The sequence below is a fragment of the Viridibacillus sp. NPDC096237 genome (assembly GCF_050278625.1).
Taxonomy (GTDB): domain Bacteria; phylum Bacillota; class Bacilli; order Bacillales_A; family Planococcaceae; genus Viridibacillus.
The window spans coordinates 50,458-108,128 of record NZ_JBNNTI010000004.1; the positions used below are offsets into that span (position 1 = coordinate 50,458).

Annotated in this window: 49 protein-coding genes and 1 pseudogene (1 of these 50 running past the window's edge); 7 read left to right on the forward strand and 43 right to left on the reverse strand. The window is 35.8% G+C overall.

Annotated elements, in window-relative coordinates; translation table 11 throughout:
• Positions 1–612 precede the first annotated feature (612 nt).
• From ACQKMD_RS04855 to ACQKMD_RS04905, 11 genes are all read right to left on the reverse strand, one after another.
• A complete protein-coding gene (locus tag ACQKMD_RS04855; protein WP_427749965.1) occupies positions 613–1,842 on the reverse strand; it encodes an aminopeptidase in 1,230 nt (409 codons plus the stop codon).
• Positions 1,843–1,844: 2 nt separating this feature from the next.
• Complete coding sequence (locus ACQKMD_RS04860; RefSeq protein ID WP_427749967.1) at positions 1,845–2,990, reverse strand: DEAD/DEAH box helicase; 1,146 nt, start codon at positions 2,988–2,990, stop codon at positions 1,845–1,847.
• 99 nt (positions 2,991–3,089) lie between these two features.
• Complete coding sequence (locus tag ACQKMD_RS04865; protein WP_427749969.1) at positions 3,090–3,791, reverse strand: aspartate/glutamate racemase family protein; 702 nt, start codon at positions 3,789–3,791, stop codon at positions 3,090–3,092.
• A 2-nt stretch (positions 3,792–3,793) separates the two neighbouring features.
• Complete coding sequence (locus ACQKMD_RS04870; protein ID WP_427749971.1) at positions 3,794–5,014, reverse strand: ATP-grasp domain-containing protein; 1,221 nt, start codon at positions 5,012–5,014, stop codon at positions 3,794–3,796.
• 131 nt (positions 5,015–5,145) lie between these two features.
• On the reverse strand, positions 5,146–6,141 hold the full coding sequence (locus ACQKMD_RS04875) for a C39 family peptidase (protein WP_427749973.1): 996 nt from the start codon (positions 6,139–6,141) through the stop codon (positions 5,146–5,148).
• A gap of 32 nt (positions 6,142–6,173) precedes the next feature.
• Positions 6,174–7,994: an asparagine synthase (glutamine-hydrolyzing) gene (asnB, locus tag ACQKMD_RS04880; protein ID WP_427749975.1), complete on the reverse strand. Its 1,821-nt coding sequence runs from the start codon at positions 7,992–7,994 to the stop codon at positions 6,174–6,176.
• 214 nt (positions 7,995–8,208) lie between these two features.
• Complete coding sequence (locus tag ACQKMD_RS04885) at positions 8,209–8,364, reverse strand: Fur-regulated basic protein FbpA (protein ID WP_427749976.1); 156 nt, start codon at positions 8,362–8,364, stop codon at positions 8,209–8,211.
• Between the two features lie 57 nt (positions 8,365–8,421).
• A complete protein-coding gene (locus ACQKMD_RS04890) occupies positions 8,422–9,018 on the reverse strand; it encodes a VanZ family protein (protein WP_427749978.1) in 597 nt (198 codons plus the stop codon).
• A gap of 503 nt (positions 9,019–9,521) precedes the next feature.
• Positions 9,522–11,267, reverse strand: a complete 1,746-nt coding sequence (locus ACQKMD_RS04895; RefSeq protein WP_427749980.1) for a methyl-accepting chemotaxis protein — start codon at positions 11,265–11,267, stop codon at positions 9,522–9,524.
• Positions 11,268–11,878: 611 nt separating this feature from the next.
• Positions 11,879–13,105: a peptidase gene (locus tag ACQKMD_RS04900; RefSeq protein ID WP_427749981.1), complete on the reverse strand. Its 1,227-nt coding sequence runs from the start codon at positions 13,103–13,105 to the stop codon at positions 11,879–11,881.
• Positions 13,106–13,822: 717 nt separating this feature from the next.
• Positions 13,823–15,088, reverse strand: a complete 1,266-nt coding sequence (locus ACQKMD_RS04905) for an alpha/beta hydrolase (RefSeq protein WP_427749983.1) — start codon at positions 15,086–15,088, stop codon at positions 13,823–13,825.
• A gap of 276 nt (positions 15,089–15,364) precedes the next feature.
• Here ACQKMD_RS04905 and ACQKMD_RS04910 point away from each other — a divergent pair, with 276 nt between their 5' ends.
• On the forward strand, positions 15,365–15,928 hold the full coding sequence (locus ACQKMD_RS04910) for a hypothetical protein (RefSeq protein ID WP_427749985.1): 564 nt from the start codon (positions 15,365–15,367) through the stop codon (positions 15,926–15,928).
• Positions 15,929–16,104: 176 nt separating this feature from the next.
• On the opposite strand, the gene ACQKMD_RS04915 is transcribed toward ACQKMD_RS04910, so the two are convergent.
• The 9 genes from ACQKMD_RS04915 to ACQKMD_RS04955 all read right to left on the reverse strand — a co-directional run bounded on the left by ACQKMD_RS04915 (position 16,105) and on the right by ACQKMD_RS04955 (position 30,201).
• Positions 16,105–16,299 (reverse strand): hypothetical protein, encoded by a 195-nt coding sequence (locus tag ACQKMD_RS04915; RefSeq protein WP_427749987.1) that lies wholly within the window; start codon positions 16,297–16,299, stop codon positions 16,105–16,107.
• 223 nt (positions 16,300–16,522) lie between these two features.
• Positions 16,523–17,692, reverse strand: coding sequence for a PLP-dependent aminotransferase family protein (locus ACQKMD_RS04920; RefSeq protein ID WP_427749989.1), 1,170 nt, complete (start codon positions 17,690–17,692; stop codon positions 16,523–16,525).
• Between the two features lie 984 nt (positions 17,693–18,676).
• Positions 18,677–19,552, reverse strand: a complete 876-nt coding sequence (locus ACQKMD_RS04925; RefSeq protein WP_427749991.1) for a radical SAM/SPASM domain-containing protein — start codon at positions 19,550–19,552, stop codon at positions 18,677–18,679.
• A 319-nt stretch (positions 19,553–19,871) separates the two neighbouring features.
• Complete coding sequence (locus ACQKMD_RS04930; protein ID WP_427749993.1) at positions 19,872–23,324, reverse strand: S8 family peptidase; 3,453 nt, start codon at positions 23,322–23,324, stop codon at positions 19,872–19,874.
• Positions 23,325–24,102: 778 nt separating this feature from the next.
• Positions 24,103–24,807, reverse strand: coding sequence for a DUF421 domain-containing protein (locus tag ACQKMD_RS04935; protein WP_427749995.1), 705 nt, complete (start codon positions 24,805–24,807; stop codon positions 24,103–24,105).
• Positions 24,808–25,026: 219 nt separating this feature from the next.
• Positions 25,027–25,329, reverse strand: coding sequence for a YunC family protein (locus tag ACQKMD_RS04940; protein ID WP_427749997.1), 303 nt, complete (start codon positions 25,327–25,329; stop codon positions 25,027–25,029).
• A gap of 93 nt (positions 25,330–25,422) precedes the next feature.
• Entirely contained in the window at positions 25,423–26,823 is a 1,401-nt protein-coding gene (locus ACQKMD_RS04945) for a SpoVR family protein (RefSeq protein ID WP_427749998.1), read from the reverse strand.
• A 62-nt stretch (positions 26,824–26,885) separates the two neighbouring features.
• Positions 26,886–28,049 (reverse strand): sporulation protein YhbH, encoded by a 1,164-nt coding sequence (gene yhbH / locus ACQKMD_RS04950; protein ID WP_427750000.1) that lies wholly within the window; start codon positions 28,047–28,049, stop codon positions 26,886–26,888.
• Between the two features lie 256 nt (positions 28,050–28,305).
• On the reverse strand, positions 28,306–30,201 hold the full coding sequence (locus tag ACQKMD_RS04955) for a PrkA family serine protein kinase (RefSeq protein ID WP_427750071.1): 1,896 nt from the start codon (positions 30,199–30,201) through the stop codon (positions 28,306–28,308).
• 130 nt (positions 30,202–30,331) lie between these two features.
• Here ACQKMD_RS04955 and ACQKMD_RS04960 point away from each other — a divergent pair, with 130 nt between their 5' ends.
• A complete protein-coding gene (locus tag ACQKMD_RS04960) occupies positions 30,332–30,745 on the forward strand; it encodes a tyrosine-type recombinase/integrase (RefSeq protein ID WP_427750073.1) in 414 nt (137 codons plus the stop codon).
• Between the two features lie 73 nt (positions 30,746–30,818).
• On the opposite strand, the gene ACQKMD_RS04965 is transcribed toward ACQKMD_RS04960, so the two are convergent.
• Entirely contained in the window at positions 30,819–31,247 is a 429-nt protein-coding gene (locus ACQKMD_RS04965) for a hypothetical protein (protein ID WP_427750002.1), read from the reverse strand.
• 474 nt (positions 31,248–31,721) lie between these two features.
• Here ACQKMD_RS04965 and ACQKMD_RS04970 point away from each other — a divergent pair, with 474 nt between their 5' ends.
• Positions 31,722–32,216: a L,D-transpeptidase family protein gene (locus ACQKMD_RS04970; protein ID WP_427750075.1), complete on the forward strand. Its 495-nt coding sequence runs from the start codon at positions 31,722–31,724 to the stop codon at positions 32,214–32,216.
• A 304-nt stretch (positions 32,217–32,520) separates the two neighbouring features.
• Here ACQKMD_RS04970 and ACQKMD_RS04975 read toward each other — a convergent pair whose 3' ends face one another.
• Together ACQKMD_RS04975 and ACQKMD_RS04980 are read right to left on the reverse strand one after the other, a co-directional pair.
• Positions 32,521–32,769: a YkuS family protein gene (locus tag ACQKMD_RS04975; RefSeq protein ID WP_427750003.1), complete on the reverse strand. Its 249-nt coding sequence runs from the start codon at positions 32,767–32,769 to the stop codon at positions 32,521–32,523.
• A 184-nt stretch (positions 32,770–32,953) separates the two neighbouring features.
• On the reverse strand, positions 32,954–33,382 hold the full coding sequence (locus tag ACQKMD_RS04980) for a S1 domain-containing RNA-binding protein (RefSeq protein ID WP_427750005.1): 429 nt from the start codon (positions 33,380–33,382) through the stop codon (positions 32,954–32,956).
• Between the two features lie 222 nt (positions 33,383–33,604).
• Here ACQKMD_RS04980 and ACQKMD_RS04985 point away from each other — a divergent pair, with 222 nt between their 5' ends.
• Positions 33,605–34,153: a DJ-1/PfpI family protein gene (locus ACQKMD_RS04985; RefSeq protein WP_427750007.1), complete on the forward strand. Its 549-nt coding sequence runs from the start codon at positions 33,605–33,607 to the stop codon at positions 34,151–34,153.
• Positions 34,154–34,280: 127 nt separating this feature from the next.
• On the opposite strand, the gene ACQKMD_RS04990 is transcribed toward ACQKMD_RS04985, so the two are convergent.
• Positions 34,281–34,457 (reverse strand): hypothetical protein, encoded by a 177-nt coding sequence (locus ACQKMD_RS04990; protein WP_427750008.1) that lies wholly within the window; start codon positions 34,455–34,457, stop codon positions 34,281–34,283.
• Between the two features lie 137 nt (positions 34,458–34,594).
• Here ACQKMD_RS04990 and ACQKMD_RS04995 point away from each other — a divergent pair.
• Both ACQKMD_RS04995 and ACQKMD_RS05000 read left to right on the forward strand, forming a co-directional pair.
• Positions 34,595–34,802: pseudogene (locus ACQKMD_RS04995) on the forward strand (small, acid-soluble spore protein, alpha/beta type).
• 124 nt (positions 34,803–34,926) lie between these two features.
• Entirely contained in the window at positions 34,927–35,055 is a 129-nt protein-coding gene (locus ACQKMD_RS05000) for a hypothetical protein (RefSeq protein ID WP_427750010.1), read from the forward strand.
• 110 nt (positions 35,056–35,165) lie between these two features.
• Here the strand turns inward: ACQKMD_RS05000 and ACQKMD_RS05005 are convergent, their stop codons facing one another.
• The 19 genes from ACQKMD_RS05005 to ACQKMD_RS05095 all read right to left on the reverse strand — a co-directional run bounded on the left by ACQKMD_RS05005 (position 35,166) and on the right by ACQKMD_RS05095 (position 57,367).
• A complete protein-coding gene (locus ACQKMD_RS05005; protein ID WP_427750012.1) occupies positions 35,166–36,128 on the reverse strand; it encodes a tRNA dihydrouridine synthase in 963 nt (320 codons plus the stop codon).
• Positions 36,129–36,600: 472 nt separating this feature from the next.
• Positions 36,601–37,107, reverse strand: coding sequence for a DUF1456 family protein (locus ACQKMD_RS05010; RefSeq protein WP_427750014.1), 507 nt, complete (start codon positions 37,105–37,107; stop codon positions 36,601–36,603).
• A 151-nt stretch (positions 37,108–37,258) separates the two neighbouring features.
• A complete protein-coding gene (gene rlmD / locus ACQKMD_RS05015) occupies positions 37,259–38,623 on the reverse strand; it encodes a 23S rRNA (uracil(1939)-C(5))-methyltransferase RlmD (RefSeq protein WP_427750016.1) in 1,365 nt (454 codons plus the stop codon).
• A 98-nt stretch (positions 38,624–38,721) separates the two neighbouring features.
• Entirely contained in the window at positions 38,722–38,829 is a 108-nt protein-coding gene (gene cydS, locus ACQKMD_RS05020) for a cytochrome bd oxidase small subunit CydS (protein WP_427735691.1), read from the reverse strand.
• Between the two features lie 15 nt (positions 38,830–38,844).
• Positions 38,845–39,870, reverse strand: coding sequence for a cytochrome d ubiquinol oxidase subunit II (locus tag ACQKMD_RS05025; protein ID WP_427750018.1), 1,026 nt, complete (start codon positions 39,868–39,870; stop codon positions 38,845–38,847).
• Positions 39,867–41,213 carry a cytochrome ubiquinol oxidase subunit I gene (locus ACQKMD_RS05030; RefSeq protein ID WP_427750019.1) on the reverse strand — a complete coding sequence of 449 codons (1,347 nt, stop codon included), beginning with the start codon at positions 41,211–41,213 and terminating at the stop codon, positions 39,867–39,869. The genes ACQKMD_RS05025 and ACQKMD_RS05030 overlap by 4 nt, the downstream gene beginning before the upstream one ends.
• A gap of 323 nt (positions 41,214–41,536) precedes the next feature.
• Positions 41,537–42,448 (reverse strand): diacylglycerol kinase, encoded by a 912-nt coding sequence (locus tag ACQKMD_RS05035; RefSeq protein ID WP_427750021.1) that lies wholly within the window; start codon positions 42,446–42,448, stop codon positions 41,537–41,539.
• A 233-nt stretch (positions 42,449–42,681) separates the two neighbouring features.
• Complete coding sequence (locus ACQKMD_RS05040; protein ID WP_427750023.1) at positions 42,682–43,242, reverse strand: thioredoxin family protein; 561 nt, start codon at positions 43,240–43,242, stop codon at positions 42,682–42,684.
• Positions 43,243–43,334: 92 nt separating this feature from the next.
• Positions 43,335–43,664 carry a hypothetical protein gene (locus tag ACQKMD_RS05045; RefSeq protein ID WP_427750025.1) on the reverse strand — a complete coding sequence of 110 codons (330 nt, stop codon included), beginning with the start codon at positions 43,662–43,664 and terminating at the stop codon, positions 43,335–43,337.
• Between the two features lie 135 nt (positions 43,665–43,799).
• Positions 43,800–45,227: an Asp-tRNA(Asn)/Glu-tRNA(Gln) amidotransferase subunit GatB gene (gatB, locus tag ACQKMD_RS05050; RefSeq protein WP_053418878.1), complete on the reverse strand. Its 1,428-nt coding sequence runs from the start codon at positions 45,225–45,227 to the stop codon at positions 43,800–43,802.
• Position 45,228: 1 nt separating this feature from the next.
• Entirely contained in the window at positions 45,229–46,692 is a 1,464-nt protein-coding gene (gene gatA / locus ACQKMD_RS05055; RefSeq protein ID WP_427750027.1) for an Asp-tRNA(Asn)/Glu-tRNA(Gln) amidotransferase subunit GatA, read from the reverse strand.
• Positions 46,693–46,714: 22 nt separating this feature from the next.
• The gene (gatC, locus tag ACQKMD_RS05060) at positions 46,715–47,008 is read right to left on the reverse strand and encodes an Asp-tRNA(Asn)/Glu-tRNA(Gln) amidotransferase subunit GatC (protein WP_427750029.1); all 294 of its coding nucleotides are present in this window, start codon (positions 47,006–47,008) and stop codon (positions 46,715–46,717) included.
• Positions 47,009–47,868: 860 nt separating this feature from the next.
• Positions 47,869–49,014 carry a CamS family sex pheromone protein gene (locus ACQKMD_RS05065; RefSeq protein ID WP_427750030.1) on the reverse strand — a complete coding sequence of 382 codons (1,146 nt, stop codon included), beginning with the start codon at positions 49,012–49,014 and terminating at the stop codon, positions 47,869–47,871.
• Between the two features lie 14 nt (positions 49,015–49,028).
• The gene (gene ligA / locus ACQKMD_RS05070; protein WP_427750032.1) at positions 49,029–51,035 is read right to left on the reverse strand and encodes an NAD-dependent DNA ligase LigA; all 2,007 of its coding nucleotides are present in this window, start codon (positions 51,033–51,035) and stop codon (positions 49,029–49,031) included.
• A 22-nt stretch (positions 51,036–51,057) separates the two neighbouring features.
• On the reverse strand, positions 51,058–53,298 hold the full coding sequence (gene pcrA / locus ACQKMD_RS05075) for a DNA helicase PcrA (RefSeq protein WP_427750033.1): 2,241 nt from the start codon (positions 53,296–53,298) through the stop codon (positions 51,058–51,060).
• A 52-nt stretch (positions 53,299–53,350) separates the two neighbouring features.
• A complete protein-coding gene (locus ACQKMD_RS05080) occupies positions 53,351–54,037 on the reverse strand; it encodes a heptaprenylglyceryl phosphate synthase (RefSeq protein ID WP_427750035.1) in 687 nt (228 codons plus the stop codon).
• A 207-nt stretch (positions 54,038–54,244) separates the two neighbouring features.
• Positions 54,245–54,565 (reverse strand): YerC/YecD family TrpR-related protein, encoded by a 321-nt coding sequence (locus ACQKMD_RS05085; RefSeq protein ID WP_427750037.1) that lies wholly within the window; start codon positions 54,563–54,565, stop codon positions 54,245–54,247.
• Positions 54,566–54,587: 22 nt separating this feature from the next.
• Entirely contained in the window at positions 54,588–55,625 is a 1,038-nt protein-coding gene (locus tag ACQKMD_RS05090; protein ID WP_427750039.1) for a DUF3048 domain-containing protein, read from the reverse strand.
• A gap of 11 nt (positions 55,626–55,636) precedes the next feature.
• Complete coding sequence (locus tag ACQKMD_RS05095) at positions 55,637–57,367, reverse strand: adenine deaminase C-terminal domain-containing protein (RefSeq protein WP_427750041.1); 1,731 nt, start codon at positions 57,365–57,367, stop codon at positions 55,637–55,639.
• Between the two features lie 184 nt (positions 57,368–57,551).
• Between ACQKMD_RS05095 and ACQKMD_RS05100 the strand changes: the two genes are divergently transcribed.
• Positions 57,552–57,671, forward strand: partial view of a hypothetical protein gene (locus tag ACQKMD_RS05100; RefSeq protein WP_427750043.1) — the 5' portion only. The gene runs 351 nt beyond the window's last position; only the first 120 of its 471 coding nucleotides appear in the window; its start codon is at positions 57,552–57,554; the stop codon falls past the right edge of the window.

Here is a 57,671-nt window from a genome sequence, read left to right on the forward strand (position 1 = left end):
CTGAGATGTTTATTGCGCTAACTCACTTGATTGTTATTTAGCAGAATATTCACGTCTTCTACATCCTAATTTCAAGCTGTATATCGCGCAATTCCCATTCATTTCTTACCTATAAAAAATGGGATATTCCTGAGGTGGCATATCAATTCGATTGTTGCTCTAACTGGGATGTTTGTTGTAGTAACTCATTTGATTGTTGTAGTAACTCCTTTGATTGTTGCACTAACTGAGATGTTTATTGCGCTAACTCACTTGATTGTTATTTAGCAGAATATTCACGTCTTCTACATCCTAATTTCAAGCTGTATATCGCGCAATTCCCACTCATTTCTTACCTATAAAAAATGGAATATCCCTGAGGTGGCATACCAATTCGATTGTTGCTCTAACTGGGATGTTTGTTGTAATAAGTCATTTGATTGTTGCGCTAACTCATTTGATTGTTGCACTAACTGAGACGTTTGTTGCGCTAACTCCTTTGATTGTTATTTAGCAGAATATTCACGTCTTCTCTATTTCAATTTAAGGATAAATATACTCAATCTACATTCTTCTATAACGATAAAAAAACTGGTACGTCCCAAGGGAGCGTACCAGTTTTTACGTATTTAATTAAAATGCCCAACTACCGTTGCGGAAGATTGGTTCTACTGTACCATCTGTTAAAACACCGTCGATATTCATGTCGGCACTACCAATCATGAAATCTTCATGTGTAATAGAAGTATTAATACCATGTTCTTCTAATTGTTCTTGAGATAGAGCACTACCACCTTCGTAACATGTTGGGTAGGCTTCACCAATAGCTAAGTGATTAGAAGCATTTTCATCAAATAATGTGTTGTAGTAAAGAATATTTGATGCAGAGATTGGTGATTCATGTGGTACTAATGCTACTTCACCAAGATATTTTGAACCTTCATCAGCTTTGATTAATTCTTGTAGTAAATCGTTCCCAACGCGAGCTTCCGCTTTGATGATTTTGCCGTTTTCAAATGTTAGCTTGAAATCATCAATGATATTGCCTTGGAAGACAAGTGGTTTTGTATTCGATACAACTCCGTTTACTCCGTATTTAGATGGCATTGTATATACTTCTTCCGTCGGCATATTAGCTACAAACGAAGTATTCTCTGGTGTTTTACTAGCACCAGTTTGCCAAATATGTTTGATAGGTAATTCAATTGTCAAATCAGTTCCTGGTGCTGTGTAATGAAGTTTTGCATAGCGTTTAGCATTCAGTATATCCGCACGTGTGTATAGATTTACTAAATGGCCTTTCCAGTTTTCAACAGCATTTCCTTCACCAATACGAACCGTTTTGAAAATTGCTTCCCATAAGGCTTCTACTTGCTTATCAACTTCTACATCTGGGAAAACTTTCGCTGCCCATTGCTTTGATGGTACGGCAATAATTGCCCATGCAATTTTGTCATTCATCACAGCATTACGGTAATTCGTTAATGCTTTACCTGCTGCTTTTTGCTGTGCAGATAGCTTAGACACAGGGACACCTGATAATAGATCTGGATCCGCGGCATCAATCCACAATAATGCACCTTTACGTTCAATTAGCTCGTTACGTTGCTCGCTAATCCAACGAGGGTATTTTGCAAATTCATCCTCAGGAGCATTGTCAAAAAAAGCGCGGTCAATTTCTCCATCAGAGAAATTGACTGTAACGCGGCCTGCTCCTGCTGTATAAGCTTCTTTTACAACTAAGCGTGTGAATTCAATTGTATCCGTAGTCGTGTTAATTAGAAGTGTTTGACCTTTTTGAATATTGACGCCTACTTTTACAGCAAGCTCAGCAAATTGCGCTAATTTCTCCTGGAATGTCATACTTATTTGCCCCTTTTCACAGTAGGTTTGGTTGTTCCTTCGATTAATTTACCAGCTGTCCACGTTTTTCCAACGGGTTTTGATGGTAGCTCACGAGTCCATTTACGATACGTATGCTCTTCATGGTGTGCAAGTAATGTTAATACTTCACCATCTGCTCCTGCACGTCCTGTACGGCCTGAACGATGTAAGTATTGCTCCATTGTATGTGGTACATCCACATGTATTACATGCGTTAGGCCTTCAATGTCTAATCCACGTGCAGCTACATCTGTCGCGATTAAAATACGTGCTTCCCCTTTACGGAATGAATCAAGTGCTTTTTTACGCTCTTCTTTTTTCATTTCTGAGTGTAAAACAACAATTGGTGCAGCACGGTATGAAAGCTTTGTTTCTTTCATTAATAATTGGTCTAAATTATTTACGAATGCTAAACCACGTAAACCATTTACATTTGAAAGTTTGCGTAACATCTCTGTTTTATTTCTTTCTTCAATTTTCATAAATGAGTGAGTTACTTTACCTTGGTTTGGCATTTCATCTAAGTTAACTTTGAAACGTACAGGCTCATTCATCATACGTGCAGCAACTAGCTCGATTTCTTCAGTAATCGTTGCAGAAACAACGGCTACTTGACGGCCATGGCTTGCTCCGTCGATAAATGATTTTACTAATACGCGATAGTCACGACTAAGAAGCTGATCCCCTTCATCAAGGATAATTTTCGTTAGTTCATGAAGCTTTAGTTTTTTTGCTTTTACTAATTCATTTAGACGTCCTGGTGTACCGACAACGATCGTTGGCTTTTTCTTTAGTTTATCAATTTGACGTTGTGGATTTGCACCGCCTATTAACGGAACAACTGTAATGTTCGTTCCTGCAACCCACGTACGGATAACTTCAACGATTTGCATACACAACTCTTGTGATGGAGCGATAATTAGTGCTTGTGTCGCTTTTTTAGAACCATCAACTGTTTGTAAAATTGGCAATAGATATGCAAGTGTTTTACCTGTTCCTGTTGGAGATTCTGCTACTACGTCCTTGCCTTCAAGTAATGCAGGAATCATTTCATCTTGGATTGGCATTGTATGTTCGAAAGTCCATTTTTTTTGTAAATCTTCGTTTAATAAAGTTAAAAAAGACATTGCTGTTCCACCTTCTCTCATTCACATATACAGAATGTGAAATATAGTTTTTATATAAAAACCTGCCCTTTAATTGAGATAAGGACAGGTTTTTACGCTCTAATCTAGTAATTCATATCCACAACTAACAATAGCACAATCAGCAAGTACAAGTAACGAATCAATATAAGAATCATCAAGAGCTAACTCACGGTTTACAATCGAAAGCTCAGTACATCCTAAAACTATACGATCACAACCTTCTGCTTTTATCGCCTCTTCGATCACATTCCATTCATCACGTGTAACAGCTTTACCTGCTTTTACACTATCATAAATGATAGACATGACTTGCTTTTGTAGTTGTTGATTTGGAATAACTGGTTCTAAACCAACCTCTTCCAATGCTTGTTGATAAACTCCTGAGGTCAGCGTACCAATCGTTGCTAATACTCCAACACGTTTAGCACCGAGTTGTTTCGCTTTATTTGCTGTTTCTCGAATCATATGCAGTACTGGTACTGGTGAGTTTTCTTGTAGCTCATCATAAAATGAATGTGCTGTGTTACAAGGGATTGCAATTAGCTCTGCTCCAGCAGTTGCTAGCTTATGCGTATCCTCAACCATTAAGGGTACTGGACTTGGTTCAGATGGATTCAGAATATGAGCTGTTCTGTCAGGAATCCTTGTGTCATTGTCTATAATACAATGCACATGTTCCTGATCTTTGATAGCTTTCGTTCTGCGAACAATCATTTCTCCTACAAGCATTGTCGCAAGTGGTCCTACTCCGCCAATAATACCTAACGTTTTTTTATTCATACTTAAGACAAACCTTTGTTATTAAAATATTTTTTGTATTTGCGGTAATAGTTCAAATTGTTTAGCGTTAATTTAAACCAACGTTTAATGTTAAAGTCTTTTTTATAATATAACGAATTCGTCATTTTACCGGCTCTGATTAAACGTTTTGCTTCTGCTTTTAGTTCCTCATTTTGAGCATATTTGAATAGAACGCCTTTAGGGATGATCATCCATAAATGCTTTTCTTTCGCATATGTTAAACCTAAATCTTTGCCTAACATACGGTCATCTGCTACATACTTCATCAAGTTATGTCCACTTGCTGTTACGTAGTAGCTACTACGACCGTTACGTAAATTGATTTCGAATAATTTATATTCGCCATCACGAGAATCGTACTTCATATCAAAGTTAGCAAAGCCTGTGTAACCGATATCTTCTAGGAAAACACGTACTCGGTCCATGATTTCTTTATCATATGTGTTAATGATTGCTGCATAACTACCAATACCTTCTGGTGAATGTTCTTCAAGGATTGGATTACCAAGAGACATCAATTTCACTTTACCATCTTGTCCAACATAGGCGTTCAATACACGCATATACGAATCGTCACCAGGGATGAATTCTTGGATAATTAAATGGTCTTTATATGATGAGCTATAAATAGCTTTTAAAATTGCTGTTTTCTCTGCTTCATCATGTGCCACGAATACTTTTTTCTTACCTGGGAAGCTACATGCCCAGTATTCAACCGAGTTAGAGGCTTTAATAATAATAGGATATTTGAATTTTACGTCAAAGCCTTCATATGTCTCGTACGTGCATGTATCAGTTTTTGGATAGCTGAAATTATATTTCTCACACATTTTGTAGAAGTTTTCTTTCAACAAAATTTGGTCCATTAATGATTCATCAATATACGGCACTGTGAAGTATTTGATTAACTCAGGTTTGTTTTTAATAATTAGCTTTGCATAATCATCGCCACAAGCTAATAGCAATAATTTCTTATGAGAATATTTCTTTGCCACTTTCACCAATTCATCTACAAAATTTTCTTGTTTGTTTATATTGGGTACTTGTACAAAGTGAAGAATACTACTATTTTGTGTTGCTGTTAAATGTGAACGACCGATAACGATTGGTTTAATACCGTATACTTCATAAAATGAACGAGCCATTCCATATGCATTCATATCGGATCCGATTAATATTGGTAAAAATGGTTGTTCTGCCATTGTATATCATCTCACTTATAATCTATTGTTTTGCCATTAGTGTAACATATTTCGCAAATTCTTTTCGAATGTTCATATACGACTTATGTACCCTTATCAAAAAATCACAGAGGGCAATCCCCCTGTGATGATTACTTCCGAATTGCAACAGCTTGTGATCCGAGTTTCTTATAGCTTTTGAAGAACCTAGTTTCATCGTGAGAAACATAGCCATGTAACGGATCCATCACAATTACTTTATCATCTATATGCCCGATTAGGACTACAGCATGAAGATTACGATACATATCCAGCTTGTTATTTGTTCCTTTAATCCACCAGCCTTCTTTGAAAGTAGGCTTGGATAAATCAAGTGTAACCCAAACTACAACAGGTATTCCCTCTTGTACGAGCGAGATTATTTCCTTAGAACTTTGACCACTTACATTTTCTACTTGCAACGATACGTCTTTATCTTTGGCTATTTTCTTAGCTGCCTTTTCAATAACTGGTGCAAAGACATATGTGCCTGTATGTTTGTTAAATGGGTCACCCGCATATGCTTTCGCTGGATCGGGACCTATTCTTTTATTGCCTTTTTCAACAATCTCTTGTTTTGGTAAGTAGTTTTTAGCCATCTTTGTTTTTGATAGATTTAGCCCATAATAATTAAGTGCTGCTGTTAAAGCTGTGATTTCACAGCCATGGGGTAGTTCAGGATTTTGCATTATAATCGGCACATCTAATTGCTGTGCCTCACGCTCAAAATATGTCTCTAAAACTACATAGCCCATATCTTCTTCAATTGTTACAACTTTACCGACGCTTTTTTTTTGTTCACTTTCATCTGTATAAATCGATGAAGTGACAAACAAATATTGATGCCCTTCTTGTAAGTCAGTAACGATAGCTTCACCTTCTATATCCCCAGTTGCTGTCGTTACATCCTCATCCGTCTCCATATCTCGGACGGTCACTTTCATATCTGGTATCGGCGTGCGGCTACCGAATTCAACAATGAGTACTTTTATGCCCTCATTTTGCTGCTTTTCTTTTGCTGGGGAAATGCTATTGCAACCGCTCACCGCTACCAGCATTACAAAGCAAAAGAGGAGCAGCCTCATTGGCATTTTACCTCTCTTATCCAATGCTGATGATCCCTTCTACTTGTCACTTGTTTTTAGCTAAAATATTTTTTGTACCAAACTAAGAACATATAAATTGTCCAGATTTTACGTTGATTTTTCGCTTTGCCTTCATAGTGGTCTGTTAATAATTTAACGATTGCTTGTTGGTCAAAGAATTGTGCTGCTTCTGGAGATTCAAATGATTCTTTAATCTTGTTGAAGTATTTCTCTTCTTGTATCCATAAACGAATTGGTACTGGGAAACCGATTTTTTTTCGGTTAGCCCATGCTTCTGGCAATGCACGTTTAGAAGCTACTCGGAATGCATACTTCGTATCTACTTCATTAATACGGTAGCGAGACGGTACTTTCGAAGCAACTTTCATTACTTCTTTATCAAGGAATGGTACGCGTAATTCAATTGAGTGCGCCATACTCATTTTATCTGCTTTTAATAAAATATCGTCGACTAACCATAAGTTTAAGTCTAAGATTTGTTTTTTCGTTAAATCGTCTTCACCTGCAGCTTTTTTATAAACAGGCATAACGATGTCTTTGACTGTCGGTGCATTGTTATATTTAGCTGTTAAAATATCAGTTGCCTCTTGCTCTTCGAAAATATGAGCTTGTCCAATAAACGTTTCTTCTACTGGTAAGCCACCTTTCATCAAGAAGTGTTTACCTCTTACTTCTGGAAGTTTTTTGGCTATTTCTGATACTGGACGACGGATGAAGTCCGGTACTTTTTTATATTTTTTCATAGGAGCTGATTCATCATACTCTTCATAACCACCGAATAATTCATCGGCACCTTCACCAGATAACACAACTGTTACATGTTTACGTGCAAGTTCTGCTAAGAAATAAAGTGGTACGATAGATGGATTTGAATGAGGTTCATCCATAATATATTGAATTTCCTCAATTTTGTTGAAGCATTCATCTGGATCAAGCACTTCGTTGATATTTTCAATTCCAAGCTCTTTAGAAAGTTCTTTTGCATTGTCAATCTCAGAGAAGTTTTGAGCGCTAAAGCCAACTGAGAATGTTTTATCTGGTTTTAATACAGAAGCTACATAACTTGAGTCAACACCACTAGATAGGAATGAACCTACTTTAACATCCGAGATTTTATGAGCTTTAATCGAATCACGTACAACACTATCGATTTCTTCAACGATTTCGTCAAGTGGACGCTCTTCAGGGTTGAATTTTGGTTCCCAGTAGCGAGTAGTAGTCACTTTACCGTTTTCGTACGTCATATAGTGAGCAGCTGGCAATTTGAAAACACCTTTAAAGAATGTTTCATTTAACACTGGGAATTGGAATGTTAAATAAGGTTTCAACGCTTTTTCATTTAATACTTTATCGAAATGTGGATGTGGCAAGAATGTTTTAATTTCTGAACCGAACATTAAAGTACCGTTCATATGACCATAATAGAAAGGTTTAATACCGAACATATCGCGTGCAGCAAATAATCGTTTGTTGTTGCGATCCCAAATAACGAATGCGAACATACCACGTAGTTTCGTTACTAATTTAGTACCGTATTCTTCATAACCATGAATTAAAACTTCACTATCCGTTTCAGTTTTAAATGTATGACCTTTTTCTACTAAATCTTTACGGATATCTTGATAGTTATAAATTTCACCATTAAAGATCAATACTAACGATTGGTCTTCATTGTATAAAGGCTGGCTACCATTTGCTAGGTCAATAATACTTAAACGACGGAAACCAAGTGCAGCCTCGCCATCTGTATAAGTACCTGCAGAGTCTGGTCCACGGTGAATAATTTGGTTCATCATATTCTCTAACACTACGTCAGGGTTTGAAACCTCACCTATAAATCCTGTAAATCCACACATATATTTAAATTCTCCTATCTCGTTACAATCAGTCTTATATTTTTACATACTTTAGTTTGCTTAATAATTAAAAATCACATAGTAATTATACGCTATTTTTTCAATTTCTCCAATGTTTGTACCTAATGATAAAGTCATTTTATCGCCTAATATTCGTGATTATTGTACTATTTTCTCACAAAATTGAAAAAGACTGCCACAAAGTAGCAATCTTTTATTGACAATGCTTTTGATATTCTTCCACAAGCTCTTCAATAGATACTTGATAAAGCTGTTTATCATTTACTTTAAAAACACCTAAAGCCATTAAATCATCTATGATATGCATCTTTTTACTATCTTCTATTAATTGTTCTCTTTGTTCAATCATATAAAAAACCCCTTCTTACATAAATTGCTTTATTACCCATACCCGAAAGTTCGTAAATTAAACAATTTGCTTACATTTTGACCCGATAAGCGGTATCCACTTTTTAATCCCTTTATATACAAGATAGCCTAATACCGAGCCCAATGTATTTAACCAAAGATCATCTACATCAGTACTACGCATTTGAGGTAGTTGAATCGTTTCGATAAAGACAGATAAGCTCAATGCTGTGATAAAAACATAAGGGAACATCTCCATCTTGTGCCATAACAGAGGTAGTAAAAATCCAATTGGCATGAAGATGGCTATATTACCTAGAAAGTTAATGAAAAATGGCTGCCATAAATCTAAATAATGAATGGCGTTATACACGTCAGTAAACACTTGGAACAACTTTAAATTCACACCTAAAATTATATCCTCTTGAAAACGCATTTGAAAATTCTGTAGACTCATGCCATTTCTAGGTACGATTGTTTCATAGAACAGACCAATTACATACACAGAAAAGAACAATAATCCTATTTCATGCCACCTATTGGTCGGTGGATTCCCTTTTCTTTTGCGAGACTTAAATCGTAAATAAACAACAAAAGGAATCGCTATAATCATAACAGGTATCATTTCAAGTAGGTAATACAGTATATCTGACAACCTTTTCACTCATTTCATACTTTCTATTTAACAGGACAAATAATATAGGATTAGGTTGCAAGGAAATATTAAAATTCGATTACAATATTATTAATAATAACTTAATATAAATATGTTCATCTCAAGACAGGGGAATCGCCTTATACAAATACCATATTTAAACAATCGTGATTAGCCTAACTATAGCATATAATTCATTCTTTTTGTGAACAAAAAACGTTAAATTTAAGAGACTTTAATTTCTCTACTAATTCAGTACTGACAGGGATATGTAAGATTCCATCTTAAAAAAAATTGAACATTCTATCCTATGAAATGGTCAATTTTTTTAACGCTATTTTTCTCTCCATTATTCAATTAATTAGGTCCATTCACCATAATAATTTTAATAATTTACTATTCCCCCTTTAATAGATTACTTCTTACTAAACAAGTGCCAAAAAGTTAAAAAAGCCGATTAAATTAACTCTTCACTAGAGATGACTTAATCAGCCTTCATATTGTTAATGAATATATTGCTTTTTACTGTTCACTATAATTTGTTTTAACGTTGTTAGTTTACCAATGACTACTTGTGAAAGTTCAGCCAGTTCTATTAAGTATTCTTCAGCAAGTGCTTGGTTACCATTGTTATATGCATGTACTGCTTTTTTGGCAACTTCATGTACTAACGCATGTGGCTTTTCTAACTCTTTATAAGCAGGCTCTGTACCTAACAATTCCTTCCCTTTGCCGTGATACCATACGCCAAGACGGGAATCTTTGTGCGATGAAATATCATGTTCACTCATTTGTTCAAAGCCGAGCATTAAGTTATAAATTCTCCAACGCCATAATAAATGATCTGTAATAGTTAATTCAATTATGTCTTCTTGACTAATAATAAAGTTTTTTGAAATGGTTTCTGTACGATAGTGATTAATCATTTTGCTTAATTCGTATATTTCCTGACCAGTTTTATAGGAAATATCTTTACTACGGCTTGAATTTTCGGCAATATTCTTATTACGAATTGTAATATCATTTGCAGCAGACGCCTGTTGATGTGTAGTACTAGCAATTTCCTTAAAATGCATCCCCTGTTGTTGTAATGCAACGTTTAAATCTGCTAAAGCCGTAGAGATATTCGCTGTATCATTTACACCACGGTGCAAGTCCTCTGCTGACTTCTTCGTAAGTGTATCAATATTATTCGTGATTTCTAAGAGCTTTTGAATATCATTATGAATTGATAGAACAGACGATTTTGTATTATCTGCTAGTTTACGAACCTCTTCTGCAACAACAGCAAAACCTTTACCGGATTCTCCAGCACGAGCAGCTTCAATTGACGCATTTAACGCTAATAAATTTGTTTGTTCTGCAATCCCTTTAATGAATTCCATTAATTGAGAGACACTTTTCACACGATCAACTAGCTCAGTCACGTTATCCTGTACCTGATGCTGCCCCTCATCTGTCGTTTTTAATAATTGAGTTACATTTTGTAAGGCATCAATACCATTATGTAATTCTTCCAATGAAGATTGAGTATGCTTTGAAACTTCTCCTACGGATGCTGCAATTTCATCAACACTCGCATCTAATTGCTCCATAGATGCGTTCGCCGACAAAACGTCTAACTCCTGTCTTTCTTGGAATTGAATTAAGTTTTTAATCTGATCTAATTGCACATTATATTTAATAATTTCTCCCAACCCACTTACAATGGATCCAGCTTGTATTTCTATATAAGTTTCAACAATAAGCTGTTGATCAATCGTAACAATACTATCGTAAGCAAGTAACACATCTAGCATCTTCTTTCGGTCTTTTGGGAATGCCTCAACAATTAGAGGAATAATAAATTGATTGATAAGTGTGTATGCTGAAATCATCCAGTTAGGTAATACACCTATTTTGGCATGAGTATAAGCAATTTTCCTTCTACGGAAAATATAATTTAAATCTAATTCATCTTGAAAAATGCTCATAAAATGCTTATGAATTAATTTTTTCAGTTTATCTACAGAAGAATATTGGTCGATTACTTCTTTAAACTCATCAATTTGCATTAAACGATCGTAGAACTTATCTAAAATCATTTCGTGGTTCTTCTCGTAAATATCCTGTAACTCACCGACAGATTCCCTACCCACTTGTGATAATCCTAAAAAGTTCAGTTTTTCCTGAAAACGTTCATTGGAAATAATATCTGAACCAGGTGTAGATGAAAAATATTGATAATGACCTTTCGTTTTACCAAACATATATATCCCCTTTGTATTCTTAATATTTTCACAATCTACAGCGACATTTCGACTAATAAAATCTTCATTTACACTTAAAATGCAGTTTCTACTATTCCCACGAGTTAAACGAGTAGTATATTAATACCATTAACTTCCAACCTAATGGTCTATACCGCCCATGATTAACATATAGCAAAAAGTACCAAATAATCAATGGTTCATTAAAATGTTCACAAATTATTCTTTTCTCGAGATAATTAGGACAATATTTCCACAAAAAAATCGAGCATCTTAGAGAAGCTCGATTTAAAACGTAAACGCACTATCGTATTCTGTTAGATATCTACTTGCCTATCGATTCAACTTCCAATTAGAATAAGCACCTTTAATTCAGTTACGTTATCGACATTCTTTTTTTCAAAAAAAATAACCGTCCCCTCCACAAAAGGTTTGACGGTTATCTCTGACCTCAGACCAACCACTTTTTCTGTGGTTACTAGTCACTAAACTGAACGTTCGCAGCGTTCGGTCTTTTTATGTTATGCTTTTCTATCCTTATTATACAATTCTGTCAATTGATTTTCAAGAAATGGGTTTTATCCCCTTATATATATAATAGTAATGTTCTATTATTTAGGCGACAATACTTTGTCATCGAAAGTTACAATCACAATCTCAGCATTTGTGATGCTTGGTAACGATTTTGCCATCAATGGTGAATGGTATGCAGAAATTTTCATACCTGGCTTTAATTCAGTTTCCCCACCCAACATCGGGATTACTTTTGTATCTTTCAAGATATTCAGAATTACATAGTTGTCTGTAGATTGATCAGATCCAACATTGACATACACTTGCCCTTTCGTCGTACTATTCGATGCAACGATTGTACCCTCAACTTTATTGTATTCCATTTCTTTCACAACAATTTTATCGGCATGTGTTTGAGCTGGGTAGACCATTGTCATCATTTCACCGTAGTAGGTATCCACACGAACATCAGTCTTCAACGCTGCTAACCTTAGTACGTTACCTGCTTGGTTGACGATTTGGGTGTTCTCATCCACCGATAGAATTACATAATTTACTCCTCCCTTTTTCATCGGATCCCCGATTACGGTGAACTTGTTATTTGCTACATTCGTAATAATGCCGTTTGTTCCTATAGCTTCCTTTTGAACCTCTTTTTCAGTTGCCAAGTTAACCACGACATAGTCAGTTGTTGATTGAGCGGAAATACTCATCGTAACAGCTGGTCCATAGAATGCTTTGACAGTCATACCTGGCTGGATGGCACTTACTTTGATTGCTTTTCCATTCTGGTCTAATATCTGAGCTTTATCAGCGAAATGCAAAACAATCGTATTCTTGTTCGAAGTATAGATATCTGTCCCGTCTACGACAATCCCACTTTCTTTCACTTCAGATACTGTGCCATTAATTCCTGTAAAGTTCTGATCTTGAACAACAAGCTTTAGTGCTTTTCCACGCGCTGGAAGGCTCTTCGTAATTTTAGGATTATAAAATGCCTTAACAGTCTTCTTTTCATCGATAATCTTTTTTAATGACACTTTTTTGCCTTTGGGATCAGTTATTTTTGTACTTTTGGTAATTGATAGAATTATTTCACTTTGATCAGTCGTAGCAAGCCCATGACCTGTTACTGTAATAAATTCACCAGTTTTATCATGTACGAAATTTGTTATTTGACCTATTGTACCTGGAGCAGCTTTTACATTATTCTGGGCCATCACGTGACCATATTGAATTGGCTTGGCTAGAATGCTTTGTGCGCTTGTTGAAGCCGGGAGCGTAGCCATCAATAATATAGATGCTGTTACTAATACTTTTTTCATTTTATATCCCTCCATTAAAAGAAATAGAATTTTAACTCCGTACCTTTTATACCTATTTTCTACACAGCACCAGCTGGAACAATGTGAACTGAATAATTTAATTGCTCGTTCGTATAAAACATAGATAAATTCTAATTTATTTACATCATATAATTTCACTTGTCATTCATTTTATATATTTAAGGAAATCATCTGTCACATTAGAATTGTAAATTAGCTGCACCTTTACAACCAAATTATACCATCGTATATATATTTAAGGGAAATATTAGAACACTAATTCCTTATCTGGTAAAATAAAGATAACTAGTTATGCAGGTCGGGCGGTTGGTCACTTCCAATGGATTGGAGGTGATACTATTGACTACTTACGAAACAATGAGCTTATTGATTCAACTCTCTGTTGGATGGGTAGCTTTCATTTCCGTTTTGTTGTCGATACTCTTTTTTCTTTTAAAAAAGAAATAACCGTCCCCTCCGCATAAGGTTTGACGGTTATTTCTGACCTCGGACCAACCGCTTTTTCTGCGGTCACTAGTCATTAGACTGAACGTTCGCAGCGTTCAGTCTTTTTAATATTATGTTTTACTATCTTAATAATACAATTGTATTGTTAAAATCCCCACAAAAGCCATTATTTTGCAGAGTTTAACATCACATCATTAACGCTCCAATTCAGAATTTTTTATAAGCAATAAAATTTAAAACGCTAAATATCTATTCCTTTATAAATCCTTTAATTGTTTCAACTAATACTGTAGATAGTGGAAGTGTAGGATCTGAATAAGTAGCCATATTCCCTTTTATGTCCTCTGGTGCATCTTTTAGAACATGATTCATCTTATCCACAATCACTATTTTAGCCTTTTCTTTATGCTCCTTTAATATTCTCGCATCATTTACTGAAACTTGAATATCATGAGCTCCTTGTATGATTAAAACAGGTGCTGTTACTTTTTGAATGCTCTTCGCTGGATCATATTTAAACCATGACATAAGATATGGCTGAACAGAAGGTCTAAATAATGATTGTAATTCTGATGATATCGTTGCCACAGGCTTTCCTTCTTTTAATGATGCTAGGATTTCGGTGGTTTCTTTTTTTAAATCCGATGTTAATTTCCCCTCTAGTTGTTCTAACAGTATTACATCGGCTGGCCGTCCTGCACCTGCTAGTGAAGTAAATGAAGCAATGTCACTATTCTGTGCTGCTAACATGCCTATTAAAGAACCCTCACTATGCCCAATAATATGAATGCTTTTAAATTTTTTTTCTGATTTTGCGTATTTTATAACCTGGCTAACATCTTCTACAAATTGCTCTATTGATACATCTTCTTCTTTTGTAGCTAATGATGTATTATCGCCAATTCCCCTTTTATCATAACGAATAGATGCAATCCCCTGTTTAGCTAGGTCTTCAGCTAGCATTTTCAAACTATTATTTTTACCAGCACCAATAGTATTTCCATCTTTATCGGTTGGACCAGAACCTGCTATTATAATCGCCAACGGATATAAACCTTCCTTTTCAGGGAGTTGCAAGGCTACTTTTAAATTACCATCCTTGACTGGGATTGTAATGGGTTCATAACTTACCTTCTCTTCTTTATTTCGGGATAATTTAAAAGGTATTGCATTACCATTTTGCTTAAATGTACCTTTTATTAATTTATCTTGTAACTTACCTTCTATTACGATATTCGAGCCTTGTAAATCGATTTTAACCAAAATTTTATCGCCATCATATGAAACTTCTTTAAATGGATAGTCCTTTAACCCTTGTGCAGGCACTGATAATGTACCACTTTTCTCTTTGAAAGATAAAATAATTTCTAATGGTGATTGCGGAATTTCAATATTTCCTTGCCATTGTCCTAACATGTCATCATTCACACTCATCTTAGCCTCTGGACGACTTTCTTCCTTGGAACAAGCTACTAAAAAAATTAGCAAGCAAAGCCACATTACAAATTTCTTCATTAATTAACCCCTTTTCTACCTAGTTCCATTAATAAATAGATAAACTAAAACTCCTTTAACTGTTCTATTATAAGTGTTACAGATTAAAGGTGGAATTTCAATTGTTTTATGGTAATATTATGTAATATTTAATTTTTCTAGTGTAATTTGAGTTATATATTAATAGGAAAATGCCATATTAAGTGTCTTATCAAAATGAATAATATAAACATATCTTAACTTCACAAAAGAGCAACTACGTTTACATTAATATCAATTATGAAAAGAGGTTTTTCAGTGAAAATGAAATGGATTCCTATTGTATTAGGGGCAGTATTACTAGCAAGTTGTGGAAATGATACAGAAGCGTTAGAGAAGAAAGTCGATGCACTACAAAAAGAAAATGAAACGCTTAAACAACAACTTGAAATACTTGAAAAAGAAATGGCATCTGTAACTGTAAATCCTAACTTAGAAAATTCTTCAAAACCTTTGGAAAATGAAAGCGACCTTTCAAAGTTAGATTCTGCCGTTACAAAATTAATTACTACATTTGAGGATGCAATCAATGCCAAAGATGTAGATGCTTTGCAAAAACTATTTACAGATGACGTTTCTTTCGAAAAAAACGACAAACAAATTGAATTACATAAAGATGGTCAAAATCCTATACCAATCGTTTCAATAAGCAATTCAAACGTTCCAAATCGAATCCAAATCGAATGGTTTAATTATGACGGCAAGGGAAAATACTGGATCCGTACGTTACGAATCGCTGAAAATGAAGATTCTGGTACTGAAACATATTTTACAGTTATCAAAACAAACAATGGATATAAAATATCTGCTGTTGAAAGTTAACCCATAATTTAAATTAAGAAGGATGTTTATACTTACGGGGATAGACATCTTTTTTATGTTTTCATTTATTCAGTGCTACACAGATTATGGAATTAACTTCCGCATTATTCATCTTAGCTTAATCGCCATCATTCCATTACAAAAAAAGCCTTCCAATCGGAAGGCTTTAAAATAAATTATGAGTTCGGTAAAACTAAAAAAATAGATGGAATGAAAGAAATACCAAAAAATAAAATATACCATAAAGACATACGTCGTAACGAAAATTGACGTTGTTTCTTCTGTGCATAGAAAATGTCCGTAAAAATAGCAACAACGAGCGGAATACTCATACATGCAATAGCGATTAAAATCACATCTGAAAAGTTCATTGTGCATCCCCCAATTTGCAAATGTCTTAATTTGAATTGTGACAAAAATGTGTCTTAATTTATTGTACACAATTTCGTCACAAATTGTCAATGATTTTTACCATACTTTTCTAACTATATTTTTTATGGGGATAAAAAAAGAAGGTAGAACCAGGTCTTTCTCCTGAGATTCCACCTTCTTATATTTGGCTAATACTAACTATCTAATTAAACCTTCTTGTTTTTATAAAACAGAGGCTAGTCTTTTAATACCTTCTTCAATTGTTTTTGGATCTGAATTTGTATAATTAAGGCGTAAAGTTCCAGCACCTTTGATATTCGTATAGAATGGATCGCCAGGAACAAAGGCTACTTTCTTCTCAGTTGCCCGTTTAAAGACTTCAACTGAAGAAACTCCTTCACCTAAATCTACCCATAAAAACATACCGCCCTCTGGTTTTGTGAACTTAACATGAGCTGGCAAATATTTTTCCATTGCTGCTATCATTGCTTCACATTGTAGTTTATATAACGCTTTAATATTATTAATGTGTGCATCGTAGTCATTATTCATTAAATAATCATAGATAGCATATTGGGCAAGTACATTCGTATGTAAATCAGAAGCTTGTTTTGCACCCGTTAAATGGCCCATTAATTCTTTATTCTTTGTACATAAAAAACCAATACGCATACCTGGTGATAACGTTTTAGAGAAAGAACCAAATAGTACACTATTCGTCGTTTTTCCACCTGCAATGTATGGTAATGATTCTCCTTCAAAGCGTAGTTCACCATAAGGATCGTCTTCAATTAAAACTGTATTAGTCTTCTTAATAATTTCAAAAATAGCCTCACGTTTCTCTTTTGAATAAGTTAAACCTGTAGGATTTTGGAAATTTGGTACAGTATATAATAATTTCACATCATTATTTTGTAAAGTTGCTTCAAGCTCTTCTAAATTTAAGCCGTCTTCTTCAAGGCTAATAGGTAAAAATTCAGGTTCAAAAAGTGAAAACGTTTGGATAGCAGCAAGATAACATGGACTTTCGACTGCCACTTTATCGCCCTTATTAATCAAAGCTTTCCCCATCAAATCTAGCCCTTGTTGAGAACCCGTTGTAATTAAAATATCGTCCGCTGTAACATCCATACCAAATCGTTTTTGATAACGATCTGCAATCCATTGTCTTAATGGCAAATAGCCTTGAGTTCCAGAATACTGGAATATCTTGTCGCCAGATTCTTGTAAAACACGATTAATTGATTCTTGAAACTCATTCTTTGGGAAAGAAATAGGATTAGGTAAACCTCCTGCGAATGAAATAATATCTTCTACATCAGTCAAATTCAAAATTTCCTTTATAAAAGAGCTATCTGTTTGTAATACTCTATCTGAAAAAATTTGCGTCATGATCAATTCTCCTTCTAAAATACTTCTTCTATATTCCGTTTATTTTTCTATATTATTATAGCAAATCACATAACATTAGGAATTGTCAATATTTTCTCGAAAATCGAAAGCAATTGTAACTATCCAGATTCGATGTTTTATATATAAATGAACCAGACGTAAATCACTTACTAGTCTTACAATACACTTATTAGCATTTAATCTACTCGGTAGGTTATTAGCTCATTCGATTTCTTTTGACCTATTCAGGCTTTCATTTGATTCACTCGAGCTCTCATTTAACCTATTCAGCGGGTCTTTTAACTCGCTCGATTTCTTTTAACCTATTCAGGCTTTCATTTGACTCACTCGAGCTCTCATTTAACCTACTCAGCGGGTCTTTTAACTCATTCGATTTCTTTTAACCTATTCAGGCTTTCATTTGATTCACTCGAGCTCTCATTTAACCTACTCAGCGGCTCTTTTAACTCATTCGATTTCTTTTGACCTACTCAGGCTTTCATTTGATTCACTCGAGCTCTCATTTAACCTATTCAGCGATTCTTTTAATTCATTCGATTTCTTTTGATCTATTCAGGCTTTCATTTGACTCACTCGAGCTCTCATTTAACCTATTCAGCGGCTCTTTTAACTCATTCGATTTCTTTTGACCTATTCGGGCTTTCATTTGACTCACTCGAGCTCTCATTTAACCTATTCAGCGGGTCTTTTAACTCATTCGATTTCTTTTAACCTATTCAGGCTTTCATTTGACTCATTCGAGCTCTCATTTAACCTATTCAGCGGCTCTTTTAACTCGCTCGATTTCTTTTAACCTATTCAGGCTTTCATTTGACTCACTCGAGCTCTCATTTAACCTACTCAGCGATTCTTTTAACTCACTCAGGTGTCTTTTGCTAGATTCCAAACAAAAAGCACCTCACAAGGAGATGCTAGAACGACTAACACGATATTAACTTAAAAATTCGTAAGAACTAGTTTCTTCTACATCCCAAATTTCTGTCTAAAGCCGCACTTTCTGCATAATTCCTCAACCGCTTCTCTTCTAGTAAATCCGTCAAAGAGATTATTGGCTCTCTCGCCCTCTACGATTTCAGAGAATGACGTGTTATTTATATTCCCTAGATTAATGACGCCTTCTCCATCTAGGCAACATGGAACAACAGTACCGTCAACAAGAATCGCTGCTTGACTACGAAGGGCATGACAAAATCCTTTTCCCTCATCCTCAGGTGCTAGCAAACTCGGCCATTGGAATTCATGATCTTGGTTAAGATAAACACGATCAGTAATTTTAACGCCTTTTCCTGGCTGTACTTTTTCTTCAATCTTAAAGTCTAAGTTGTATTCCTTCTCTAAAATGTCTAGTGTTTCACGGTTTCTTCTCTTTTCCAAATCTGTAACCTGATCTTTTTGTAGATTCCATAATCGGTACGATATGATGATATTTTGCTCCGCAGCATCACGCACAAATTCTAGAATATCCCCTAAGTATTTTTCACGATTCTCTGATCCCTCATGTCCATCAAAGCTATGTAATGAGAAGTTGATTTGGCGTAGCGCAGGCTTTCCTAATAATTTTTCTCGATTCTTTTTGATCAGTGTTCCATTTGTTGTGATGTTCACCTTAAATCCTTTTGCATGAGCGGCATCAAGTAATTGATCGACCTTATTATGTAAAAGAGGTTCTCCTTTCACATGTAGGTAAATATACTTCGTATGTGGTCTAATCTGATCAAGTATATTATTAAACGCATCTAGCTTAATAATATTCGCCTTACGACTTGTTGGCGGACAGAAGCTACACGCAAGGTTGCAGACGCTTGTAATTTCGATATAGACTTTTTTAAAAGTTTTCAAGGCTCGTTCACCATTCCAGTTCTATATATATTCAATGACTATACTTATTGTAATCAAATCTAATGATACTGAACAGTCTTTCGAATTTTCAATACATATGACTGACTTAATACCTGGCATATAGCCTTTCTTCATTCGTAGAAAGTCATTTTAAAAAAGGCTAGCTCCATCGAAGCATGCATATAGTTTTGGGGATAGCATCGGATAACTAAAGAACAATATGTAAGTTGGCACGCATCTGTCAAATCCATCTAGTAATGAAAAAAGGTGACTTCAAAAAGTCGTTGAATTACGACTTTTTGATTCACCTTTTCCTTTTTTACTTTACTTTCAATGATAATGTATACGGATCAATTGAAGCATGACCTTCGCTATCTCGAACTTTCACATAGTAAGTTCCTTTTGTCATTTTTAAGAATAGAATTTCCTTATCACCTTTTCCATATATATCGGATTTTGCTACTCTTTTTCCATTACGATAGACTTCAATAGCTCCATCTAATTCTTGACTAGTATCAAGTGTCAACGTCACTTGCTCTGTTTTCTTTGGTTCATAAATAAACCAATCCTCATCGCCATTTTCGTATCCTGAATTAAAATAGGCTTGCGAAGTATATAATTTGTTACTCTTCTTCTGTAGCTTGATTGGCTTAGATGGTTTGTTATTTTTTACTTTGGAGTTTGCATCCTCATCTTTTTTATTCACAGAGTCCAACTTTAGTTGATATGGCCACAGTGATAATCCTGATGCTGATTGAACAAAACTAGTTACAGTAACAAAATACGATTTTCCTTTTTTCGCAGCAAAGGAGCCTGTTGTCGTACCATCTTCCGTATTTTTTAATAGGTATGATTTGTATTCCATTTCCTCTTCATCTATTTTGTGATTTTTATTGATATCCTCGGTAATTTCCATGTATCCATAATAAGGGCTCAGTAGCTCTTTAGGATACTTCGCTTTAAGCGAGGAAGTAAGTGGCGTACGAGAGAATTTCCCTCCATATACCGCGTTCTCTTTTGCAGTAAAATAGTACATATCAATATCATTTGCTGTAGAGAAGTTTGCCGTAACACCAGTATCAGGTAGTTTTTTTGCTTGCTCTGGTCGGTCATTTTCTTCATAACTATCAGCAGGGTTCTCAACAATAAGTTTAGATGTCACCTTATATCCATCATACGGAATTTGGAACGTATCATAGTTTGGTTTAATGGCAAGATAATACGTTTTATTTGCTTTTAAACTCGCTACAAATTCACCTTTTATCCATTCCTCTGAAAACCAATCTACATTAGATGAAATATTAGATAATATTTGCTGTGTCTTGCCATTTCCATCTTCTTCCTTCACTACCTCATACATTTCTACAATTGGAACATTTTCTGTTGGCGTAGGTAATTGGAATTGATAAATACCAGCGCTAGAAGAATCTAATTTATACCAATCGTCATCCATCGTATTTTGAAGGTAGCCCTGAATAGTTCCACCTAATTCGTAAGGGAGAGCTACTGATTCTAATAAGGCGATTTGTTCTGAATCATCCTGTGGTTGTGCATTCTGTGTTTTTTCATTTTGCCCTGACTCTTCGTTCAAAGTAATATTCGTAAATAGTTGAGATATCCCTGACGATTCTTTCATACTAGTATAGTTATCTTCATCCTCTGGAATCGTCTTTCCTACAAGACTAACACTATATGGAAGAGCTGACTCAGCAGGTTTACTTTCTTTTATGCCTCCCATTAAACTAAACAACATTTGGAGTATATTACCATTAAATAATGAGCTTTTATTAGTCACTTTTAGATAATATTCTTTGTCAGGCTCCGTTTGAAACGATAGTGTTTCTCCTTCTCCAAAACCGTTCGCATTACTTGTATATAATGCTGGCATTTCTTCTGCGGGAAGTTCTATTCCTGCTTCCTCAGATGGTGCAGGGAATAGCTGTTCCTTATTATAAACAGAGGCGCTTAGATCCACTCCCGGTATTCCCGTAACTTCAAACTTCATAAATTGCGCTTCTTTTGATGTGAAGTGGAAGTAGTCATCATCACCATTTTCACCTGTCATATAAAGCTTTTCTTGATTAAATGGCCATTTTTCTATTTTAATTGGTTTTTCTAATGTAGACTCATCTTTAGGAAGTTGAGCAATCTTGTCTACTTGTAATGTAAAGGTTGACTGCTTCTGACCCGAAACATCGAAACTACCATTCACATCTTTTACACCAATTGCCACTGTTCCACTAAACGGTGCTTGGATTAGCTTTCCTTCTGTTTTTCCTTCTGTCACATCATTGACATCCGTTAATTGCTTTTGACCATTCCCATAGAAATGAATACTCATTTTATAATCATACTGAGCTGCACTAACCAATGACGTTTGGATGTACTCACCCTTTTCTACAGGAATTTTAACCCACTTCTGTTCTGAAGGTTTTGTAAATGAATGCTTTACTTGCGCAGGAACCGTAAGCTGCTCCGCGTTCTTTAAAATTTCTTTTTCCCCCCACGTTTCTTTCACTAAAGAAGGAATCTTTTTAACATCATATTTCATCACAGCAACTGGGTCAATAAGACCATTCCCGTACTTATGATCAAATCCTTTTGCGCCTAAATCTTTCGCTGTTTTTTCTAAAATATACTCCACTTCAACTGGTTTTAGGTTTGGATGCTTGGATAACAGCAAGGCTACTGTTCCAGCAACTACTGGTGAAGCCATAGATGTCCCACTTAACTTTGCAAAACTCGATCCTTTTTGTGTGTCATAATATGGAGCATACACACTATCTCCAGGGGCTACCACGTCAGTAGAGGCACCATATGATGAGAATTCACTTAACTTTTTATCGCTATTTACAGAACCTACACTAATTACACCTTCATACTTGGCTGGATAAACTGGCATATCGGACCCTTGATTTCCTGCTGCTGCAACGACAACAACACCACTGCTAATCGCCTTTTCTACAGCTGCTTCTAGAACACTAGAGGGAACACCCCCACCTAAGCTCATGTTAATAACATTCGCTCCTTGATCCACCGCTTTTAAAATTGCATTTGCAATCGTATAATCTAATGTAAATTGATCTCCGTCAAAGACATCATAAGATAGAATCTTTGCATTTGGATTTAAGCCGTAACCACCGATACCGTTATCTTTTTTTGCAGCGATAATCCCAGCAACATGCGTTCCATGTATGTCAGCGGTCGTTGGATTCATTGGATTTATAGTGTTTGTACTTGAAAGAATGGATCCTTTTAATTCAGGATGATTACGATCAATCCCCGTATCGATAACCGCTACCTTTACCTGATTCTTCCCAGCTAGCTTTTGGGCATTCGACGTTTTTAATAAGTTATGCATATACTGCTCACTTATTTTCGGATCTATTGTACCCGTAGACTTATACTTTGGACTGAGACCTACAGAAACAACTTTGCTGTTTTTTTGATAATTTTGAATTGTTTGCTGTAGCTTTTTCTTATTATTGACTTTTATTGCCACATATTTAAGTCCGCTGATTTGATTTACAACCGTTCCACCAGCTTTGCGATGATCGCTTGTACTTAACGGACTCGAGTATTTAACAATAATTGTGTCCTCACTATAATTAGCCGTCTTTTCAATCTTAGGTGTTTGGTAATTTTTACTAAGTGAGTGTAATTTAGCAGTGATAGATTTAGTATTTGCTTCTACTTTTAAACTACTAACTAGTGAAAAAGATAATGCACAACTTACTCCAACTGCTACTACTTTTTTTGTAATTATATTCACAATATTCCCCCTAAATAACATTTCATCCTTCTTATCTTATTGTATTCCAAATTTACCATATTTTATACATAATATTAAATTATATTTTTTTTAATAGTAACCGTGTCTCCTTAATTTTCCGATAATTTATCTTTAAAGACCTGATTTCCACTAGAAGTTGAATAAAATTCTATCTAATTTTTTCGACAGCAAGATTCACAAAATTGTCACATTTAGCAAGAGTAAGACTTTGATAATGGATTTTTTCCCTCTATGTCAGCTACAGACTCTTTTATAGTTTTCTATTAACATTTTAAGTATTTCCGAATCTGTGAAAATACTTAAAATTGTATATTCATTAATTGGTCAAAGTCACTTTCATTTTCTTTCATAGATTTATATTTACTAAAATGAATCGATAGAAATTGCTTTTATGTCTTTCACTTCATACGCATTCTGACATTTTTTAAATAATCCTACATGCAAAAAAGGACCATTGAATATTTTCATATCTATGATCCATCCTTTATATTAAGCTTGCAAAGACCAAGTATTTGTCTTGTAGTTATGTAATGAAAGCTCTTCATAGGCACCCCTTTTGACCTTCCAAATGCTCTTTATAAACACATATAACGTGGACAGGAAACACAATGGTATCCATATGAACCGCATATCGGATATAACGTTTATCCAGATGCTCGCGTAACACTTTAGGATGCCCTCCATTCACATGAAGATCGAATCATTATTGTAGATGCATGGCCCAAAAATAAATTCTTAAATTAAAAGAAGTGAACCTCTACTTATAAAGGAAAACCTGCAAGTTATTATTTTTGTCAATTGTCGCTAATAATACTCCTTTAATGTCTATGTTATACGTTGAAGTGACTTCGTTTTTTAGCCAATCCTCACTAATATCCTTTTTGTTTAACTCATAATAATCAATTTTACCCTCTTTAATAAGTACAGTAGGCAGAGAAAATGGTTCAGGTGCTATCTTCATATCTGCCCTGATTAGTGTTTGATATTGAGGATATAAAAAGCTTGAAATCGATCCATCCGGCTCCCATAAAGCAAGGGCAACTTTTTGAACATCTTCTATTTTTTCTTTCCTTAGTTCAGATAAAAGTAAATCGACGGAAATCTTGGCCTTCGATAAATTCTTCGAAATGATTTGTCCATTCTTTATAAGTGGAATTGGGGAGGAATCTATAATATGCCGAAATGGGACCCATTTGAGGCTCAAGTATACGCATACTGAATATAGAATAACTAAAGATGACATGGTGATCATGGAACCCTTCATCCCTAATCCTTCATCAGACAAGGGATGGGCAATGATATTACCTATAGTAATTGCCATAGCAAAATCGAGTAATCTTAACTGAGAAATAGAACGTTGCCCCATAACTTTTGCTGCAATGAGTAAAAAAAGAAAAGCAACAATTGCTCGAAGAATCCATTGAATTGCTGTAAGCGTTTCTTGTGCATGAAAAAAGTCCACAATAATACATCCTTTCAATCTTTTCGCTTTCATATTATTGTTTCCTGTAACTCCATTATTATGAGGAAAGCTTGCTACAATGACTTGCTATATAAAAATAAAAGATCAACCTCCTATTACTTTACGTAATGGAGATTGATCCTTTAGCTCAATTATTATAATGTTTTCTAACTTAACTAAACATCATTACTACTATTCATTTCTTAGTGTTAAAAGCATTTAAGTCATTTTTAACAAGGCATCTGCCCCAATCATTCCTTTAACAATGCCAAATTGTTCTGCTTCAAGTGTAACGGACTCAAGTGGTGCGTTTAACAATTGTTCTATTGTCTTCACACCAACCGCTCGACCAGCAATTATTTTACGATCGGCTAATTTAGTATTCAAAAGTCCAACATCTAACGCACCACACATAATATAACCTACGTCGTTCGAAATCGTTAACAACGTGGTTTTAGGTAAACTTACAGTAACAGCCTTGAACATAGAACCTTCAATATTAATTGTTTCAGTTGAAACCATCTAATTCGCCCCTTCCTCTATATACATATGAAACTGGGCAAAAAGGTGTTCGAGATATTTCAATTCAAGGGCTCATTAATTTCATATTCAATTTTACAAAAATCTCCTGGAATTCCTTTTCCCGTCAAATGAATAGAGAACTGTCTTTTCTTCACTATACGTTTCTACATGAGCAGGACGCCCCCACAGCTGATAAATATACTGTAGTACATTTTCTAAATAGCGAGTATCTAGTTCCATTCCTTCATACCCATGAACTAGATATAATTCACCATTTCGTAAGTAATCTCCATCCTTCACAACAATATATGGGAATCCACCGTTCACACGCATGGATACGAGTTGATCGCGTACATGCTCATAATCTTTATCTGTAATTTTATATTCATTGCCCTTTTTTTCAAATAAATAAAGATCTTCTTTCTTTGCTAAGTCCTTGGTTAAATAGTTTCGGATAAAGGATATGTCCGATTCGACTTCTCGTACTTCAAACATTTTCTCTCGACCAGAGTGTTTTTTGATCCCTAATTTCTGCATCTCTTCAGTTGGATTATCATATCTCTTCTCAATATCTTCAAAAATTTTCAAACCAAGATAATATGGATTAATCGTCGTTTTAGACGGTTGGACAACTCCTGCATTTAACTTCGCATATTCAATCGATTCATCCGTTGTTAAATTTAGCTCTCTCATAATACGTTGATGCCAGTAAGAAGCCCAGCCTTCGTTCATTATTTTCGTTTCTAATTGTGGCCAAAAATAGAGCATTTCCTCGCGCATCATCGTTAATATATCTCGTTGCCATTCTTCTAGTTCACGACTATATTGCTCGATGAATAGCAATAAATCTTTTTCTGGATATGGCGGAAACTGTTTCTTTTTTTGTCGTATTGTCTTCTGTTCATTTACTATTACATCAATTCTCCAAAGATCATCATAAGGCGTTTTACGGGCAACATCCTCATCTTCATCTATATCGTTTTCATACGTTAACAGCTTAGGTCGCTGTATAGATGGATCAATATGTTCTTGAATAGCTAAAACAGCATCTAAAAACTGTTCTACTTCATCTTTTCCGTAGAGCATTTCATAGTTGGCAATGCGTTCAGCCGTAGCTGTCATACTTTCGACCATATCTCGTCTTGTATTTGAGAAGCGAACGTTATTCTTAAAAAAGTCACAATGAGCCAATACATGCGCGATAATCAGCTTATTTTGAGTTAACTTATTTGTATCGAGCAAGAATGCATAACAAGGATTAGAGTTAATAACAAGCTCGTAAATCTGGCTTAAACCTAAATCGTATTGTAGCTTCATTTTGTGAAACTGTTTACCGAAACTCCAATGTGAAAAACGAGTAGGCATACCGTATGCTCCAAATGTATAAATAATATCCGCAGGACATATTTCATAACGCATTGGGTAAAAGTCTAGGCCAAACCCGGTCGCAATTTCCGTAATTTCATCAATCGCTTGGTGAAGCTCTTTTTCCATTTATCTAAATCCCCCCGTGTGTGTTATTAGGGAATGAGTGCTTAGCACCATCCGTCTCTAACTTAAGACTCTACTTTTTGGAAAAAGCTTTTTAACGCTTCATAAACGTCACTTTTATGTCTCAATACATGGTAGCGAAATTTCTGATCCTCGATTTTTTTAAAGTTATACATTAATGTAGAAAAACGATTATGTTGATTCACTTCTCCGTACCCAAACATACTGGATAATTTCATTAATTCCTGAACCAAATTCAAACACTTTTCATTATCCGTTGACATGTTTTCTCCATCCGAAAAATGAACAGGATAAATATTATATCTAGCTGGATTATATTTTTGCTTAATAAGTTCCAATGCTTTTAAATAGGCGGAAGAACAAAGTGTTCCCCCACTTTCTCCTTTAGAGAAGAAATCTTCTTCAGATACTACCTTTGCTTCTGTATGATGAGCGATAAATTCAATTTCAACCGTTTCATATTTAGAGCGCAAAAATCTTGTCATCCAAAAGAAAAAGCTCCTTGCACAATACTTCTCAAAATTACCCATCGAGGCACTTGTATCCATCATCGCAAGAACTACTGCCTTCGATTCACGTTTTGTCACTTCATCCCACGTCTTAAATCTTAAATCGTCATTATGGATAGGCGTAATCTCTGCTTTTCCATTAATAGCATTACGTTTAATCGCATTTAAAATTGTACGCTTCTTATCGATATTACCCATAAGTCCTTTTCTTCGAATATCGTTAAATTCAATTTTTTCGGTTGTGATATCTGCCATTTCTTTTTGTTTTAAATTGGGTAGTTCTAACTCTTTAAATAAGGCATTTTCTATCTCTTCAAGACTAACTTCTGCCTCATAGTAATCTTCACCAGGTTTGTCACCAGCTTCTTTACCATTTCCTGCACCTTTACCTTTATCCCCTTGATTAGGACCTCGTGCTACTACATCGCCTACCTGACTATCTCCTTGCCCTTGACCAACATGTTTTGATTTATCGTAGTTATAGCGAATTTTATATTCATCTAGAGATCGTATAGGAATTTTAATAACCTCACGACCGTTTGACATAACAATACTTTCTTCGCTTATTAAATCTGGTAAATTGTTTTTTATTGCATCTTTTACTTTTTCCATATGGCGCTGTTGATCTTGGTGCCCTTTGCGATGGAGGGACCAATTTTCCTGAGAGATGACAAAGCGTTTATCCTGATATTCGCTCATTTTTATCCTCACCCATCTATAAAGTCAATTTCTCCGAAGCGTATTAGCAACTGACGTTCCACCATAGTCGAAAAGAACATTATTTCTTGATATGGAATCACTAAGTACCTCTTTCTGAAAGCTATACATATTACTCGAGATTTCTTAAAAGAGGAAGTCACTTTTCTTATAATATGTTAGTTTTTAGAATTGTTCGACTTTTTTGATAAAAAAAAAGAGTGCCCTAAAATTAATCTGGACACCCCCTATTAAATCATTAACGATTTAGTAAGCTACCTACATATTGTAATAATTCATTTGCTGAAGTTGAATTATATCCATGCTCATCTATAAGCCTTGCGACAACTTCGTTAATCTTTTTAAGCTGAGATTCATCAGGCATTTTTGAGGATGTTGTAATTTTCACAACGTCTTTTAAATCAGCAAACAATTTCTTTTGAATTGCTTCTCTTAATCTTTCATGAGAATGATATTCGAATCTCTTGCCATTTCTTGCATAAGCCGAAATGCGAATCAAAATTTCCTCTCGGAATCCTCTTTTCGCATTTTCCGAAATCCCAATTTGTTCTTCTATGGATCGCATTAGTTTTTCATCTGGATTCATTTCTTCTCCAGTAAGGAAATCTCGAATTTTATTTTTATTACAATAAGCTTCAACATTATCGAGATAATTGTTCATTAAAGTTTTTGCAGATTCTTCATACGAATAGACAAATGCTTTTTGAACTTCATTCTTCGCAATGTCATCGTATTCTCTTCTTGCAACTGCAATATAATTTATAAATTTTTCCCGATCTTCTTGGGAGATTGAAGCATGTTGGTCAAGCCCATCTTTAAGTGAACGCAAAACGTCTAATGCGTTAATAGATGGCACTTCTTTTCGAATAATGGCAGATGAAATTCGATTTATAATATAACGTGGATCAATACCATTCATACCTTCATTTGGATACTCTTTTTTCAATTCCTCTACATCAACTGAATTATAGCCTTCCACGCTTTCTCCGTCATACATACGCATCTTTTTCACAAGGTCAATACTTTGCTTTTTAGGTGCTTCTAGTCTTGTTAAGACAGAAAAAATTGCAGCAACTTTTAATGCATGAGGAGCAATATGAACATGTGCCATATCGCTTTCGTTAATCATTTTCTCGTATATCCGTTCTTCCTGACTTACTTTTAAATTATAAGGAATAGGCATCACAATAATTCTTGAGTGAAGTGCCTCGTTCTTTTTATTTGAAATAAACGATCGATATTCAGTTTCGTTCGTATGGGCAACTATTAATTCGTCGGCACTAATTAATGCAAATCTGCCCGCTTTAAAATTTCCTTCTTGCGTTAATGATAATAAGTTCCATAAAAACTTTTCATCTAATTTAAGCATTTCTTGAAACTCCATCATGCCTCGGTTTGCCTTGTTTAGTTCCCCGTCAAATCGATATGCACGAGGATCTGATTCAGAACCAAATTCCGCAATCGTTGAAAAATCGATACTACCAGTTAAATCAGCAATGTCCTGTGATTTCGGATCAGAAGGTGTAAATGTCCCAATTCCAACACGTTTATCTTCTGAAAAGGTAATGCGTTCAATCATGACATTTTCAATAAGCCCATCATATTCTTTTTCAAGTCTCATTGTGTTTAAAGGCGATAAATTACCCTCTATACGTAAACCATACTCTTCATAAAAATCTTTTCGCAAATGGTGTGGAATTAGGTGGAGTGGATCTTCATGCATCGGGCATCCTTTTATGGCATATACTGCACCTTCATCCGTTCGTGAATATTGCTCAAGCCCCCGCTTTAGCAACGTCACAATGGTCGATTTCCCTCCACTCACGGGACCCATTAATAATAAAATCCGCTTGCGAACATCTAATCTTCTTGCTGCAGGATGAAAATATTCTTCTACCAATCGTTCAATTGCTGTTTCGAGCCCGAAAATTTCTTGTCCAAAAAAGCTAAATAATTTATGTCCGTCTCGTTCCTCTAATCCAGAGCTTTTAATCATATTGTACACACGTGAATGGGCTGTTTGAGCAACTTCCGGCCTTTCCTTCACAATACTTAAGTAATCCGCAAACGTGCCTTCCCACTTCAGTCTGTTTTCTTCTTCACGGTAAATCTTAAACTTACTTAAAATGTCTATAGCCTTCCCTCCATTCTTAGCCTGATTTATAACATAGTATGAAATTAGAGAAATAATGATACCCAATAATGATTCATTCCCGAAAGCAATTTGTTTAGTAAATTTAATTACAGCAAGTCTCCCTAGTGAAATGGTACATACGCAGAGAAAGGATTTTGATGATTTATCGGTGAATTTTTATTTGAAGAACCAAAAGGTCTACGAAGAAAAAAGACTAACATTAGATACTGTTATGGCGATTCAGGAGTATGTAAAAAAATATAACTTGCAGACTGAAGATTATTTAATTGGTAGCATCCTTTCGAATGGTAATCACGAGAAATATGTAAGTAGAGAAATTTCAACAAGAGCTTACCTTAATGATTTTAAAAAATGGACTAGATTAACAGAATATAATTTTCGAAAGGCAATCGTTTCAGATATGCATGAGCGTGGCGCAGATTTAGCGACAATTGCAAAGCAAACAGGACATAAGTCGATAAAGACAATCAATGACCACTATCTGAAAGTCTCGAATCGTACCGTAGATAAATTTCTACCTTAAATCAAATAAAGAGAGTGAGGAATAGATAAACCCCCTCACTGTTTGATTTAAATAGCGTATCCGTACTATCCAATCACAAATCAGAAAGCTTTTCTCCCATTAATATTTCAAATAAATCAGTAGAATTTTCCTCGTTTAGTTGAACATATTCACTTTCTGCTACAACTTCCAATTTATCTTTATTTGGACTTATCCAAATTTCATATAACACTGCTTTTTCCGACGCTTTAGGATTTTTAGTTTGAAATACAAACTTGTAATCAGCAGGACGTACCATATCTACTTTGGCATTTTTCCAATCATCCCTATCCAATATAATATCTTTCACCTTTTGAACTTGTTTATTATCATTAATTTCTTTGAAGTCTTCATATTTATTTTCATCACCAATATGCTTTTGAACTTCTAAATATTCTCCTGCGTCTTCTATACCACTAGAACACCCTGTAATAACAAATAAAATCATTGCCAATGAAACAAATAAGGTCTTTGTAAATTTCATATGAACTCCCCTTTTATTTATCATTTCAAGTACATACTTCACACGGTAACATAATTTACCAATTTATAGTTATTAAAATAACAAAATCTAATGCAAATAGTATATATCCTTAAAAACCAATTAGACTAGCCAGGTATTTACAAAACGTATTTTAAATGACTAATATTTAAAAGTTCAAATACTTCTATAGCATAATCTGAATCTTACATTAAAGTGCTGAATAGAAAGGAAACAATGATAAAAACACTGTTTCTAAAGTACGGAAAAACAATGTAGTGAAAGTCTAAAGTCGCAATAAAGATTTGCTTTATACTGTTAAAGCTAAAGGCTCTAAAGTAATCCTTTCTAACAAAAAGACAAAAAGCTGAATAAGAATGGCGGTACAATCTGTATCAGTAAAACGTGGGAACTTTAAAGAAAGTTCTGTATATAACAAACATATAATGTACTGTAACAACTTTGGAGGTGATTACACTGATTCATACGGTTAAACAAGGTGAAACACTCTTTCAACTCTCTAGAGATTATCGTACTCCACTATCCGCAATTATTAGCGCGAACCCATCTATAAATCCAAATGTACTTTATATTGGTCAACCTATTGTTATTCCAGGTTTTCCTGACCCTAATACGACTCCATATCAAATTGATGTTTCACTCAACAATCGTTGGCTTAGATTATATAAAGATGGTGTTTTACAAAAGCAATATCCCATTGCGGTTGGAAAAATGTTAACCAATACACCTGTAGGACAATTTATTATTATTAATAAAGCACCTAACCCCGGAGGCCCATTCGGAACGATGTGGATGAGCTTATCAAAAGATACCTATGGAATTCACGGAACAGATGATCCAAGTTCAATTGGCAAAGCCGTATCACACGGTTGTATTCGCATGCATAATGAAGATGTAGAGGAATTGGCTAGTATTATTCCTATAGGAACAGCGGTATTTATACACCCTTAATGGTAAAAAGGACTACCCACAATAGTCTGATAGCAAACTTTTGTAGATAGGCCTTATTTTAAAATCTATTTATCCCAAACGTCTTTAGCGATACGTACAACATGACATAATTTTTCCCATCGCTGTTCTCCCGTTAATAAATTGCCTTCTTCAGTCACGTAAAAATAGTTCTTTTGCGAACGGCTCCCGCCATATCTCTCGGTTTATTTGCTACTGCTCAACAGTAATATAAGCAAACTTTTTCACTAATTCATCTGTGCATAATAAAACAATGCCAGGTCGATACTAGACCTGGCATTGTTGATTAATGTAAATTAAGTTTTTCTTCTACTTTCTGACAGACCTCATCTGCAGATAGGCCAGCCGCTTCAATGATTGAACCTTGAATGGACGTATCGTGAATACCTAGTGCATTATTGTCCAACCCTGTAATGACACAACAATCTACACCCGTTGCATCTGCTTCATGTTTCAGTTCAATTACTTCATAACCCTTTGCAAGTAAAGCCTCAGATACATTCGTTAACGATTGCTCTACACCGATTATTGACATAGTAGGGTCCACCTCCTTGTTGATAAGATGTCCGTTTCTATTTATATTTATGTATGCAATTTCAACTAAAACAAAGACAAAACCCATAATAAGGTATCTAATATAAGCAGTGTAGGTGACTATGGTCCATAAAATTAAAGAAACACACATCTTAAAAGATGTGCGTTTCTTCTGCTATCTATAATTACCCTCTTCGTCCGCCTCTTCCACCACGTTTAGACTCGGTGCTGCGTTTTAAAGTGGATAAATTATCTTCACTTGATTTTAAGAATTTAGCCATCTTATCTTCAAAGGTTTCCTTCGGTTGGAAATTGCCTCGTGGACGACTATCCTTCTGACGATATGGGCGCTTCGTATAAGAAGACGTATTTTCAACAGGTTTATCAATCGCTTTTTTTATAGATAAGGCAATTTTTCCTTCTTTTTCGCTTAGGACCTTCACTTCTACTTGATCCCCAACTTTAAGATGTTCATTAATATCTTTTACGTAAGCTTCTGCAACTTCACTAATGTGCACAAGTCCTGTCACCTTATCCGGCAACTCAACAAACGCACCAAAATTTGTGATTCCTGTAACCTTACCTTGTAACTTGCTACCAATTTCTACTGACAATCCATTTCCTCCTAATAAATACTATACTCTATTATATCAAATTTAATTTTTGGCGCCAATCATCCGTTTGATTACTGACGATGTTAAATTAAAGTATGTTTTTTACGAAATAACGGCTTTAAATAGATTTATAAAAAAATCGTACGTAATAGAGGTAATTGATGATATGTTCAGAATATATACGGAAGGCGAAAGTCCATTTTTGAGAGGAGGAAATGAGTAATGTCAAAGAAAGTATTATTGTTAGCTGGAGATGCAGTTGAGGCTTTGGAGATTTATTACCCATATTTTCGTTGTCTTGAAGAGGGCTACGATGTGCATATAGCCGCCCCATCGAAGAAAAACTTACAGACGGTCGTTCATGATTTTATTGGTTGGGATACTTATACAGAGAGTAAAGGATACTTAATTGAATCTCATTTGGCATTTGAGGATGTAAAGTCCGAAGAATATGACGGCTTGATTATACCTGGAGGAAGAGCTCCTGAATACATTCGATTAAATGAAAATGTTCCAAAGATTGTCGCTCATTTCTTTGAGGCAAATAAACCTGTTGCAGCGATTTGCCACGCTAGTCTCATTTTAACAACTGTTTCTCAATACTTAAAAGATCGCGAATTAACTGCCTATATCGCTTGTAAACCAGATGTAGAAGCTGCGGGTGCAACTTATATTGAAGATCCTCTCCATGTTCAAGGAAACCTCATTTCCGGACATGCTTGGCCAGATCTACCAGGGTTTATGAGGGAATTCATTAAACAACTAAATTAATAAGATTTGTTTATAAAAGATAGACAAAAGGAAGTATCCAATATACCCCAACGTATTTTGGATACGTTTCTGTCTTTATAGCTACTAATTCACTTCCGAATAAACCTCATTCATAAACAGTAAACATTTAAGGATTAGATATAATTTCAAAATGAAAACTTGTTTTAATCTGTGGCCAAATTGGCCTTTCTACACTTTCTGCTACTAAACTTTCCCACACTTGTTCTGCCTGCATTATTACGCCAACATTCGTTTTACGGAATAACTTTTTTTCTTTAATCAAAACTTCGTTAAATTTTTTCATTTTTTGAAGACCATTCAAAGAGGCGTTTATATTGCTATAAAGCCTAAAACAGTATGTAGGATAAACTTTTCACCTCTTCACTAAATGTATTAAAAACAAATCCTTGACCATTCTAATATCACAAGGAGGTGAATGTTATGGCTTCAAATAACCGAAGTTCAAATAAACTTGAAGTACCAGGTGTTCAACAAGCGGGATCAAATGAAATATGAAATTGCACAAGAGTTTGGTGTACAACTTGGAGGAGAAGCTTCTTCTCGCGCAAACGGTTCAGTTGGTGGAGAAATCACTAAACGACTAGTTCAAATGGCTGAAAACCAAGCAAAAGGCAATTCTGGCCAATAAAAATCCAAAGAAAGAAGGTAGAGTTTTGTGCTCTACCTTCTTTCTTTGTATTTAAAGTCATCAAATTAAATGCTCACAGTCTAATAAAAAAGAACGAATTCCAATAGGAGGAATTCGTTCTTGAATGATTATAGTAACTTCTACAGTGATACTGCTTCACAATGTGTGGAGTGTATGTGGCAACATGGGTGCTGGTGGGTTTATTCCATTCTTAAAACCTTTTTATTTCAGAAAACAGACTTTATCAAAATAAAAGTTGCCGGCCGCAAAGGAACTTGAAACTTAATAAGTACACATGAGTTGATGTGATTCATTTTCCCTCTAACTTTTTGAGAGTTACATCATTTCACTGTCCCCACCCCATCAACATTCTTTTCCAAAGTTATCAAGCAATGCACGCACTTCATCTGTTGATTTCGTGTTCATCAATTGATTTCTTAATTCACCAGCTCCACGGAATCCTTTGACATAAATTTTGAAAAAGCGATGAAGCCCTGTGATTGAACGTGGCAGTGCTTCCGCATATTGATCTTGAAGATCAAGCTGCAGTCTTAAAAGATCAAGGTATTCTTTACTGCTATGCTCTTTTGGCTCTTTTTCAAAAGCAAAAGGATTTTTAAAAATACCTCGCCCGATCATAACGCCATCAATACCATATTGTTCAGCAAGCTGCAGCCCAGTTTGACGGTCAGGAATATCTCCATTGATTGTTAGTAGCGTATTTGGTGCGATACGGTCACGTAATTTTTTGATTTCCGGAATTAACTCCCAATGCGCATCTACTTGGCTCATTTCCTTTCTTGTACGTAAATGAATAGAAAGGTTCGCAATATCCTGTTTTAAAATATGCGTTAGCCACTCCTCCAACTCAATTAAATCGTTATAGCCAAGTCGTGTTTTCACGCTGACAGGCAGTCCGCCCGATTTTGCTGCTTGAATAAGTTCTGCCGCAACGTCTGGACGCAGAATAAGGCCACTACCTTTCCCTCTCGATGCCACATTCGGTACAGGGCAGCCCATATTAATATCGATGCCTTTAAATCCTAGCTCTGCCATGCCAATACTCATTTGACGGAAATATTCGGGATTATCCCCCCAAATATGTGCCACTATTGGCTGTTCATCTTCTGTAAAAATCAAACGGCCACGCACACTTTTCATGCCCTCTGGATGACAATAGCTATCCGAGTTTGTAAACTCTGTGAAAAATACATCCGGTCGACCGGCTTCACTTACTACGTGACGAAAAGCAACATCTGTCACATCTTCCATTGGTGCAAGTACAAAAAATGGTCGTGGTAAATCACGCCAAAAATTTTCTATCATTTCAAATTCAAATCCTCTCGCTATTGTTACAACTTCAAACTCGTGGTCAAAAAATATAAAGCCAAATGTTTCACTTCTTTCATACTTATATCATGCTTAATAACTTATTATCAAAAACAAGTACATTTGGATATTTATAATTTGTGAAAAACTATTATGAAAATCGGCAATGTTTATTTTAACGAAAATCGGTCCTGAATGGTATTTTTATAAACAAAAAAGGAGATGGTATAGATTTTTTCTATATCAACTGCTTTTCTATTATACCAACTCCAACCACTCGACCGCTTCACAATGTGCGTCGCATGTGGGAACATACCATATAAGAAATACATTTATCTAAACATAAATAATACATTTTTAAAAAAAATCCTCAATACTCCTAATTTTAATGTTACAAGTATAATTCATAAAATACAAAAACCCCTTCCAAAGAAAGAGGCTTTTGGTGAATATTAAGTATGCTATTCCATTACGCTCTATATCTTACAGCTAAGCCTTTTAAGAACTTACGTGCGAAATTATCTCCGCAATCTTTATAATTTCTATGCCCTGGCTTTCTTAATATAGCTCCTAATTCACCTTTTGAAACAGCTATACCGCCATCGTCAAGGATATCCAACATATCATCCGTTGTTAGTTGTAGTGCTACTTTCAATTTTTTAAGAAGCATATTATTCACATGGTCCTTAGTCTGTTCAGGAGCTTTTGGTTGTCCTGGTTTTGGATCTTGTTTGCCTCTTTTAAAAGTAATGAAGCCATTTAAAAATGACTCTAACATCTTATAATCGCATTTTATCTGATCGTCATTTTCTTCTACTTCAACTTCTTCATCGAACTCATCTTTTGATTTTGTAAGTATCTTTGGTACTTCTTCCCTTGTAACTTCCATACCACCCAGTTTAAATATCTCTACCATATCTCTATTTTTTATATCTAGAGCGTATCTTGTTCTAATTAAAATATCATTGTTATCCATTTATAAACCTCCTAATATTTTTGCCTAAATAATTGTCATTTCATTATTTTATGGACCTTTTAATAACCCATACTTAGCATTACAAACTAAAAAATGTATTGCTATAAAGGAAAATGAAAATCCGAGAATCTTTGTTAGATTCTCGGGCTCTTTATTCTCCTAATTCCAACCACGCTACTGCTTCACAATGAGCTGTATGAGGAAACATATCCACAGGTTGTACTTCTTGTGTTTTATAGCCACGATCTTCTAAGATGCTTAAATCTCTTGCCAATGTAGCTGGATTACATGATACATACACAACACGTTTTGGTCGTTGCTCTAAAATTGTATTCAACAGTGCTTCATCGCAACCTTTGCGTGGTGGATCGACGACTAAAACGTCTGCTGTTTTGCCTTCTTTGTACCAACGTGGGATGACTTCTTCTGCTGGACCTGCTTCGAAATACGTATTTGTAAAACCATTCAGTTCAGCGTTACGTTTCGCATCTTCAATTGCTTGCGGTACGATTTCTACACCCATTACAGATTTCGCTTTTTGTGCTAGGAATAATGAGATTGAACCAATGCCACAGTAAGCATCGATAACTGTTTCGTTCCCTTTAAGATCTGCGTAATCTAATGCTTGCTTATAAAGTACTTCTGTTTGCTCTGGGTTTACTTGATAAAATGAACGCGCTGAAATTTCGAAGCGTACGTCACCAATTGTATCTTCAATAGTGTCATTGCCCCAAAGTTTTAACGTTTCATTGCCAAATATGACGTTTGTTTTTTCACCGTTAATATTTTGCATAATCGATGTGACATTTGGTACGAGTTGTTTGATTAGTTCCACTGCTGCTTCAGCTTGCGGGAATTTACGCTTTCTCGTAACAAGTACTACCATTACTTCGTTTGTTGCATGACCTGTGCGTACAACGACATGACGCAGCATACCTTGACCTGTTTGCTCATCATATGGTTTGATGCCTAACTTCCAAAGGCGTGGCTTTAAGCCTTCTAAAATGGCGTCTGCTTCTGCTGTTTGGATTAGACAACGATCTGTGTCAACGATATCATGTGATTTTGCTTTGTAAAAGCCTGCAATCGGTGCTTCACCGTTTAAGCCAAATGGAATTTGTGCTTTATTACGATAGTTCCATGGATTGTCCATACCTTTAACAGGCAATACTGGTGCATCAATTTTACCGATACGTGTCATGACATTACGGACCATTTTTTCTTTCCACTTCAATTGACCTTCATATGATAAGTGTTGTAGCTGACATCCGCCACACTGTGCAAATACAGGGCATGGTGCTGCTACGCGGTCAGGTGAAGGTTCTGTAATATTGATAATTTTTGCGAAGCCGTAGTTTTTTAATGTTTTTAATACATGGACTTCAGCTGTTTCATCAGGCAGTCCACCTTGGATGAAAAGTGGGTAGCCGTCGATTTTAGCAACCCCTGCCCCGTCATGTGTTAAGTCTTCTATATAAACCGTCAAGCGATCATTTTTCTTTACTGGTGCTGTCATTTTCGTACTTCCTCCATTTCAGTTCTTCTATTGTACCATGACCTCTCAGAAGAAAAAAATCCAAGTGCCAGAATCGACACTTGGATTTAAAAAGTCAATTATTCACCTTTCGTAACTGGCCCATCTTTTAATGCTACAAAGAAGGCTACTGCAATGGATGCTGCTAAAATAATAAATGGTGCATAGAAAATTAGAAAATTAACCATTCTGAAAATCCTCCTTTATGCATGATGATCTTTTTTTCCACGAATATAATCTTTGTTGAATAAAAATAACTTCAAGAGCAAGTATATTGATGGGATTAACAGTAAAAGTCCTAGAACGAAGGCGAATATTAAAGAGATTGCCATCGCAGGATTTGTAAAGCCATCGTATATTGTCAAATGCGGGTAAAGTAAATATGGATAATGTGAAATACCATAGGCAAAGAATGCTAATGCAAATTGGCCAAATAGTAAACCTAACGCCCAGTTATAATGCTGTTGCTTCCAAACAAGCCATACTGTAATAACAAACATGATTGCTGATAGACCGAACAGCCAGCCTAGATCGACCATACGATTAAAATGCTCCACATTATGCTTACTTAGCTCAAACATAATACCAATAACAGAAATTGCTAATGGACCTGCCCAAATAAGCGCGTATTTTCTAAGAAGCTTTGTAGCGGTTTTATCCCCAGCTTTATCTGCATACCAAGTTAAAAATACAGCTGATATATATAGAACAGCCGCTATTGCTAAAACGACAATACTCCAAGTTAATGGACTTGTGAACAATGCATGATAATCCAGCACTGGATTATCATTCACCATAGATACAAAGCCACCTTCAGAAATCGTTAACACTACTGATAATGAGGCTGGAATTAACAATCCTGCCGCACCGTACATGAACGAATAACCTTTATGTCCCCGTGAGCCATACGATTCAAACGCGTAGTAACTACCACGAATGGCCAAGAGGATAATCGCAATACTTGCTGGTACGAGTAATGTTGTTCCATAATAAAATGCTGTTTTTGGGAAGAAACCTACAACTCCCACAAAAAAGAATACTAAGAATACATTCGTTACTTCCCATACTGGTGACAAATAACGTTGAATAATATTCGTTAAAATATGTTGTCGACCCGTTAATACACCATATGCATTGAAAAATCCAGCGCCAAAGTCAATCGAACCGATAATTAAATAGCCTAATAAAAACAGCCATAATACGGAAATCCCCAAAATTTCTAATGTCATGAGAAGTCACCGCCTTTTTCAGCTTTGCGATCTTCAATTTCTTGTTCAATTGGATTGTGACGGAACATACGACGAAGTACAACGACACTACCAATTCCTAAAACGATATATAAGCCACAGAATAATATCAACATAATGTCCACATGATCACTTGTTGTGGCAGCTTCTGCTACCTTCATATACTTACGTAAAATCCACGGTTGGCGTCCAACTTCTGCAAGCCACCAGCCAGCTTCAATAGCAATAATAGATAATGGTCCACCTGCAACAATGACCCAACGGAACCATCTTGAACTAACAAATGTCCAGCTTCGAATTTTACCTAATACATACACTGCTGATACTAATACCATGAACATACCGATCATGACCATCGTATCAAACAAGTAGTGAATATAAAGTGGTGGTGTTTCATCTTCTGGAAATTCATTTAGTCCAACAACCTCAGCTGTAGGATTTGAATGCGCTAAAAAACTTAAAGCATAAGGCACTTTAATGGCATACTTCACTTCTTCACCATTGGTTACACCAAATAGAATAAGTGGCGCATTTTTTTCAGTTTCAAAATGCCATTCAGCTGCAGCTAATTTTTCTGGTTGATATTCTACTAAATATTTTGCAGAGAAATCTCCAATGATTGCTGAAGCAATGGCAAATACTAAACCAACTTTCATTAATAAGAACAATGCCTTTTTGTGATAAACATGATTTGAACCTTTAAGCATTTTAAATGCTGCAATAGCTGCTAAAATAAAAGCGGCTGTCATGTAAGCTGTTACGACAACATGCGCTACTTTAGTTGGCATCGCAGGGTTTAACATCGCTAAAATTGGTTGAATATTAACGAGCTGACCATCTACAATATCAAATCCTTGTGGTGCATTCATAAATGCATTCACGATTGTAATAAAAACGGCTGACATCGATGCACCAATTGCAACAGGAATTAATAATAGTAAATGTTTCTTTTGATTTTCAAAACGGTCCCAAGTGTATAAATAAATACCTAAGAAGATTGCTTCAAAGAAAAACGCAAATGTCTCCATAAAAAGCGGTAATGCAATAACATTACCTGCTAGCTGCATGAAGTTCGGCCATAGTAGCGATAATTGCAAACCGATAGCAGTACCTGTTACTACACCGACTGCTACGGTTATAACGAATCCACGTGCCCAACGTCTTGCAAGTAGAATATAGTGCTCATCATTCTTCTTGATCCCTACCCATTGTGCAATCATAATCATTAATGGGACACCTACGCCTATCGTAGCGTAAATGATATGGAAAGATAATGTAAGCTCCGTTAAGATACGGCTAAAAAATACTGCACTTTCATTTTCCATGATCGTTCCTCCTCAGCTTCCGAAAATTCGTCCGACGAGTGACAACAGCATAATACCTGCAACGATAAAGCTTAACCAGATTAATTTCTTCTCATGTGTTTTATACATAGCGCACTCTCCCTTACTTACTATTATAACCATGGCAACCACCATTCTATCTCCCGAACGTGACAGATTTATCACGTATTCATGTTCAAAATATGATAAAAGAATGTTCAAAATGTGAATTGATGTTTATCGTGAGCAAAGAATTTGCTTTTCATGTACTGAATAAAAAAAGACTAGAAAGCGGTTTGGCTTCTAGTCTTAAGTCATTCATTATATTATGGTCTATCTTGTTCTCGAATATCATCAATTGGTACAAAAACTTCAATATGTCTTTTTAAATTTCTAAATTCAGCAGGAATATCCCCACCGTATTCACCATCTAAATTCAACTGTACTACTTCATCCGAAGTCACTTTTACATGACTAGCCTTTGTATGGATAATATGCGGGTCTTTAAAATGTTCTCCTCTAACTGCAAGTGATACAAGCTTAATAAAATCAGCGATATTACATTTTTTTAAAATGAACATTGAAAAGTAGCCATCATTAATACTTGAATTTGGTGATAATTTTTCGAATCCACCTACAGAGTTTGTTAAACCGATTAAAAACATCATTGCTTCATCTTCAAAAACTTCTCCGTCGTATTCAATACGCATTCTAGAAGCCTTTATTGAGGGCAGCATTTCGATGCCTTTTAAATAATAAGCTAGTTGTCCAATCATTGTTTTAAGCTTACTCGGTACTTCGTAAGTCAGTTCAGTGATACGACCACCACCAGCGATATTAATAAAATAACGATCATTAACTAGTCCTACATCCACCGGAATAGTATCGCCTTTAATAATAATATCTACAGCTTTGCTGATATCTCGGGGAATATGTACCGCACGTGCAAAGTCATTTGTTGTTCCCATCGGTATTAATCCAATTTGAGGTCTCTCTTCAAATCCGCTAACCCCTGCGACAACTTCGTTTAATGTACCATCTCCACCTACAGCAATGATAACATCAAATTTACGCTCAACTGCAGCCTTTGCAGCAGTAGTTGCATCTCCTGCACAGGTAGTAGCATGACAAGAGGCTTCATAGCCGGCGACTTCTAATTTTTCTAATACTTCAGGTAGATGCTTTTTGAAAATTTCCCTACCCGATGTGGGGTTATAAATGATTCGTGCTCGTTTCATATCATTACCTTCTTTACTCTACAATTTTCTAATTATATTAACGGAAAAATTCTAAGGAATGTTCCCAAAAGTACTAAACGCTCAAAATAGGCTGTCTCAACGTTTATATTAAATACGTTTAGGCAGCCCTTTATTTCTTGTAATTTGTCTAAGATTTAAGTTTTAAGACGTCCAAATTTGAAAAGCTTCCAATCTCATTATACAGAATCATACTTATTATGCAAATGACGGTTTTATTTTAAAGTATCTGTTACAACTTTACGGAAATCATCATATACCCAGCCCCAGAATTCTTCATTTGAAGCATTCTCATCAGTAATTCCTGCAAAAAGTTCCTTTTGCTTCTCTGTAAATGTCGGATCATCTTGTGCAGGTAGTGTGGCTTTTTTAGCTAATACATATTCTTGTAATTGTGGTGCACGTGGTCCCCATTTTCCAATTACTTCTCCCGCTTCACTTAAAATAATATAAACAGGAATAGAGCGACCACCATTTGTCAAATATTGATCCATAAGCTCTAAATTTAGGTCACGATAGACACAACGCATTTCTAGATTAGCTGCCTCTGCAATTTTACGAATGATTGGATTATTCATCATCGCATCACCACACCAGTCTTCTGTGATTGTTAAAATATGTGGTTTTTTTGATGCTAATAAAGAAATAAATGCTTCATCCTCAGGTAATTGATAATTGTTATAAACTTTGAAGCTATTATCCTTCTGCGCTGTCATGCTATCCATATAATCTTGAATTGAAATTGCTTCGTCAAAGTATTGTTGTTCAGTTTTCATATGTAAAACCTCCTTGAAAATAGTGTAAATCTTTTATTAATTTTTGGCAAAGTTCTAAACATGCTTATCACAAATAAGATGCTGTTACTAAGCTATTTTAAATATTTAATTGAGTTAGAGTTTTTTGATAATACGAAGCGTACAGTCATTAGTGGATCGACCATCTGGCAAATTTCAATTTGACCAGCTGCGCTTAATAACATAGCTATTGATCGCCCTGATTTTTGTATAATCCTATTTGCCATTAGCTCCGCTGCAAGCTTGCCTGCTTCATCTAATGTTTTGGCAGAAGCAATTTGTGTAAACACTTCTTCATTTTCTAGTAAAGGTTGTTCAATTGCCTCTCCTTTTATAATCTCTAATGTAACTATTGCTGCACCTTCAATTTCAACACCACTAACAACAATTTCCCCATCACCCATTGCAGCATGGAAATCACTAAGACCAAATAGTGCACCTTAAACGAAAATAGGGAGATTACACCTATCTTTTTTCTCTACTATAGCAAAAAGACTGCTTGAGGCACGGATGCTCAAGCAGTCTTTGAAAGTGTTAAATTAGCGTTTGTTGATTTCTTCAAGAAGGATTTTATTAACCATTGGTGGGTTAGCTTGTCCTTTAGTAGCTTTCATGATTTGACCTACTAAGAAGCCGATTGCACGATCTTTACCGTTTTTGAAGTCTTCAATTGATTGTTGGTTGTTGTCTAATGTTTCTGTAACAATTTTAAGTAAAGCTGTTGGATCAGAAAGTTGAACAAGACCTTTATCTTTAACGATTTTCTCTGCGTCGCCACCGTTTTCAACTAACTCTTTGAAAACTTTTTTAGCGATTTTAGAAGAAATTGTACCTGCAGAGATTAATTTAACCATACCTGCTAGGCCTTCAGGAGTTAAAGCAGTATCTTTTAACTCTTTTTGTTCTGCGTTTAAATAAGCAGAAACTTCACCCATTAACCAGTTAGAAGCAAGTTTTGCATCTGCTCCAGCTGCTACTGTTGCTTCAAAGAAATCTGCGATGTCTTTTTGCAATGTTAGTACGCCTGCATCGTATGCTGTTAAGCCTAGTTCTTCAACATAGCGAACTTTACGAGCTGCTGGTAATTCAGGAATTTCATCTTTTACGCGTTGTAACCATGCGTCGTCGATAACGATATCAACTAAGTCTGGCTCTGGGAAGTAACGGTAATCGTCCGCGCCTTCTTTTACACGCATAAGGATTGTTTTCCCTGTTTTCTCATCGAAACGACGAGTTTCTTGCTCGATGACACCGCCTGCATTTAATACAGCTGCTTGGCGTTTTTCTTCAAACTCAAGACCACGACGAACGAAGTTAAATGAGTTTAAGTTTTTTAATTCAGTTTTTGTACCGAATTCATCTCGGCCGTATGGACGGATTGAGATGTTGGCATCACAACGAAGTGAGCCCTCTTCCATTTTACAGTCAGATACGCCTGTATATTGGATGATTGATTTGATTTGCTCTAGGTAAGCATAAGCTTCTTCTGGAGTACGGATATCTGGTTCAGATACGATTTCCACAAGTGGTGTACCTTGACGGTTAAAGTCAACTAGAGAGCTGTTTTTACCATGTGTAAGTTTACCAGCATCTTCTTCCATATGAAGACGAGTAATACCAATACGTTTTTTCTCTCCGTTTACTTCAATATCAACCCAGCCGTTTTTACCGATTGGTTTATCAAATTGTGAAATTTGGTAAGCTTTCGGATTATCAGGATAGAAATAGTTTTTACGGTCGAATTTAGTATGTTGTTCGATTTCCATATTAAGTGCTAGAGAAGCACGAATTGCGTAATCTACAACGTTTTTATTTACAACCGGTAAAACACCTGGGTAACCAAGGTCAATTACTGTTGTATTTGTATTCGGTTCAGCACCAAAGTGATTTGGTGAACCAGAGAAGATTTTAGAGTTTGTTTTTAACTCTACGTGTACTTCTAAACCAATGACTGTTTCAAAGTTCATGTTATTTTACCTCCCAAATTTGAGGAGTTTCTTTGTGGAATTCAGTTGCTTTTTCGAAAGCATCTGCCACACGGTAAATTGTAGCTTCATCGAAGTATTTACCGATAATTTGTAAACCTAATGGTAGACCATTTTCAAATCCACATGGAACTGAGATTGCTGGTACACCTGCTAAGTTAATAGGAATTGTTAAAATATCGTTAGCGTACATTGTCATTGGATCTTTAACGTTTTCTCCAATTTTGAATGCTGGAGTTGGCGTTGTAGGTCCAAGAATTACATCAAATTCTTCGAAAACTTTATCGAAATCTTCTTTGATTAATGTACGTGCTTGTTGTGCTTTTTTGTAGTAAGCATCATAAGTACCTGAACTTAGTGAGTAAGTTCCAAGCATTATACGGCGTTTTACTTCATCACCGAAACCTTGAGCACGAGTTTCTTTGTAAAGTTCTTCTAGGTTTGTAACGTTTTCAGCGCGGAAGCCATAACGGATACCGTCGAAACGAGATAAGTTTGAAGATGCTTCAGAAGAAGAAAGGATGTAATATGCTGCTAAAGCATATTTAGAATGAGGAAGTGAAACTTCTTCCCAAGTTGCGCCTTGAGCTTCTAATACTTTAAGTGCATCTAGAACTGATTGACGTGCAGCTTCTCCAACACCCTCGCCTAAATATTCTTTAGGTACAGCGATACGAAGACCTTTCACATCACCAGTAAGAGCTTCTACAAAGCTTGGTACTTCAACATTTGCTGAAGTTGAATCGTTATCATCTACACCTGAGATTGCTTCAAGTAATAATGCATTGTCTCGTACGTTACGAGTAATTGGTCCGATTTGATCAAGTGAAGAAGCAAATGCTACTAAACCGAAACGAGAAACACGTCCATAAGTTGGTTTCATCCCAACAACACCACAGAATGATGCTGGTTGACGAATAGAACCACCTGTATCAGAACCTAATGAGAATGGTACTTCTCCTGCTGCAACAGCCGCTGCTGAACCACCTGAAGATCCACCAGGTACGCGGTCAAGACTCCAAGGATTACGAACTGGTTTGATACCTGAGTTTTCATTTGAAGAACCCATTGCAAACTCATCCATGTTCAATTTACCGATAGTTACCATTCCAGCTTCGCGTAATTTGTTGACAACTGTTGCGTCATAAATAGGGTTAAAGCCTTCTAGAATTTTACTTGCACAAGTTGTTTCTAAACCTTCAGTGACGATATTATCTTTAACACCGATAGGTAGACCGAATAGTGGTCCTCTTTCTTCAAATGGGACTGCATCCATTTCTTTTGCTTGTGCTGTTGCTTTTTCTTCATCTAATGCTAAAAACGCGCCTACTTCTCCATCTAGTGCACCTACACGTTTGTAAGCTTCTTCTGTTAAGTCAGCGATTGAGATTTCTTTTGTTTTTAAAAGTTCTTGTAACTCTTGCGCTGATTTTGTAAACAATGTCATATGTGGCCCTCCTTACTGACTATTATTCTGTAATGATTGGTGGTACTTTAACTAAGCCGTCTACTTGTTCTTTTACGTTTAACATCATAACTTCACGATCTAAACCTTTCACTGCAACGTCTTCACGTAAAACGTTTACAAGTGGTAAGACATGTGTTGTAGGTTCAACATTAGTAGTATCTAACTCATTAAGTTGCTCTGCAAATTTAGTAATCGCACCTAATTGTTGTGCAAACTTTTCAGCTTCAGCTTCTGTAATAGCTAGACGAGCTAAGTTAGCAACGTGCTTCACTTCTTCTTTTGAAATATTCGCCATTCTTCACACCTCCGAATTCAATAACCATACCGATAATAATATCATTTTTAGTAATATTTATGCAAGGCGATACTTTTCACTAAAGTGACGCCAAACGCTTGAAAATAAAGGCTTTTCTTTCCTCTATTAGCGACCTCAATATACTCCCAATCCATTATAGCCGAAATGAATAGAGATAATTGACTACCTTCAGATTATACAATTTATCGACACAAATAAGTATGGTTTTCATATTTTCTGCAAAAGTAAAAGAGTGCGCCAGATTCGTCGTACTCTCAGTTTGTCGACAAAAGGTATTCAAAATGGCCATATCCTGTATGTCTTATGTTATTTTTATATATTTTGGTTATTTAAGATCTTATATAGATAAAATACTCTTTGAAGTCTAATTAGCGAGTTTCTTTAAATTTATAGCTGCAAAAGTATGCATCGTCTGCATGAATACTTTTTAAGACCTTTTTAGCTTGCCCACTGCATACTCAATTTTTCTCACACGATGTTCTTGAGTTACTAGTTGATCCAAAGCAATTATTTTAATTCGATCTCTTTCAGGATTTTTTTATTGTTATAATTTCCTATCATCTCAGAAGATTTGTTTATATTACATGATGTGTAGTTGATTGGAGCGAAGGTGGCGACTCCTGCGGAAAAAGCGGGACAGTCCAAGACTCTGCAGGAGCATTGCGACGAAGCGGTTTGGCGCCCGCCCGAGAAAAAGCGTCCACCTTAGCGGAAATCAACGGTCTCTTATCTATTTATATATATTTTAAAATAAAAAGACCATAGACAAACTTGAATTTCTTCGAGTTTGTCTATGGTCTGAGAGTGCGACAGATTCGTCGCACTCTTTCTATTAAAAACTAATCATTATAAATATGAACATCTGGCTCACTTGAATTAGCCTCTTTTACTACTAATGCCTCTGGTCCATTAACTGAAGTAACATTGACTTCAACCTTTAAGTCTTTAGGGAATTGATCAATTACTGCCCCAGCCATGAATTGGGTGAAACCAACAATTTCAGAAGTACCATAAAATTTAATCGGAATATCTATCTTTAACTTTTTAATTTCATTATTTTGATAGAATCCTGTTCCAATAACATTTGTATAGTTAGAAAAGTACTTTTCAATATCTTGTTTAAAGTTTTTAAAATACTGATTCATTTCACGATAGTTTTCTTTTTTAGTATCATTTGTTGGGAATAACACGTATTCCTCTTTAATCGGTTGCCATTCTGACACTTTATTAGATCCCTCATCTACAATTCCGTAAGAGATATATGTGCCTGGAACAATTGCGCTACGACTTTGCTGTTTAAATAGCCCAACAACCATTGGAACGTTTTCTAGTCCCTCTTTTTGACGTAATCGTTGGATAACTTGAGCAGCAATTTTTTTCCCTTGTTCTGTTAAAGCCTCTTGAGGTATCTGTTCTTCATAAGTTGCACCATAATCTTCTTTTTGATAATAGTAAATAGAGTTTAGTGCTAAACCGATTGAAACACCTGCAAGCTTCACTTTATTTTTGCCTGCTTTTTCAAGATAATTTTGTTCTACGATATGTGCCAAATAGATAGGAGCCTTTGTAGCACGTTCTGTTGGCGACATTTTGTTGTTAGTAGCCGGATTTAAACCATCATCTGTTTGAGAACTACGCGCAAGCCATGAAGTGGCTGTTTTCTTATCTAAATATTGACCCTCTTGGAAAAAGTACTTACTTGGATCAAATGCATTTTGTGATAAGCGTAATAATCCACTTTCTGCTTCTGTTATATCGTATTTAGAATAAATATTTGAAACAATCAAACCTCTACTTGCACTTTCTTTGTAAGGTAAAAGAGTACGGTAGTATTGGTCATCAAGTTGTAAATTAGGAATGATTGTTGCTTCTTCCTTGTCTTTAGCATCGCTTTGTACTACTTCCGTATCATTATTTAATGATGGAACGCAACCTGCAAGCATGGTGACAACAATCATCACCGGTATCCAGCGAAGTCGTTTCATGATCTTGATCTCCTTTACACAGTTAATTCTTGAAGAAGGCGATTTTCATCCCAAACTTCTATGCCAAGTTGTTCAGCTTTTGCTAGTTTTGAACCTGCTTCTTCTCCAGCAATTACTAGGTCTGTTTTCTTACTAACACTGCCAGTAACTGTACCACCTAACTGTTCTATTTTCTCTTTTGCATCTTGCCGTGTCAATTGTTCTAATTTACCGGTTAATACAACTGTCTTACCAGAAAATATACTTTCTATGTCAGCCACATTTACTTTTTTACCTTTAAAGTCCATGTTGACACCTGCATCAGAAAGCCTTTTTACTAATGTTTGAACTTCTTCGTTTTCAAAATATGAAAGTAATGATTCAGCCATTTTCTCACCAATATCACTTACATTTACAAGTTCGTTCGTTGTAGCCTTCATTAAGTTTTGAATAGAACCAAATTCTTCAGATAATACGCGTGCTGCTTTAGCTCCAACATGACGAATACCTAAGCCGAATAATAGGCGCTCCATTGAATTTTCTTTCGAATTTTCAATAGCTTTGACTAAATTATTTGCTGATTTTTCGCCCATCCGCTCTAACTGGACTAATTCCTCTACATTTAATTTATATAGGTCTGATACATCTTTTACAAGATCAGATTTTAATAATTGCTCTACAACTTTTTCTCCGCACCCATCAATATTCATCGCATTTCGTGATACAAAATGGGCCATACCTTCTGAAATTTGTGCGAAGCATTGTGGATTCACGCAACGAAGTGCGACCTCGCCTTCTATACGTATAAGCTCACTGTCACAAGCCGGACAATGTGTCGGCATTTCATAAGGAACAGAATCTTCACTACGTTGGTCAAACAATACTGAAACAACTTCAGGGATGATGTCTCCTGCTTTACGGATGATGACTTGGTCTCCGATTCGGATATCCTTTTCACGGATAATGTCCTCGTTATGCAATGTTGCACGTCCAACTGTTGTTCCTGCTACAAGAACTGGTTCAAGTATAGCTGTCGGGGTAACAACACCTGTACGACCAACAGTCAAATCAACATCTAAAACTTTAGTAACTACTTCTTCAGCTGGGAATTTATACGCGATAGACCAACGAGGACTTTTCGCTGTAAAACCTAACTCCTCTTGCTGATCATAACGATTTACTTTAATGACGATACCATCAATTTCATAGGGCAATTCTGGACGTTTTTCTGTCCATTCTTCAATATAAGCCATTACTTCTTTAATATCTTTACATGCACGGCGCTCAAGATTAGTATGGAAGCCTAACTTATCCATATAATCTAATGCTTCACTATGACTGTCTAAATTATAAGCCTCACCACTACCTCCTATAGCATAAATAAAGGTAGATAAATTACGACTTGCTGCAATTTTAGGGTCTAGTTGACGAAGCGATCCAGCCGCTGCATTACGAGGGTTTGCGAATAATTCCTCGCCTTTTTCTGCCCGTGACTTATTTAGATTTGTGAAAGATCGTTTTGGCATATAACATTCTCCACGCGCTTCAATGGAAACCGACTCTTTTAAACGCAGCGGTATAGAACGAACTGTTTTTAAGTTTTCTGTAATCTCCTCACCGATTTGACCATCACCACGTGTTGATCCCACTACAAAAACGCCATTTTCATAGCGCAGCGAAATCGCTAAACCATCAATTTTCAATTCACAAATATAATTAAAATTGTCACCGATAATGGCGCGTACTCTTCTGTCGAAGTCATTCAAATCCGCTTCGTTAAACGCATTAGAGAGACTAAGCATCGGATAATCATGTGTAACCTTTCGGAAACCTTGTAATATGTCTCCTCCTACGCGCTGTGTAGGTGAATCCGGGTATATTAAATCAGGATTTTCTTGTTCAATTACGATTAACTCATTTAATAATTGATCGTAAATTGCATCTGAAACAACTGGTTTATCCAGTACATAATAGGCATGTCCATATTCATGAAGAAGCTCATTTAGTTCAGCTACACGCTTTTCCAGTTGAATTTTGTCCATTCATTTTCCTCCGCAACTACGCTTATACTTTTTCGATAGGCGCAAATTTTGCTAATAATCGTTTGATACCTGTTGGACTTGGGAAAGCAATATCTAACTCAACATTATCCCCTTCACCGCGAACGCTAACAACTGTACCGACACCCCATTTTTTATGAGCTGCTTTGTCACCAGAAGCCCATTCAAGTTTTTCACCACCAGATTGTGTATAAGCTGGTTTTGTCACTACTGTACGAGTTGTCTGTGATTTTGATGTAGCAAAACCTGACTGACGCGGTGAACGTCCAACACTAGTACTGTTACTGTTAGCCGAAATATCTTCAATAATCTCATTATCAATTTCCTGTAGGAATCTTGATGGATTATTATAACTACTACGACCAAAAATAGTACGTGTTTGTGCACAAGTTAAGAATAGTTTCTCCTCTGCACGCGTGATACCAACATAAGCTAGACGACGCTCCTCTTCCATTTCATCCTCATCTTGCAATGAGCGTGAGTGTGGGAATATATTTTCTTCCATACCAATGACGAAAACGACTGGGAACTCTAATCCTTTTGCAGAGTGCATTGTCATTAAAACAACACTACCTTTAGACTCATCCTCTTTATCAAGAGAATCAATGTCTGCTATAAGTGCTAAATCTGTTAAGAAGGCAACGAGCGTCTTATCATCACTTTGTGCCTCAAATGCTTTTGTAACTGTTAAAAATTCATCGATATTCTCTAAGCGGCTTTCTGCTTCAATCGTTTTTTCAGTTTTCAACATCTCACGATAGCCTGATTTTTCGAGTACTTGCTCAACTAGTTCTGTTACAGACAAAAATTCCTGCATTCGTGTAAAATCCGAAATCATCGCATGGAATTTTGCTGCTGCATTAGCTGCTCTTGCAGGTAAGCCCATAAAATCCACTTCTCTTAATGCATCAAAAATAGAACGATCTTGTTCGAATGCGAATTGCGCCATACGATCAAAAGAAGTTGCGCCAATACTACGTTTTGGTTCGTTAATAATTCGTGCTAAAGATAGATCATCGTCATTATTAGCAATTAAACGTAGGTATGCTAGTAAATCCTTTATCTCTTTACGATCATAGAACTTCGTGCCTCCAACAATTGTATAAGCCATGTTCGACTTCACAAGCACTTCCTCCATTGCACGTGATTGTGCGTTTGTGCGGTAAAGAATGGCGAAATCATCAAGTGAACGATTGTCTTTTAACATTAATTCTTGAATTGTTTGTATGACAAATTGCGCTTCTTGTTTCTCATCATAAGAACGTGAAATAGCAATTTTCTCACCTTCAGCATTTTCCGTACGAAGTTCTTTTGGATAGCGACTAGTGTTATTTTTTATGACGTCATTTGCCGCTTGAAGGATGCGTGCAGACGAGCGATAATTCTGTTCTAGCATGATTGCTTTTGCCTTAGGATAGTCTTTTTCAAAAGATAAAATGTTTTGGATATCTGCTCCGCGCCAACGATAAATTGATTGATCAGAGTCACCAACAACACAAATGTTTTGGAATTTCTTCGCAAGCATTTGGACTAATTGATATTGAGAGTGGTTCGTATCTTGATATTCATCCACGTGAATGTACTGGAATCTATTTTGATAATATTCAAGTACTTCAGGCACTTGTTGGAATAAGCGAATAGTAATCATGATTAAATCATCAAAATCTAGTGATTGGTTTTTTTGCAAGCGTCTCTGATAACTTTCATAGACATCTGCAATTGTTTTTTCGTATGGGTTTGTTGCATTCACTTGCGCTCTATATGTTTCAACATCGATACATTCGTTTTTCGCAGAACTAATCGCATTTAACATAGAGCGTGGGTCATGACGTTTAGGATCAATATTTAACTCTTTTAAAACGTTTTTAATTACCGTTAATTGATCAGTTGTATCTAGAATGGAGAAGTTTTTGTTGTAGCCAATACGGTCGATATCCCGACGTAAAATTCGTACACACATAGAGTGGAATGTCGATACCCACATTTGTGCACCCGTACCGTTACCTAATAGCCCGTCAATACGGTCTCTCATTTCACGTGCTGCTTTATTCGTGAAAGTGATGGCTAATATCTTCGAAGGATAAACCTTTTTTTCAATTACTAAATACGCGATACGATGAGTTAGTACACGCGTTTTCCCTGATCCTGCTCCTGCCATTATTAGCAATGGACCTTCTGTTGTTTTTACGGCTTCTTCCTGTTCAGGGTTCATTCCTTTTAATAAATTATTCGTTAGCTGTTCCATAACGCACCACCTTTTTACAATACAAACATTTGTTCTTGATTATACTATAGTTTTATATTTCTTTCACAGCTTTTACTGTACTAAGCGCTGCTTTTAAATCTTCATAAATAATATTGCCAATTACGACGGTATTTGCTGATTGAGCCATTTCCTTTGCCTGTTCAGCGTTAGAAATGCCTCCACCATAAAATAATCGTGTATTTCCTAAAACATCTTTAACATCTCTTACTATATTAGGATTCCCGTAAGTACCACTATATTCTAAATAAAAAATAGGTAAATTAAAAAGATTTTCAGCCATTCTAGCATAAGCAACTACGTCATCTGTATCTAACTCAGTATTTGCCTCCGTCACTTTTGCAGCCTTACAATCAGCATTTAATATGCAATAACCTTCTGCAAAAAGTTCCTCCCACATCATAATATCCCCGTATTCTTTAATCGCTTGATGATGCAAATCTTTTACCCAAGTTGTATTCTTGCTGTTTAACACTGTTGGTATAAAGTAATAATCGAATCCTGGTGTAACAGATTCTAAATTTGAAATTTCCAAAACAACGGGTACAGTAAAACGTCGAATCCTTACCAATAAATCTAATACATTATCGATTGTCACATCATCTGTACCACCAACTATTACTGCATCTGTGCCTGATTCACACAATTGTTCTAGTACCTCATCCGTCATTGGTTTTGCTGGATCAACTTTAAATACATGACGCCAATTTTGAAACTCCATTTTAACCCACCTATCTGTAATATTAATATCTATTAGACTTAGCCAAGGAACAACACGTTTTTCTCTAATTACCAGTATACATTAGTCAAACATGCCCTCAATTGTAAATTCGGCATGGCTAGAAAGAATTAATCAAAATTTTATTTCACAAGAAAAAAACTGAACAGACATCTGCTCAGTCGGTTTCTTTATTTGCTATACAGCTCCTCAGTCTTTAGGAGCTAGAAAAGGTTTTTCCTCTGGATAAAGGCGGCCAAGCATCTCATCATACGTATCATTTCCATAATCAAAACAACGACGTACGCGAGAAATAGTTGCTGTAGAAGCACCTGTTTCCTTTTTAATTGTTTCATACGTTTTTTTCAGGCGTAATAAATGCGCTACTTCAAAACGTTGTGCTAAAGATTGGATTTCGCTTATTGTACATAAATCATCAAAGAATTTATAGCATTCTTCTATATCATTTAACTCCAAAACAGCTTTAAACAGTTGTTCTGTTTGATGACCTCTAATTTTTTCTATTTGCATGCTTCATTCCCCCTTTCCTTCATTAAGGTTCATATGTGACCGCTTTTGCTAATCCAGGATTGGAAGGTACGAGATGAATCCACGACTTACCAGGCACTAGTTTAATAGGCTGACCATCTGCATATGGTGCCAACACACCATCTACATTTCGCCATTTAACATCTAGCTTTTGCCCAGCTTGAAAGACATAACCACTTCCACCTGAAGTCAAATCAAGCGATTGACGTCCCTTTTGATCAACAGTACTTTGATTTACTTCAAAAAATAACACATTGGCAACTTGTACAGATTTATCATTTAATAAATCCTTTGTGACAACGCCACCAGATTGACGTTCGTATAATTTACTGTCTTCATTATAAGTATAAGTGTTATGGAATTGCTCATCAATACCATAACGAATATCTATTTTAGATATAACTTTTTCTATTTTAACATCTTCAGCAGACTCATAAAAAGAGAAAGGTATTTTTTTACTCATTTTTAGTGAGGCTCCTACTTTTCCAAACCCTAACTTTACATTTTCCTCCGAAATATAGGAGTTGTGAGGTGCTACACGATCCGTTGAACGTTTAAATAAAGAACCATCATATTGCATACCATTAATATTATCCACTACACCGCTACTCAACATATTTTTTGCCTCTGGACTATAGCCATGTGCAATATAAAATGCGTCTAAACCTTTTGCTAAATCAACAAAATAATCTCTAGCACTTCTAACAGGTCCCATATTCTCTGGTAGCTCACTTTGGAATACTGCTAGTAAACGTGTAATATTGCCTTCTGCTATCATTTCATAAACAAGGTCAGCAGAAGTTAGACCAGATTGAGGACGCGCTTGCGGCTGATTATTAATAGTCACCATTACGGGACGCATCTTTGGTTTCTGCTCTACTTCTAATCCAGTAAACGGTGTAATAAAAGTCTTTTTCTCTACTTCTGCTTGCACTGCCGTTTTTTCTGGTTCCTTGTTTTCTTCCTTCACTTCTTTCTCTTTAGAGCATCCGACTATTAAAACCCCAAGTACTAGTAGCACTACCATCAACTTCTTTTTCAAAAGATTTCCTCCTATCTCATAACGGACGGGAATAGAACGGTTTTCTTCATCACATCGAAAATACCGCGTTGAGTAATCCGAATATAAGGTAAATGTGTAGATTGTAAAAACAGTAAAGTATAAATAGCATCACCAAGATTGTAGCCACGCTCCCGCAAAGCATTCTTGAGTGTTAATTCTTGTTCTATTAATAGTTCAACAGGCTCGGCGGATAATCCTCCTCCAATTGAAAGTGGTAAGTTTTCTACAACTCTTCCATCTTCAACGATTACGATACCGCCTTTCATTTTTTTCATTTCGTTGAAAGCTATTAACATATCTTTTGTATCTTTTCCTATTAAGATTATATCTCCTGTACTTGAATACGAGGATGCAAAACCTTGGAGATGTGTCGCGAATCCTTTTATCAAAGTATTCACACGCCATTTCCCATTTTTATCAACTAACATTAAGTAGCATTCATCATGGTCTGTGTGAAGTTTGCCTTCATTGGTATGAACGGATATGCTGTATGGTTTTGTTATAACATCATTTACTAATTGAATCCCAAATGGCATCGAAAATTGGAAGTCATCATCTGATAATTCAAATTTCAAATCGAATGTATCCATTGCTGACCAATCGATTGATGGTAGGGTGAATTCCTTTTTATTTTCTCGTTTTAACCAAACACCTTTTGATAATACACTGACAGGCACTGGATTAAATTCATTTTCTAAAAAATTTAATGTTGCATAACGTCCTGTAGCAATAAGCCCGTGTAAATTACTCATGTCATAATAGCGTGCGACATTATAAGACGCCATTTGATAGGCATCAATTGGATCTACACCAGCATCAAGGGCAACTTGAATACATTTGTCCATCACACCATCTCTATGGAATGAAGGTGTAGCACCATCTGTTGTCATCATTAAATGATCGAAAATATTCAACTTTTTCTCAAGGATATCTTTCAAAAGTACAGGTAAATCTGGTCGGATGGATGAATGACGTAATGTCACTGCATATCCATGCAAAATGCGATTTTCAACTTCCTCTAAAGTCATGGATTCATGGTCCCCGTCTGCACCAAATAATTTCATACGAGTTAATGTTCCTTCAGATGCACCCGGTAAATGTGCTTCGACTTTTTTGCCATGTGCTTTTGCAAGTTTCAACCAATAAAGCATTTGGTCATCACCTGCTAGTAATCTTGGCCAGCCTGTTAACTCTCCGCCTAACATGACATCTGTTCGTTCAAGCCAATCATTAATTGCTTTTGTAGTAAAGAGATCATGTTCATTTTCAAGCTCTGTTTGCGAATCAAATCGCGCCCACCAGTAAAATGAAAATGGAAGTTTCTTTAATTGGTCTAAAATTGAAAACGCTTTCTTGTTTTTTATTTCTAAAAATAGCATTAAGTTATCGGATAGGAATGTCGTTGTTCCAAGTTGAGCTGCATAATCCGCAAAGGATTGGGGATTATAAAGCTGAAATGGATGAACATGTGGTTCAATGTATCCTGGAACAATTGTCTGTCCCTCAGCATCAACAATCTCAGTTGTCGCTGTATTTGTTGGCATTTTAGGCCCTGCGTATATAATACGATCTTTTTCAATCCAAATATTCCCCTGGATCCATTGTTTATATACTCCATGTAAATAACGCGCGTTTTTAATTACAATGTTAGGTGCTTCTTTACCATCAATGATGGCTATTTGTTGACGGATTTGACTAATTTTCCACAAGGGTTCTTGCATTACATCCATCTCCTTTCTCTTTTCTTTATTATTTTTATGCTCGTTAAAGCGATTATTTAATTTATGTCAAAAATAGGATTTAATACTGTTTTGCCATTATTGAATTATCGTATCACAGCACTTTAGGAAAACAAAGTTTTTAGTAACACTTTTGTGGGAAAATTTGTATAGGAGGGTGAATTAATTGACACAATCAGAAAACTTAAGTACGAAAAATGCTTTTATGCGGTTAACTTGTGGTATAACTATGACTGCATTTGGTATCGGTAAAATTTCGCGCGATTCTAATTGTACTGGTGGTCGA

What these genes read in the sequence shown, in the direction of transcription:
- ACQKMD_RS04855 (WP_427749965.1), bottom strand. Translation starts at nt 1,842, where the DNA reads ATGACATTCCAGGAGAAATTAGCGCAATTTGCTGAGCTTGCTGTAAAA.
- ACQKMD_RS04860 (WP_427749967.1), bottom strand. Translation starts at nt 2,990, where the DNA reads ATGTCTTTTTTAACTTTATTAAACGAAGATTTACAAAAAAAATGGACT.
- ACQKMD_RS04865 (WP_427749969.1), bottom strand. Translation starts at nt 3,791, where the DNA reads ATGAATAAAAAAACGTTAGGTATTATTGGCGGAGTAGGACCACTTGCG.
- ACQKMD_RS04870 (WP_427749971.1), bottom strand. Translation starts at nt 5,014, where the DNA reads ATGGCAGAACAACCATTTTTACCAATATTAATCGGATCCGATATGAAT.
- asnB (WP_427749975.1), bottom strand. Translation starts at nt 7,994, where the DNA reads ATGTGTGGATTTACAGGATTTATAGGTGAGGTTTCAAACCCTGACGTA.
- ACQKMD_RS04885 (WP_427749976.1), bottom strand. Translation starts at nt 8,364, where the DNA reads ATGATTGAACAAAGAGAACAATTAATAGAAGATAGTAAAAAGATGCAT.
- ACQKMD_RS04895 (WP_427749980.1), bottom strand. Translation starts at nt 11,267, where the DNA reads ATGTTTGGTAAAACGAAAGGTCATTATCAATATTTTTCATCTACACCT.
- ACQKMD_RS04900 (WP_427749981.1), bottom strand. Translation starts at nt 13,105, where the DNA reads ATGAAAAAAGTATTAGTAACAGCATCTATATTATTGATGGCTACGCTC.
- ACQKMD_RS04905 (WP_427749983.1), bottom strand. Translation starts at nt 15,088, where the DNA reads ATGAAGAAATTTGTAATGTGGCTTTGCTTGCTAATTTTTTTAGTAGCT.
- ACQKMD_RS04915 (WP_427749987.1), bottom strand. Translation starts at nt 16,299, where the DNA reads ATGAACTTTTCAGATGTGATTTTAATCGCTATTGCATGTATGAGTATT.
- ACQKMD_RS04920 (WP_427749989.1), bottom strand. Translation starts at nt 17,692, where the DNA reads ATGACGCAAATTTTTTCAGATAGAGTATTACAAACAGATAGCTCTTTT.
- ACQKMD_RS04940 (WP_427749997.1), bottom strand. Translation starts at nt 25,329, where the DNA reads ATGGTTTCAACTGAAACAATTAATATTGAAGGTTCTATGTTCAAGGCT.
- ACQKMD_RS04945 (WP_427749998.1), bottom strand. Translation starts at nt 26,823, where the DNA reads ATGGAAAAAGAGCTTCACCAAGCGATTGATGAAATTACGGAAATTGCG.
- yhbH (WP_427750000.1), bottom strand. Translation starts at nt 28,049, where the DNA reads ATGAGCGAATATCAGGATAAACGCTTTGTCATCTCTCAGGAAAATTGG.
- ACQKMD_RS04960 (WP_427750073.1), top strand. Translation starts at nt 30,332, where the DNA reads ATGGTACATACGCAGAGAAAGGATTTTGATGATTTATCGGTGAATTTT.
- ACQKMD_RS04965 (WP_427750002.1), bottom strand. Translation starts at nt 31,247, where the DNA reads ATGAAATTTACAAAGACCTTATTTGTTTCATTGGCAATGATTTTATTT.
- ACQKMD_RS04975 (WP_427750003.1), bottom strand. Translation starts at nt 32,769, where the DNA reads ATGTCAATAATCGGTGTAGAGCAATCGTTAACGAATGTATCTGAGGCT.
- ACQKMD_RS04985 (WP_427750007.1), top strand. Translation starts at nt 33,605, where the DNA reads ATGTCAAAGAAAGTATTATTGTTAGCTGGAGATGCAGTTGAGGCTTTG.
- ACQKMD_RS04990 (WP_427750008.1), bottom strand. Translation starts at nt 34,457, where the DNA reads ATGAAAAAATTTAACGAAGTTTTGATTAAAGAAAAAAAGTTATTCCGT.
- ACQKMD_RS05000 (WP_427750010.1), top strand. Translation starts at nt 34,927, where the DNA reads ATGATTATAGTAACTTCTACAGTGATACTGCTTCACAATGTGTGGAGT.
- ACQKMD_RS05005 (WP_427750012.1), bottom strand. Translation starts at nt 36,128, where the DNA reads ATGATAGAAAATTTTTGGCGTGATTTACCACGACCATTTTTTGTACTT.
- ACQKMD_RS05010 (WP_427750014.1), bottom strand. Translation starts at nt 37,107, where the DNA reads ATGGATAACAATGATATTTTAATTAGAACAAGATACGCTCTAGATATA.
- rlmD (WP_427750016.1), bottom strand. Translation starts at nt 38,623, where the DNA reads ATGACAGCACCAGTAAAGAAAAATGATCGCTTGACGGTTTATATAGAA.
- cydS (WP_427735691.1), bottom strand. Translation starts at nt 38,829, where the DNA reads ATGGTTAATTTTCTAATTTTCTATGCACCATTTATTATTTTAGCAGCA.
- ACQKMD_RS05025 (WP_427750018.1), bottom strand. Translation starts at nt 39,870, where the DNA reads ATGACATTAGAAATTTTGGGGATTTCCGTATTATGGCTGTTTTTATTA.
- ACQKMD_RS05030 (WP_427750019.1), bottom strand. Translation starts at nt 41,213, where the DNA reads ATGGAAAATGAAAGTGCAGTATTTTTTAGCCGTATCTTAACGGAGCTT.
- ACQKMD_RS05035 (WP_427750021.1), bottom strand. Translation starts at nt 42,448, where the DNA reads ATGAAACGAGCACGAATCATTTATAACCCCACATCGGGTAGGGAAATT.
- ACQKMD_RS05040 (WP_427750023.1), bottom strand. Translation starts at nt 43,242, where the DNA reads ATGAAAACTGAACAACAATACTTTGACGAAGCAATTTCAATTCAAGAT.
- ACQKMD_RS05045 (WP_427750025.1), bottom strand. Translation starts at nt 43,664, where the DNA reads ATGGGTGATGGGGAAATTGTTGTTAGTGGTGTTGAAATTGAAGGTGCA.
- gatB (WP_053418878.1), bottom strand. Translation starts at nt 45,227, where the DNA reads ATGAACTTTGAAACAGTCATTGGTTTAGAAGTACACGTAGAGTTAAAA.
- gatA (WP_427750027.1), bottom strand. Translation starts at nt 46,692, where the DNA reads ATGACATTGTTTACAAAATCAGCGCAAGAGTTACAAGAACTTTTAAAA.
- gatC (WP_427750029.1), bottom strand. Translation starts at nt 47,008, where the DNA reads ATGGCGAATATTTCAAAAGAAGAAGTGAAGCACGTTGCTAACTTAGCT.
- ACQKMD_RS05065 (WP_427750030.1), bottom strand. Translation starts at nt 49,014, where the DNA reads ATGAAACGACTTCGCTGGATACCGGTGATGATTGTTGTCACCATGCTT.
- ligA (WP_427750032.1), bottom strand. Translation starts at nt 51,035, where the DNA reads ATGGACAAAATTCAACTGGAAAAGCGTGTAGCTGAACTAAATGAGCTT.
- pcrA (WP_427750033.1), bottom strand. Translation starts at nt 53,298, where the DNA reads ATGGAACAGCTAACGAATAATTTATTAAAAGGAATGAACCCTGAACAG.
- ACQKMD_RS05080 (WP_427750035.1), bottom strand. Translation starts at nt 54,037, where the DNA reads ATGGAGTTTCAAAATTGGCGTCATGTATTTAAAGTTGATCCAGCAAAA.
- ACQKMD_RS05085 (WP_427750037.1), bottom strand. Translation starts at nt 54,565, where the DNA reads ATGCAAATAGAAAAAATTAGAGGTCATCAAACAGAACAACTGTTTAAA.
- ACQKMD_RS05095 (WP_427750041.1), bottom strand. Translation starts at nt 57,367, where the DNA reads ATGCAAGAACCCTTGTGGAAAATTAGTCAAATCCGTCAACAAATAGCC.